At 46.1% G+C, this 44,268-nt stretch carries 54 protein-coding genes and 4 pseudogenes; 43 read left to right on the top strand and 15 right to left on the bottom strand.

Annotation, left to right across the window (positions count from 1 at the left end):
- Positions 1-79: 79 nt before the first annotated feature.
- Positions 80-1,108, top strand: a pseudogene (locus FGQ85_RS13835) (relaxase/mobilization nuclease domain-containing protein); the annotation flags it as partial.
- A gap of 188 nt (positions 1,109-1,296) precedes the next feature.
- On the opposite strand, the gene FGQ85_RS13830 reads toward FGQ85_RS13835, so the two are convergent.
- A complete protein-coding gene (locus FGQ85_RS13830) occupies positions 1,297-1,611 on the bottom strand; it encodes a helix-turn-helix transcriptional regulator (RefSeq protein ID WP_002576937.1) in 315 nt (104 codons plus the stop codon).
- A 157-nt stretch (positions 1,612-1,768) separates the two neighbouring features.
- Here FGQ85_RS13830 and FGQ85_RS13825 point away from each other — a divergent pair.
- The 38 genes and pseudogenes from FGQ85_RS13825 to FGQ85_RS13645 all read left to right on the top strand — a co-directional run bounded on the left by FGQ85_RS13825 (position 1,769) and on the right by FGQ85_RS13645 (position 31,473).
- A pseudogene (locus tag FGQ85_RS13825) lies at positions 1,769-2,312 on the top strand (SLOG family protein).
- Between the two features lie 107 nt (positions 2,313-2,419).
- The gene (locus FGQ85_RS18440; protein WP_166434156.1) at positions 2,420-2,590 is read left to right on the top strand and encodes a hypothetical protein; all 171 of its coding nucleotides are present in this window, start codon (positions 2,420-2,422) and stop codon (positions 2,588-2,590) included.
- Between the two features lie 53 nt (positions 2,591-2,643).
- On the top strand, positions 2,644-2,877 hold the full coding sequence (locus FGQ85_RS13820) for an immunity 17 family protein (RefSeq protein ID WP_006773021.1): 234 nt from the start codon (positions 2,644-2,646) through the stop codon (positions 2,875-2,877).
- 13 nt (positions 2,878-2,890) lie between these two features.
- Entirely contained in the window at positions 2,891-3,433 is a 543-nt protein-coding gene (locus tag FGQ85_RS13815) for a hypothetical protein (RefSeq protein WP_006773020.1), read from the top strand.
- Between the two features lie 41 nt (positions 3,434-3,474).
- Complete coding sequence (locus tag FGQ85_RS13810; RefSeq protein ID WP_006773019.1) at positions 3,475-3,816, top strand: hypothetical protein; 342 nt, start codon at positions 3,475-3,477, stop codon at positions 3,814-3,816.
- 7 nt (positions 3,817-3,823) lie between these two features.
- Positions 3,824-4,903 (top strand): ankyrin repeat domain-containing protein, encoded by a 1,080-nt coding sequence (locus FGQ85_RS13805; RefSeq protein WP_006773018.1) that lies wholly within the window; start codon positions 3,824-3,826, stop codon positions 4,901-4,903.
- Positions 4,904-4,915: 12 nt separating this feature from the next.
- Complete coding sequence (locus FGQ85_RS13800) at positions 4,916-5,755, top strand: DUF2262 domain-containing protein (RefSeq protein ID WP_006773017.1); 840 nt, start codon at positions 4,916-4,918, stop codon at positions 5,753-5,755.
- Between the two features lie 9 nt (positions 5,756-5,764).
- Complete coding sequence (locus tag FGQ85_RS13795; protein WP_006773016.1) at positions 5,765-6,175, top strand: hypothetical protein; 411 nt, start codon at positions 5,765-5,767, stop codon at positions 6,173-6,175.
- Between the two features lie 49 nt (positions 6,176-6,224).
- A complete protein-coding gene (locus FGQ85_RS13790; protein WP_039891433.1) occupies positions 6,225-6,827 on the top strand; it encodes a hypothetical protein in 603 nt (200 codons plus the stop codon).
- Between the two features lie 22 nt (positions 6,828-6,849).
- Entirely contained in the window at positions 6,850-7,404 is a 555-nt protein-coding gene (locus FGQ85_RS13785) for an SUKH-3 domain-containing protein (RefSeq protein ID WP_006773014.1), read from the top strand.
- Positions 7,401-7,694 carry a DUF3192 domain-containing protein gene (locus FGQ85_RS13780; RefSeq protein WP_006773013.1) on the top strand — a complete coding sequence of 98 codons (294 nt, stop codon included), beginning with the start codon at positions 7,401-7,403 and terminating at the stop codon, positions 7,692-7,694. Before FGQ85_RS13785 ends, FGQ85_RS13780 begins: the two co-directional genes overlap by 4 nt.
- Positions 7,681-8,007, top strand: coding sequence for a DUF5713 family protein (locus FGQ85_RS13775; RefSeq protein WP_006773012.1), 327 nt, complete (start codon positions 7,681-7,683; stop codon positions 8,005-8,007). Before FGQ85_RS13780 ends, FGQ85_RS13775 begins: the two co-directional genes overlap by 14 nt.
- 5 nt (positions 8,008-8,012) lie before the next feature.
- Positions 8,013-8,959, top strand: a pseudogene (locus tag FGQ85_RS13770) (DUF4241 domain-containing protein).
- 27 nt (positions 8,960-8,986) lie between these two features.
- Positions 8,987-9,427, top strand: a complete 441-nt coding sequence (locus FGQ85_RS13765; RefSeq protein WP_006773011.1) for an Imm51 family immunity protein — start codon at positions 8,987-8,989, stop codon at positions 9,425-9,427.
- Complete coding sequence (locus FGQ85_RS13760) at positions 9,424-9,687, top strand: hypothetical protein (protein ID WP_006773010.1); 264 nt, start codon at positions 9,424-9,426, stop codon at positions 9,685-9,687. The genes FGQ85_RS13765 and FGQ85_RS13760 overlap by 4 nt, the downstream gene beginning before the upstream one ends.
- A gap of 10 nt (positions 9,688-9,697) precedes the next feature.
- Positions 9,698-9,997 (top strand): hypothetical protein, encoded by a 300-nt coding sequence (locus FGQ85_RS13755; protein WP_006773009.1) that lies wholly within the window; start codon positions 9,698-9,700, stop codon positions 9,995-9,997.
- A 15-nt stretch (positions 9,998-10,012) separates the two neighbouring features.
- Positions 10,013-10,963, top strand: a complete 951-nt coding sequence (locus FGQ85_RS13750) for a hypothetical protein (protein ID WP_006773008.1) — start codon at positions 10,013-10,015, stop codon at positions 10,961-10,963.
- Positions 10,960-11,370 carry a hypothetical protein gene (locus tag FGQ85_RS13745; protein WP_002588992.1) on the top strand — a complete coding sequence of 137 codons (411 nt, stop codon included), beginning with the start codon at positions 10,960-10,962 and terminating at the stop codon, positions 11,368-11,370. The genes FGQ85_RS13750 and FGQ85_RS13745 overlap by 4 nt, the downstream gene beginning before the upstream one ends.
- 11 nt (positions 11,371-11,381) lie before the next feature.
- Entirely contained in the window at positions 11,382-12,356 is a 975-nt protein-coding gene (locus FGQ85_RS13740) for a hypothetical protein (protein WP_006773007.1), read from the top strand.
- Positions 12,357-12,398: 42 nt separating this feature from the next.
- On the top strand, positions 12,399-19,070 hold the full coding sequence (locus FGQ85_RS13735; protein WP_138373723.1) for a DUF2185 domain-containing protein: 6,672 nt from the start codon (positions 12,399-12,401) through the stop codon (positions 19,068-19,070).
- Between the two features lie 15 nt (positions 19,071-19,085).
- A complete protein-coding gene (locus FGQ85_RS13730; RefSeq protein WP_006773005.1) occupies positions 19,086-19,949 on the top strand; it encodes a CbrC family protein in 864 nt (287 codons plus the stop codon).
- A gap of 9 nt (positions 19,950-19,958) precedes the next feature.
- A complete protein-coding gene (locus FGQ85_RS13725; protein ID WP_138373722.1) occupies positions 19,959-20,510 on the top strand; it encodes a DUF4304 domain-containing protein in 552 nt (183 codons plus the stop codon).
- A gap of 26 nt (positions 20,511-20,536) precedes the next feature.
- Positions 20,537-21,073, top strand: coding sequence for a hypothetical protein (locus FGQ85_RS13720; RefSeq protein WP_006059612.1), 537 nt, complete (start codon positions 20,537-20,539; stop codon positions 21,071-21,073).
- An 11-nt stretch (positions 21,074-21,084) separates the two neighbouring features.
- Complete coding sequence (locus FGQ85_RS13715; protein WP_006059613.1) at positions 21,085-21,444, top strand: hypothetical protein; 360 nt, start codon at positions 21,085-21,087, stop codon at positions 21,442-21,444.
- A 15-nt stretch (positions 21,445-21,459) separates the two neighbouring features.
- Positions 21,460-22,104 carry a DUF3885 domain-containing protein gene (locus FGQ85_RS13710; protein ID WP_006773004.1) on the top strand — a complete coding sequence of 215 codons (645 nt, stop codon included), beginning with the start codon at positions 21,460-21,462 and terminating at the stop codon, positions 22,102-22,104.
- Between the two features lie 27 nt (positions 22,105-22,131).
- Positions 22,132-22,911 carry a hypothetical protein gene (locus FGQ85_RS13705; protein ID WP_006773003.1) on the top strand — a complete coding sequence of 260 codons (780 nt, stop codon included), beginning with the start codon at positions 22,132-22,134 and terminating at the stop codon, positions 22,909-22,911.
- Between the two features lie 26 nt (positions 22,912-22,937).
- Positions 22,938-23,813, top strand: a complete 876-nt coding sequence (locus tag FGQ85_RS13700) for a hypothetical protein (protein WP_039891430.1) — start codon at positions 22,938-22,940, stop codon at positions 23,811-23,813.
- Positions 23,810-24,688 carry a DUF4261 domain-containing protein gene (locus FGQ85_RS13695; RefSeq protein ID WP_006773001.1) on the top strand — a complete coding sequence of 293 codons (879 nt, stop codon included), beginning with the start codon at positions 23,810-23,812 and terminating at the stop codon, positions 24,686-24,688. The genes FGQ85_RS13700 and FGQ85_RS13695 overlap by 4 nt, the downstream gene beginning before the upstream one ends.
- Positions 24,689-24,829 (top strand): hypothetical protein, encoded by a 141-nt coding sequence (locus FGQ85_RS18430; RefSeq protein WP_002569121.1) that lies wholly within the window; start codon positions 24,689-24,691, stop codon positions 24,827-24,829. It begins immediately after the preceding gene.
- 28 nt (positions 24,830-24,857) lie between these two features.
- Positions 24,858-25,820, top strand: a complete 963-nt coding sequence (locus FGQ85_RS13690; protein ID WP_006773000.1) for a WYL domain-containing protein — start codon at positions 24,858-24,860, stop codon at positions 25,818-25,820.
- Positions 25,821-25,951: 131 nt separating this feature from the next.
- Positions 25,952-26,320 (top strand): helix-turn-helix transcriptional regulator, encoded by a 369-nt coding sequence (locus FGQ85_RS13685; protein ID WP_002569119.1) that lies wholly within the window; start codon positions 25,952-25,954, stop codon positions 26,318-26,320.
- Between the two features lie 11 nt (positions 26,321-26,331).
- Positions 26,332-26,946: an ImmA/IrrE family metallo-endopeptidase gene (locus FGQ85_RS13680; RefSeq protein WP_002592912.1), complete on the top strand. Its 615-nt coding sequence runs from the start codon at positions 26,332-26,334 to the stop codon at positions 26,944-26,946.
- 104 nt (positions 26,947-27,050) lie between these two features.
- Positions 27,051-27,587 carry a hypothetical protein gene (locus FGQ85_RS13675; RefSeq protein WP_002592913.1) on the top strand — a complete coding sequence of 179 codons (537 nt, stop codon included), beginning with the start codon at positions 27,051-27,053 and terminating at the stop codon, positions 27,585-27,587.
- A gap of 300 nt (positions 27,588-27,887) precedes the next feature.
- Complete coding sequence (locus FGQ85_RS13670; RefSeq protein ID WP_006059623.1) at positions 27,888-28,436, top strand: sigma-70 family RNA polymerase sigma factor; 549 nt, start codon at positions 27,888-27,890, stop codon at positions 28,434-28,436.
- Positions 28,437-28,923: 487 nt separating this feature from the next.
- Complete coding sequence (locus FGQ85_RS13660; RefSeq protein WP_002569115.1) at positions 28,924-29,304, top strand: type II toxin-antitoxin system PemK/MazF family toxin; 381 nt, start codon at positions 28,924-28,926, stop codon at positions 29,302-29,304.
- 30 nt (positions 29,305-29,334) lie between these two features.
- Entirely contained in the window at positions 29,335-29,562 is a 228-nt protein-coding gene (locus FGQ85_RS13655) for a helix-turn-helix domain-containing protein (RefSeq protein ID WP_002569114.1), read from the top strand.
- A gap of 104 nt (positions 29,563-29,666) precedes the next feature.
- The gene (locus FGQ85_RS13650) at positions 29,667-30,104 is read left to right on the top strand and encodes a helix-turn-helix domain-containing protein (protein WP_002569113.1); all 438 of its coding nucleotides are present in this window, start codon (positions 29,667-29,669) and stop codon (positions 30,102-30,104) included.
- On the top strand, positions 30,082-31,473 hold the full coding sequence (locus FGQ85_RS13645; RefSeq protein WP_007862346.1) for a tyrosine-type recombinase/integrase: 1,392 nt from the start codon (positions 30,082-30,084) through the stop codon (positions 31,471-31,473). The genes FGQ85_RS13650 and FGQ85_RS13645 overlap by 23 nt, the downstream gene beginning before the upstream one ends.
- A 755-nt stretch (positions 31,474-32,228) precedes the next feature.
- On the opposite strand, the gene FGQ85_RS13640 is transcribed toward FGQ85_RS13645, so the two are convergent.
- The 10 genes from FGQ85_RS13640 to FGQ85_RS13595 form a co-directional block, all read right to left on the bottom strand.
- Positions 32,229-32,444, bottom strand: a complete 216-nt coding sequence (locus FGQ85_RS13640) for a hypothetical protein (protein WP_226977413.1) — start codon at positions 32,442-32,444, stop codon at positions 32,229-32,231.
- Between the two features lie 161 nt (positions 32,445-32,605).
- Positions 32,606-33,997, bottom strand: coding sequence for a tyrosine-type recombinase/integrase (locus tag FGQ85_RS13635; protein ID WP_171027973.1), 1,392 nt, complete (start codon positions 33,995-33,997; stop codon positions 32,606-32,608).
- Position 33,998: 1 nt separating this feature from the next.
- Entirely contained in the window at positions 33,999-34,988 is a 990-nt protein-coding gene (locus FGQ85_RS13630) for a helix-turn-helix domain-containing protein (protein ID WP_044954635.1), read from the bottom strand.
- A 120-nt stretch (positions 34,989-35,108) separates the two neighbouring features.
- Positions 35,109-35,285 (bottom strand): helix-turn-helix domain-containing protein, encoded by a 177-nt coding sequence (locus FGQ85_RS13625; RefSeq protein ID WP_003864535.1) that lies wholly within the window; start codon positions 35,283-35,285, stop codon positions 35,109-35,111.
- Positions 35,286-35,542: 257 nt separating this feature from the next.
- On the bottom strand, positions 35,543-35,806 hold the full coding sequence (locus tag FGQ85_RS13620) for a hypothetical protein (RefSeq protein WP_029471584.1): 264 nt from the start codon (positions 35,804-35,806) through the stop codon (positions 35,543-35,545).
- 63 nt (positions 35,807-35,869) lie between these two features.
- Complete coding sequence (locus tag FGQ85_RS13615) at positions 35,870-36,397, bottom strand: hypothetical protein (RefSeq protein ID WP_029471585.1); 528 nt, start codon at positions 36,395-36,397, stop codon at positions 35,870-35,872.
- A gap of 144 nt (positions 36,398-36,541) precedes the next feature.
- Entirely contained in the window at positions 36,542-37,708 is a 1,167-nt protein-coding gene (locus FGQ85_RS13610; protein WP_092073365.1) for an ABC transporter permease subunit, read from the bottom strand.
- A gap of 4 nt (positions 37,709-37,712) precedes the next feature.
- Positions 37,713-38,579, bottom strand: coding sequence for an ABC transporter ATP-binding protein (locus FGQ85_RS13605; RefSeq protein ID WP_005334760.1), 867 nt, complete (start codon positions 38,577-38,579; stop codon positions 37,713-37,715).
- A complete protein-coding gene (locus FGQ85_RS13600; RefSeq protein WP_005334761.1) occupies positions 38,570-39,325 on the bottom strand; it encodes a hypothetical protein in 756 nt (251 codons plus the stop codon). The genes FGQ85_RS13605 and FGQ85_RS13600 overlap by 10 nt, the downstream gene beginning before the upstream one ends.
- On the bottom strand, positions 39,315-39,869 hold the full coding sequence (locus FGQ85_RS13595; protein WP_005334762.1) for an RNA polymerase sigma factor: 555 nt from the start codon (positions 39,867-39,869) through the stop codon (positions 39,315-39,317). The genes FGQ85_RS13600 and FGQ85_RS13595 overlap by 11 nt, the downstream gene beginning before the upstream one ends.
- A gap of 389 nt (positions 39,870-40,258) precedes the next feature.
- Here FGQ85_RS13595 and FGQ85_RS13590 point away from each other — a divergent pair, with 389 nt between their 5' ends.
- The 4 genes and pseudogenes from FGQ85_RS13590 to FGQ85_RS13575 all read left to right on the top strand — a co-directional run bounded on the left by FGQ85_RS13590 (position 40,259) and on the right by FGQ85_RS13575 (position 42,043).
- Positions 40,259-40,567, top strand: a complete 309-nt coding sequence (locus tag FGQ85_RS13590) for a type II toxin-antitoxin system RelB/DinJ family antitoxin (protein ID WP_029471590.1) — start codon at positions 40,259-40,261, stop codon at positions 40,565-40,567.
- Positions 40,564-40,893, top strand: coding sequence for a type II toxin-antitoxin system RelE/ParE family toxin (locus FGQ85_RS13585; protein ID WP_005334765.1), 330 nt, complete (start codon positions 40,564-40,566; stop codon positions 40,891-40,893). The genes FGQ85_RS13590 and FGQ85_RS13585 overlap by 4 nt, the downstream gene beginning before the upstream one ends.
- 132 nt (positions 40,894-41,025) lie before the next feature.
- A pseudogene (locus tag FGQ85_RS13580) lies at positions 41,026-41,355 on the top strand (conjugal transfer protein); the annotation flags it as partial.
- Positions 41,333-42,043, top strand: a complete 711-nt coding sequence (locus FGQ85_RS13575) for a DUF6040 family protein (protein ID WP_008369915.1) — start codon at positions 41,333-41,335, stop codon at positions 42,041-42,043. The pseudogene FGQ85_RS13580 and the gene FGQ85_RS13575, both read left to right, overlap by 23 nt.
- A gap of 219 nt (positions 42,044-42,262) precedes the next feature.
- Here FGQ85_RS13575 and FGQ85_RS13565 read toward each other — a convergent pair whose 3' ends face one another.
- From FGQ85_RS13565 to FGQ85_RS13550, 4 genes are all read right to left on the bottom strand, one after another.
- Positions 42,263-42,832 carry a hypothetical protein gene (locus FGQ85_RS13565; RefSeq protein WP_243128568.1) on the bottom strand — a complete coding sequence of 190 codons (570 nt, stop codon included), beginning with the start codon at positions 42,830-42,832 and terminating at the stop codon, positions 42,263-42,265.
- A gap of 259 nt (positions 42,833-43,091) precedes the next feature.
- Positions 43,092-43,373 (bottom strand): hypothetical protein, encoded by a 282-nt coding sequence (locus tag FGQ85_RS13560; protein ID WP_055057068.1) that lies wholly within the window; start codon positions 43,371-43,373, stop codon positions 43,092-43,094.
- 19 nt (positions 43,374-43,392) lie between these two features.
- Complete coding sequence (locus FGQ85_RS13555; RefSeq protein ID WP_005334773.1) at positions 43,393-43,590, bottom strand: hypothetical protein; 198 nt, start codon at positions 43,588-43,590, stop codon at positions 43,393-43,395.
- Positions 43,591-43,623: 33 nt separating this feature from the next.
- Positions 43,624-44,169, bottom strand: a complete 546-nt coding sequence (locus FGQ85_RS13550) for a hypothetical protein (RefSeq protein WP_243128567.1) — start codon at positions 44,167-44,169, stop codon at positions 43,624-43,626.
- Positions 44,170-44,268: the final 99 nt, after the last annotated feature.

Genomic DNA, 44,268 nt, shown 5'->3' with positions numbered 1-44,268 from the left:
GTTGTAAGTCCGGTTCGGGGGCGAGTGTCCGGAAACCTACCGCAGCAATGCGGCAAGGCGCTGGGTACTTAGCCTACGGTCATCGGTCAGCTTAGAATATGACCGGAAATTCCGAAACTTTTGGGGCAGCACCAAGGCAGTCCGACAGTTAAGTGACACCATCTGCGTCGAAAACGGACTGTCCATTGTGGAGAATCCGAAACCTCACGGAAAGAGCTATAACAAGTGGCTGGGCGATCAGGCAAAGCCCTCTCACCGAGAGCTGCTGCGTGTAGCGATTGACAACGCATTATCACAAAGTCCTGCTAATTTTGAGGAACTGCTGAAGCTGCTAAAAGAGTCCGGCTGTGAAGTATCAAAGCGCGGAAAATCGTATCGTTTGAAACTCCCCGGCTGTGAGAAAGCCGCCCGAATGGACAGCCTGGGCGAAGGATATGGATTAGATGATTTGCAGGCGGTTCTCTCCGGGAAGAAAGCGCATACCCCACGAAAGAAAATAGTTACACAGGCAGAGACGCAGAAGGTCAATCTGCTGGTGGACATTCAGGCAAAATTGCAGGCTGGAAAAGGTGCTGGCTATGCTCGATGGGCCAAGGTGTTCAACCTCAAGCAGATGGCGCAGACCATGAATTACTTGTCAGAGAATAACCTGCTGGAGTATGCGGTTTTGGAAGAAAAGGCTGCGGCTGCCACGGCACATCACAATGAGCTTTCGGCGCAGATCAAAGCGGCTGAAAAGCGCATGGCAGAGATTGCTGTTCTGCGTACTCACATTGTAAATTATGCCAAGACCCGTGAGGTCTATGTGGCATACCGCAAGGCAGGCTACTCTAAGAAATTCCGGGAGGAACATGAGGAAGAAATTCTGCTCCACCAGGCTGCTAAGAATGCCTTTGATGAGATGGGCGTCAAGAAGCTGCCCAAGGTCAAAGAGTTGCAGACAGAGTATGCGAAATTGCTGGAAGAAAAGAAAAAGACCTATGCCGAGTACCGGCGTTCCCGTGAGGAAATGCGGGAGCTTTTAACTGCAAAGGCCAATGTGGATCGGGTGCTGAAAATGGAGGTAGAACAGGATGTTGAAAAAGAAAAAGACCACGGCCAGCGATAAGCTGGTCCTGGTCAAAAGCGTTCGCAGAACGCGCAGCCACAGAATGAAATTCTGTGTTCAAAGGGGCTTGGGGGCACTGCCCTCAACAAGCAGTTTGTGGCGAAATGGATAGCCACAAGCATTGCTTGCCACAATATGCTGCGCATAAAATAAAAAACTAACGACGGGACATTTACTGCCTCCTATCGTTAGTTTTCTGTGTTTAAGCGACTTATAAAACCAATCAGCATAATCAGATCGTCATCTGACATCTTTCTCATTCCGTCTAAAGCCTTCTTGATAAGCTGAGGGTTATTTTCCTGTGCATCAAAAAATTGAAGCGGCGTGATTTCAAAATACTCACAGATGTTGAGAAACTGCTTCATAGACGGCATAGAACGCCCAGAAGAAATCGCCTGAATATAGCTTCTGTTCTGCCCTAACTCCATGCTCATCTGATATTCTGAAACGCCTTTTTTCAATCGTAATTCTGTGATTCGATTGCGGATAAATTCTTCGTCCATACGCTCACCTCTCTGCTCTTTTAGCATAGCAGAAAGCAATTCTTGATACTTCGTATGTGTTGTGTTATAATTTTGTAATATGACCTTTATACGCATTATTATTTGCGTTATTTTTGCTTTATATGCGTAATCACGGCAGTTATCAAGGGTGATTTATATGAATCAGTATGCCTGCGCCATTACCGGCCACAGACCAACAAGATTTTGCTTTGGATATAATGAGGAAGATCCCCTATGCCAAAAACTAAAAGAATGTCTCCTGGAGCAGTTTCGGATACTCCATGACGAGAAATTTGTCCGTACTTTTTTTGTCGGCGGTGCTCTTGGTGTGGATATGTGGGCTGGAGAACAGCTGCTGACATTGAGAGCACAAACGGGATACGAGGATATTAAAATTATCGTTGTAGTTCCCTTTATCGGCTATGACTCTAAATGGCCGGATCAGAGTAAACATAGATTGAAAAAGCTGATCCAAAACGCAAACGATTCTATTGTTATTTCACATTCTGCGGATGTTTCCAGTTATAAAAAAAAGGAATTACTATATGGTCGATCATGCAGAGTACATCATCGGTGTGTTTGATAATCAGAAAAAGCTGCGCTCAGGTACAGCACAGACAGTCAACTATGCCTTGCATCAGGGAAAAGTAATCACTCTGATCCATCCAGACACTATGGAGATAACAGCCCCTGCGCCTTAACAAATTCACAAAAATTTTTCATTAGCATTTCCAACAAAATATTTTCATTGAAGGGGTGCTGTGATATAATAAGATATAAAACTACGCTCAGAACAAATGGTGCCGCTATGAACAAATATATTGGACAGCAATTTGCTGCTTTAAGATACGAAAAAAATATTTTGGTTGTTGAAGAAACTACATCTGCTGGTGGATGCGGCTCCTTCAACGCGGCTTCTTCATGCCCTGCGTCAGCCTGTCTTTATGACAGTGCGGCGTGGGGCTTTTTTATTGTTTGAAAAGAGTATGAAAAGAGAAATACCAGCAGGTATTTGCGTGAGGAGGAAGTAGAATGAACAGCGAACAGATCACAGCATTTTTACAAGAGCATTGGTACATTGCCTCGGTGCTCATCGGGGCCGTGATTTTGTTTGGAGCGATCCGCAACTGGAACTGGCTCTGCGACCCCACTGGTACGCGGGATGCCCATCGACACAGCAGAGGATACCGGCGTGTGGTTTTCTTTCTGCTGGGTGTCCTCTTGATTGTGGTGAGTATCTGGGGATTTGTGCTGAAATTGAAATAGGAGGAGAAAGACTATGATGACTGAGAAATATCCCACCTGGCTCATCGGCCATGTGAAAGAATGGGCGGAGAAGCGTTTGCCCACCGTGATACTTTGTTCCACCACCGGCAATGAACTGCTGGAGGTTTGGTATTACGGAGATCTGCTCACGGTGAAAGGAGAACCCCAATCCTATATCATAGATAGCGACGAGGCCCCCGGACTGGTGACAGCCCGTGACCCGGAGAGCGGCGAGGAGTTCGTCATCTTTGACGGTGGACGGCATGGCTACGACAATATGTTCTGCGATGAACATGATCCATCCGAGCTGGAGCACCGCCCCCTCAAGCGGTATGAGATCCCCGCCTCCAAGTTGGTGCTGGAGCTGGGGTACAGCATTGACTATGAGGACGAAAAAGAGAACTTTGAACCGGATGAGGCGGATACCGTGGAACTGATCAACGGTGAACGGATGCCGTGGGAGCAGGCCAAGCGGGACGGCATCGACTATATCGCCCTTTACTATGTGAACGAGAAAGGAAAACCAGTCCAGATCCTGGACGCAGAGCTGGCCTGAGTATACCGCAGCCAGATGACGGGATAAAGGAGGGCGACAGCGTGATCGGGACAGATGAAAACCGGGCGGTGCTCCATGTGGAGGTCATCTTCTGGAGCGGCAAACGAAAAATACCACCCAGCCTGGTCAGCGGAAAGTATTGTCCCCATTTTGTGGTCACAGGAACTACAGAATATTTGGGTGTATGCTTTCTGGACGGAACCGAGTGTACATTTGATACACCAGCTTTGGGAAATGCCCAACCCCTATATCCAGATACCATTGACTATGCCCCGCTGGAAAACAATGCGGAATTTTTGATCTATGAGGGAGCCAATGCCGTTGGCAAGGGCCGGGTGCTGGGCCGAACCGTTCCCTATAAAGTGAAACAACAACGAAAGTAGGTGCCTTATGTACCAAATTGCATATATTGGCCGCTGGGAGACCCTCCCGGAAACGGCTGCCGCCATTTGTGACTATGACACTTCCAAGCTGGAGGTACTGCTCCAGGGCGGTCTGGATTTAGATGACCCCATTCAGCTCAGCGAGTATATCAAACTCACACCACTGGAGATCGCGGTTTTTAGGAATGATGTGCCCATGATTCACTTCCTACTGGGGCATGGAGCTGATCCCGGTCTGGCAGAGGAACAGCCCCTGCTGCTTACCGCTGCCCGCTGTTGTGGGCCGGAGGTGGTGGCGCTCTTTGCTGGACAGGCTGCAAAACTCAGCCTGAAGCAGAAAGAGCGGGCCTTTCAGGAAGTACGCTGGGGCAAGCGCCCGGAGAATATCCCGGTGCTGGAGCAGGCTGGGATCACAGTGGATAAGTTTGGCGGCGAGGCATTCCGGGCCGCTGTGTCCGAGGGCAATGCCAAACTTGCCCGACTGCTTCTGGAAAAAGGGGCAGACATCAATTACCACAAGCCGGACATGGTGTTCCCTTACGCCTCCACCCCTGTCACCGAGGCCGCCCGCTCCAACAATTTCTCCATGGTGCGCTGGCTGGTGGAACAGGGAGCGAATATCACCCTTGTTAACAAATACGGCGACCGGCCTTACAGTGTGGCAGTTCAAAACAAGAATCAAGAGATGGCCGACTACCTGAAGGCGCTGGAGCCGGAGGACTGGCACAACGAACAAGAAAAGGTCCGGCAGCTTATGCCCTACAAGCTGCCTGCCAAGCTGGTGGAATACTTGAAAACCGGCCCCCTGCGTTTGGAATTCCCGGAGCAGGAATGGGTGAAATGGGCGGAGCTGTACGCCTACATGGATGTGCAGGAGATGACCTGGAAACGGAAGAAGCTGCTCTCCCTCATGGCGGCCATGGACAATTACAGCGACTACCTGCTGCTGTGGAGCCCCAGGGACAAAAAGCTGTGGTATCTGGACATCGAGCATGAGGAATTCCACTCTCTGGCCAAATGGGATGACTTCATCGCAGATCCCGGCCGGTATCTGAACGGGATGATTGAGGGCGAGTTTGAGGAATAAGGAGAATGATCTATGTTTGAAGAATTTTATGAGATGTACGAGTCCGAGGAGCAGGAAGTGGTCGCTTTGATCAATCGCTGCATCGGGGGCGGATATAACAACAGGGGCAACTTTTGGCAAATGACTGTTGTGACGCTGGGCATGGTGTTCTGTGACACCGGCAAGGTCACCACCAAAGAGGAGCGGCTGGAGTGGCCAGTCACCGACGAGGAGCGCAACAGTGAAAAGGGCTGGGGACGCTTTCAAAACGAGCAGATCTGCCGCCTGAAAATCCGCCGGATGAAAGAAGAATGGGCAAAGGATCTGGTGGCGTGGCCCTGGTGTATCTCCGAGGTGGTCAAGACCCATGAGGACTGCCCGGAACTTCAGGCCGTTCTGGACGAGTGCCACAAGCCGGTGGTGATCCAGGACCAGGTGCTGGGAAAGCTCGAGCTGGACAAGGACCATGATGCCTTTGAGGGTGAGATCCAGTGGCGCGGAAAGGATGTGCTTCTTTCCCTTGAGGTCAATGCGGAGAGCAAGCCCTCCTGGACCCGCGCCCGCAGTGCCGCCAAGAAGTTGCTGGCCGACTGTGAAACTTGGGACAAGGCCATGCGAGAGCTTGCGGCCAAGAACCTGACCGAGCTGGCCAACAACTGGCTCTCCCAGGATGAGGAACCCCCCCGCAATCCGGAAACCGACCCCATCACAGAGGAAGAATTGGCCCGACGGATCAGCCTGACGAGCCTGTCCGTCACCTCCGGTGGCAGCTTCACCGCCTGGTTTGACTGCGACGAGATGTTCACCGACCATGCGGTGACGATCTACGGCTCCTTGAAAAAGGGCCTCAAAACTGCCAACATTGAGGGATAGGAGTTGTCTATGGAAAAAGCGACTGCTGTTAATACCTGCTTAGGTGTTTTGAAGGGACGGGACTGCATCTATCTGGATCAGGTGAAACAGGATGCTCTGAACAATCTGACCTTTACGGGGGACATCAATGGCCATCTAATCTCCCAGTGCAGGGACGAAAAAGACTGGTTTCCCTATACACTCACCTTCCGGCAGGTGCTGGCCTATTTTACCTGTGAATTGGACACCTATGAAAATATGGCTGGGACGGAGTATCTGGATGGCAGTTCCTTCGATTTAATTGAGGACAGCACCTGGCTGAAGTCTCTGCCAGTGCGGGAGGACTTTGACAAAGGCATCTATCGGCACTACCGGCTGTTTACATACGATGATGTTTACAACATCATTGCGGTTTCCTATGAGTTTGCAGCAGAGTTGTAAATGCCTGAAACATGGAAGACCATTGGAGGGATCTATCAAGGAAGGAGGTATGGCGATGAAACAGAATAAGCATCAGTTGGAGCATCTGCCCACACTTCTGGTTCAGCAGATCCGCCTGCAATGGTATAAAGACTGCCGGGGCGGAAATGCGGCCGCACAGCGGAACCAGTATCCCAGAGCCATGCGTCTGCCGAAAGACTTCTTCTCCTATTATCCTTTTGGTCTGCCTACTCACTTTGCATCTATCATACAGAGGCCCGATGGATTTCAGATCGATAGGGACTGTCGTAGGCTGATGGAATGGAAGCCGAATGGCACAATGCGGCTTCACCCTTTCGAACTGATTCAGCAGGAGCCCGGAATCCATGTGCGTTACCGCAATGATTGGCACATCGGGGCGATACCGGAGCGATATACCTACGATAAGACCGGGCAGAAACAGCCTCTCAATGAGCTGGCACTGGATTTGATTCCTGGTGATTATGGTCGAGCTGTCTGCAATGGGCGGTTCCGAGACTGGGACACTGGGGTCTGGTATTATGTACTGGATATTTTGAATGTGATGCCGCTTGCAGAACCCACCGACGCATTGACCAGTTTTACGGACAGAGAACCGAATAAGATATATACCCAGATCGATCGGCTGTGGTGACGAAAAACAGGAGGATACTACCATGATCAAAGAACGCATCCCTATCTCTGGCGATCTGGGCAGCAAGGTTAAGCAGCTGATGGAGTACGCCGGGTGGTACGAAGGCCGCAGTGTGGACATCTCCATTGCGGAGCAGTATTACGCCGATCATGGCGTCCCGATGATGAAGACCACCCAGCGGTTTTATCGCAAATATTTCGGCCTGTGCTGCGAGTGGTACTTGGCACAGAAAAAGCTGAAATGGGCAGCTGACTTTGAGTTTGCTTTATTCCCTTACCTGGTCAATGGGATCAAAAACCATTTGGAGGACGCCTATTTCCGGGATATGTCCGGCTGTGAACTGGCAGAGATCGAACAGGCTGCCGGTGAAAAATGCCAGCCTATCGGTCATATTGGCTACTACTACCCGGCGGAGGTCTGGATCTCCGAGTACGGGAAATTGTATGCGAAATATGAGTACCAGGATGAGATTGAGTGCTTTCCGGATGTGTTTGCCCTGATCGAACGGGAACTGCGGCAGTGCAAATTTGATTCCGCTGCCATGAAAACGGTTGAGGCACTGGACGGAAAACTATGAAACAGGACTTTACGATTTGGCGCAATCAAATATTGCAGAATCCCCAGAACATTTCACCGCTGAAATTTGGTATGTCACAGGATGAGGTCATAGAAATCTTCGGTAAGCCCGATGCTGTTTCCACCATGAGAAGTGATGGGAAGCCTTTGATCCTCAAATATCATGAAATTGAACTGCATTTCGATAGCAAGGCCCCTCATGGGCTCTACTTAATTTACAGCGACGATGAGATCGAGTTGAGCATGACTGCCGAGCACGAAGAAAGGAGCAATCCCTATGAAAACATTTGACCCCAATTACAAACTGCTGGACGAGATGTATCAGGACAATTACTATCCCACTTTTCTGGTGGACAAGGTAAAAGACGAGCTTCAGAAGGTCATTGACCTGTTGGAGAGCGGCGAAACCGACACCGAAGTGGTGCAGGAAACGCTGGACGAGGCGGTCTGCGGCATCAATGATCTCCAGGAGGAGTTTGACGAGAACGACAGCGAGATCGAAACGGTGGCGCGGGAATGTATTGCGGCAACCGTGGCCTACATTCTGGAGTGGTTTGGCATCCCCATTGACACCGAGGAGGCCATCCGGGAACGGGACTGGTGAACCCTATGGCAGAAAAAGAACTGGCCCTTTGTGATGAGTGCGGAAGCCTGTTTTTCAAAGGCTCCTCACAGATGATGGGGCTGTGCCAGAATGTGCCCATGTTCTCTATGGCTACCCGAATTGTGACCATCATTTTCAGGATGGCCGGTGTGTGAACTGCTATTGGGACGGCTCAAAGAGTGTGTACATCAAGAAACAGAATCAACAGGAGGAAACTGATATGCCTACAACTGAATGGCTGAACAAATACGAAGCAATCAAGGATAAATTGACCTGTAAAGATGACTTGGAGGCCCATTTCACAGAGAAAGTGATTGGGAACATGGCGGTGGATGTGCTGGACATCGGCACCGTCCATTTCCCCACCGGGCAGATTTTCGCCTGTGATCCGCTGGTGGAACTGGAGGACACTCTGCCGTTCCTTCAAACGATCCCCGCCGGAACTTATCCCGTAAAAATCTGCGTGGTGCCCAGCGAACAATACGGCGACCGCTATGCCTGCGTCAAGGTGGAGGTTTCTCAGGAAAAGCCTGTCCGCTATGAGCTGGGCATGGTGGGCAACGAGGATCTGGACGAGGAACTGGGAGAGGACGAGTATTTTGGCTTTGGCGTAGACGCCGGGATGGGCTGTGTCGCGGACATCCAGACCCAGGCGGCCTTCAAGGCATACTGGGCCAAGCGTTTAGAAGAAGACCCGGACATCGACCCCTACAACGACCTGTTCTGCGATCTTCTGGAAGAAAACGCCAAAGCCTACCCCAAATATCAGGGGGACTGCGGCGACTGGCTCAACTGGACAGTGCCGGGCACGGACTGCAACCTGCCCATCTTTGCCTCCGGCTGGGGGGATGGTTACTATCCTGTCTACTTCGGGTATGACGCCAAGGGCAAAATCTGCGCCGTGTATGTGCGGTTCATTGACATTGAAGCCAGTTATCGAGAGCAGGATTAAAAATGTGACAGAACAAAGGAGAACACTATGAAAGACCTTTGCCAATACGGAAACCGGCCGGAGGACGAATGGGAAATCTTGCCCTGGATACCTGACCCGCGTCCGCCCTTCAAAATCTGGGTGAAGCCGGAGCAGATTGCGCCATTCTTTCTCATTCCCCACCACCCCTATGCGCTCTCCCTTCTGCTGAAAATCAACAATGGATTCCGGACGGAAGTATTCCGTCGGCTGGGACTGACTGGAAGCAGCGGAGACTGGGAGCGGCTGGTCCGGGGCGTGATCCAGGAGTTCGAGGAAAATAACAGCGGCGTGGATCTGTTTCACTTCGACTCTGACGAGGATGTGTTCTGCGTGTACTCCCAATACATCGACGATTTGATGCTGCTGTCCAAAATGATCCGGGCGGCCTGTGACAATGAAAAAACGATGGGGATGTATCTGAACATGAGCGAGGTTGCGAAAGCATGAAAGATTTGACCACTCAAACAGGGATTATAGTAAAATGCAGTAAAACGGCCATTGAATTTTTCCAAAATGCTCAATCAGTGGATTTCTTCTCTGCACTGGAAATTCCGAAGGAATTCCAAGACATAGCGGTTGAGTTTTATGATTTGATTATGGAAAACGATCATCTCGCGGCCTTGCTGGGCTGTCGCGGCAATTATGATATTGCAATACAGATAGATGAGGTAACCGGCACCATGACGGGGTGGCATTGGTTCAAATGAGGGAAATGGAATGATGGAGTACATCAAGCTTTTTTGGGAGGACGCACCGGAGGGAGAACCGTCGGTGATCCTCTATGAAGTGGATACAGAAAATGAGCGGCTGGCCCTCCACTCCATTGACATCTTTGCAGATGGCCGCACCCGCAATATCCCTGACCTTTACGACGGCGCCATCGAGATCACGCCGATCCCCACCGTGGAGGAATTGAACGCCCATGTCTGGGGTGAGGAGTTCCACGCCTGCGTCATAGAGCAGGCGGAATTTGAGGCCGCCTGGGAAAGCCACACCTATGATGGAGCGTTAAAGTAGCCAGGAGGAGACACTATGAACAAACCTATAAAAGCCAAAAATCTGCCGTTGTTCTCCATCATTGACCTGGACCAGCTGCGCCGGGAAAAACATCTGGAGGGCACAGAAGTGACAGACTTTTTCACGGCAAGGGATGGAAAAGTCTATCTTCTCATGGAACAGCCGTCCGAAACACAGGGTAAGGACTGGCTCAGCACTCCTTCCACCTATACCGCAGTGGAAATCCAGCTGGATTGGGCGGAACAGCGGGTGCTGGAAACGACGCTGTTTCCTCTTGGCCTCTTGAAGTTCCAGTTTCATTATTTGCGGCCCGCAGGTGATCACTTCCTCCTGCTGGGGGCAAGATGCGCCTATCGGGAAAACGGCCCCGACCAGAACGCCTGGATCGTCAGCCGGGACGGAGCTGTGCTGTCCCGTTTCTGCCTGGGGGATGGCATTCAAGACTGTGTGGTAAAAAAAGATGGCACCATCATTACCAGCTACTTTGACGAAGGTGTATTTGGTAATTACGGTTGGGATGAACCTTTGGGTGCTTGCGGCCTGATTGCATGGACATCGGAGGGAACTCCTCTCTGGAAGAATGAGAACTATTCCATCTATGACTGCTACGCCATCAGCCTGGACGAAGAAGAAAACCTGTGGTTTTATTATTACGATGAATTCCGGCTGGTGCGGACGAACTTCAAAGAGGACTTTGTATTTGAACTGCCAATCGAAGGAAGCGGAGCTTTTTCTGTTGCCCCGTCCGGCAATACCTTCCTGTTTCAAGGCGGATACCAGCAACGGGATAAATTCTACTTCCTTACCGCTCATGGTGATCACCTTGGGAAAAAACAGGAGGCTATTCCCACCTGTGACGGAAACAAGGTCGCTGTGGAGCAGTGCAGCCTGCTTCGCAGCCGGATGTTGTTCCTTGGAAAAGATGGTGTGCTCTATGGAGGTATTTGGGGGAGCGATGGCCAATGAAACAGTCTGATATTTATACCGAGGCTCTGACCTGTCTGCGCTCCATCCTTCTGGCAGACCATCCAGAGTTCCAAAACTGGATCGACTGGTTGGAGCGGGACATTCAGGACTGGAACCAGCGGCGGGAGGTTGCCCACCATCTTCGGGCATACGGAGGTATGGGCTCGTTCAACGACCTGCCCAGTATGCGTGGAAATCACGACTATATTTTCGACTTTCTCAAGTCCGTGTGCTATGCCTTCGGCCATCTTTATGGCAAACGGGAAGGCATTTCTCCGGAGGCATTGATGGAGGAGTGCCTGCACGATGTAGAGCAGGCAGCCTATCACCCCCATAAGGCACTGAACCAAGCCATTGCCCAGCACTTGATGCAGGGCGATTTACAGGAAAACCTGGATAGGCTGTAGGAGGACTTGTTATGAACAAAAGACTATTCCGCACCCAATTCAATCAAATGGAAAACATCGAGAAGCAGGTGCTGATGGAGAGCCTGGCTGCTCGTTATGATATGACCTTTCTCGGTCTACATACCTTTGACCGCTGGGGCCAGAACTGCACCACCGGCATCTTCAAGAAAGATGGTCGGGAGTTCGTCTTTGTCCCCGGCGATACCGTCACCCTGGGCTGGGAGCAGTTTGCCGAGGGACTGAATCAGGAGAGCCGGGAGGAATTGGAGTATCTGTTCCGAGAATGGGAAATGGAGCAGAACCCGGCGGAACTCATCGGAGAGAGCATGGCTCTCGTCCGGCAAGCGGCCATTGGCCCCATGCTGGTGGGCCGGGAGCTGGAGGAACTCTGCTGGGAGTCAGTCAAGATGGACGATCCCAGGCTGACCGCCCACCCTGACTGGCCGAAGGAGTTCCGTGACTTTGCCTGGAGTGACAGCAGCAGTCTTACCTTGCACCAGTCGGCCCGCATAGAACGGACGGAAGATGGATTTCAGACCTGGATCTATAACCGCACAGACTACGATGAACTTCTTACCGGGCTGGAAAAGCAGGGGCTTTCGCTGCCCACGGCGGACGAGTGGGCCTACCTGTGCGGCGGCGGATGTCGGACCCTGTTCCCATGGGGAGATGGGTTAGACTACTCCATGCGTCTACGCTGGTTTGAGGACATGGATGAGGATGAGAACCGGCCCTATGATATGGAGGAACCCAACTTCTTCGGCCTGTCCATCGCCTACGACCCCTATATGCGGGAAGTGGTGCAGGCTGATAGACTTACCACCTGCGGCGGTGACGGCGGGTGCAATATCTGCGGCGGGCTGGGCCCATTTCTCGGTTTCCTACCCTGTTCGCCCCACTGTAAGCCGGAAGTGCAGGAGGACAAGGAACTAAACGGAGATTATGACTTCTACCGGCCCATTATCCGGGTGGAGAACCATGATTGACAATAGAAGCTTGATACGAAATAAAGAAAGAGAGGTGACGACATGGGAGCATGGGGCATAAAAGCATTAGAGCGTGACGAAGGGTTGGATGTACTGGACATCCTCAAAAATGAATATGTACCGGAGCATCCGGTAATGGATCTGGGCGAGATGATCGAACTGATGAAAGAGGAAGTCATGCTGGGATCTGACTTCTCACAAATCGACTTCCTCTTTGACAATACTGCGATGGCTCTGGCGGAGCTGTATTTCCAATGGAAGGATAACAGCAAACTGGGCTACGATCATGAAGAAGCTATATGGGATAAAGTCACCGGTTTCACAGCATCCAAAGAAGCCCTTGCTTTCCTGCTGCGGCAGCTCACCGACATCAAAAACGAGGTGCCGGACGAGGACGGCATCCGTGAGATTGTGGATCTTTGGAAGAACGAGGACAGCGGTGAGATCGCTCCTGCGTGGTTGGAACACTTGAATCAGCTCATTGATCGACTGGATTCAGAACAGGAGGCACGACAAATGTATATCAAAAAATACTGGGGCAACTTTATCGGAGGCTCGGACGACAGTCTGAACCTTGTGGCATTTTTAGAGGATCAGAAAAAGGAGGAGATCCCCCTCAGCGAGATTTTCGCCAAGATCGGTCTGGACAAGCAGAGCTGGGACTTCCGCCAAACCGTGGAGTATCTGGAGTTTACACACTCCGATGGCGTGGAGATGGACTTCCACTTCGCCATTGATGTGGTCACCGATCTGGCCGCTATCCTGCTGGAGTGCAGCGTCAGTGGCAGTGTAAACCTTCAGGATCTGGACGAGTACAACACCCCCGTCTGCCGTATCCGCATCACTGCTACGCCAGAGGAGCATGACGCAATGAACAAGTCCCTGGCGGATTTTGCCCAGAACCCGCTGGAATACGACATCAGCGAGATGATGGGTGAGGATGAGATCACAGATATGGCTTATCAGGTGGAGATGCTGCGGAAAGAGCTGTACGAAGCCTCCGGCCGTAATCGGAACTACCATGTAAAGGCGGAAGATGTAAAACATCTGCTCCCTGACTGGGAGGGTGCTGATGGCTGTATCGCCACCAACCGTATCACGGTGGAGGGCTACAAGGTCGGCTACTGTTACCGGGAGAAGCCGGACGGCGGCTGGGACAGTGGCTGGCGCTTCACTGCTGGTGATGAGAGCGAGGCGTACATGGACGATCCCAACAATGCCGGGATCTACAAGCTGAACACGATCTGCAACGACGATCCCGACATTATCCCGCTGCTGAACACCTCCGCTCCCTGCGCCTTTGAGCGGGATGAGAACGGTGTGTTCCAGCAGATCAAAGACTGGAAACCGGATGAGGACGAGGAGGACCCTGATATGGACATTTTGAAGCAGTGCCAGAAGTGGCATGAGGAGAGCAAACAACATAAAATTATTGATGCGCTGGAGGCCATCCCCGCCGAGGAGCGTACCCCTGAGATGGACAGTGAGTTAGCCCGTGCCTATAACAATCTGGCAGACCCACATAAGCCAACTTGCAAAGAAATGCTCAAAAAGGCCCTCGCTCTGCTAAAGCCCCATGAGGAATACTTCGAGGACGACTATTACTGGAACTTCCGCATGGGTTACTCTTACTTTTATCTGGATCAGGAGGGCCGGGCTCTGCGATATTTTGAAAAGGCATTGGAAGTCCGCCCTGGTGACGATGACACCAAAGAGTTTATCGAACGGTGCAAGAAGGGTATTTCTCTGCCGCAGTTCTGGGAGTGCTTCCGGGAGCGGACAGAGGACTGGTGGGAAACCTTTGCGGAAATGGAAGCAGAATTGCGCCAGATGATGGATGAGGACAAAGATCACACCCGCGGTGCCGAACTCGTGGCCCAAATGCAGGAAACCCTGAATCTGGTCTTTGATGAGATCTCTTTCGAGATGGGCTTCAACGGCAAAAAGCATGAGCTGATCCTCACCCCGGAGGGCGACAAGGTCAAGCTGTTTGAGCTGGTCTACTTCCAGAAGCACGCCCCCAAGGAGGTGCTGGAGCACTGGAACATCCTGGTGGGCCGTCAGCCCCTCCAGAACATCGGCCTGCGCACCGAGGACGGCTGGGATATCTCCGGGGAGGATGTGCAGATCTGGCTGGAGGAGCAGGGTGAAAACAGCTTCGCCATCTCCGCTTACTGCGAAAAGCTGCTGCCTATGCTCCGGGAGGAAGAAGGCCGGGCCTGGTGGATGCTCACCACCCTCACCGATCAGGTGCTGGGTGAGATCCCCCACATGAGATACATAGACAGCTTTGATGTGCTGGAGGAACCCAAGGCAGAGCCGTCCTTCCTCCTGTCCCAGCTGCCCGACAAACTGCGGGAGCAGGGCCTGGAGCTCTCCACCGACCCGGAAGCCTATCTGGAGAGCTACCTTGGTTACAAAATGGAACCCAAACAGGACCCGGACGCCGATTGGCGGCTGGATGTAATGGCCGGTTCCACCTGCTGTGTGCCGCTCATCAACGGCTATCTGAATGCCGACAATGATTTTATGGACGATCTCCATGCCGACGGCGCGGTGGCGGGCTTCTTCTGCTATCCCCTGGATACCCTGCGGGAGGAGGAAGGCAGTCAGAAAATTTTCGACTTCCGGGACAAACTGGAGGAAGTGCTCACCGGCGGGGATGGTTCGGAAGTGCTCACTCTCACCGGCGGGGCTACCGGCCTCTACTGTGGCTATGTGGACTTCATCGCCTGGGACATCCAAGAGGCGCTGAACATGGCGAAAGAGTTCTTTGAAGGCACGGACATCCCATGGGCCATCTTCCACACCTTCCGCCGTGAAGCCGGTTCTGTATCCCTAAAGCAACAAGATGATGGGACAGAAACTGAGAATCAGGATGACGAGTTGGACGAAACGCTGACGGGCATGGACTATATTCCTTACACCCAACAGAACGCCGAAGCATTCTTCGCTCAGCTGGAGCAGTGGAACGACGAAGACGAGTACACCCGCTGTATCCAGGCACTGAATGCCATCCCGGAGAACTGGAGGAACTACCGCACCGCCTATGCCCTGGCCCGTGCACTGGAGAACTACGCCATCATCGGGGACCATGACGAAGGTACTTTGAAATCCAAGGGAGACAAAGCCCTTCTGAGGGCCATTGAGGTGCTGGAGTCCGTCCGGGAGGAAGGCCAGGACAAGGCGGAGTGGAATATGCGGATGGCCTATGGCTATCAGTATCTCTACGGCCAGGAGGAAAAGGCCATTCCCTACGCCCAGCGGTGGGCAGAGTTGGACCCGGAGGATGAAAATGCTCCGGCGGTAATTCGGGAGTGTAAGGCGGAGATCCGGAAACGCCAGCGCAGCCGGAAGAAGAAGGCCAAATTCGTGCCCGGTGATACCCCATTTGAGGGCTTCGACCTCACCAACTTCTGGGATGATAATTGGTATGCACTGAAAGAATATGTCAGTGATCCGCCTTCCGATGAGCTGATTGCCAGCGTGGAGGAGGAACTGGGCTACAAGCTGCCCGCCGCCTACATTTGGCTGATGAAGCAGCACAACGGCGGCATTCCGGTGAACACCTGCTATCCCTGCGATGAGCCTACCTGTTGGTCAGATGATCATGTGGCCATCACCGGCATTTTCGGAATCGGACGGGAAAAGAGCTGCTCCCTCTGTGGAGAGCTGGGCAGCCAGTTTATGATCGATGAGTGGGAGTATCCTGCCATCGGTGTGGCCATCTGCGACTGTCCAAGCGCCGGACACGATATGATTTTCCTGGACTACCGGGCTTGCGGTCCCCAGGGAGAGCCTGCGGTAGTCCATGTGGATCAGGAAAATGACTATAAAATTACCCATCTGGCAGATAGCTTTGAGGAATTTATCCGCGGACTGGAGCATGAATCCCTCTATGATCCGGATGAAGATGCAGAGGGTCTTGAGGATGACGCCGACGAGGAGGAAACCGACCATAAGGGTTCCTTTGCCGGATCTGTGCTCCTCTCCAAAGCAGAGTGGGACAAGGAGCAGTTGATTCGAGATCTGCGGGAAGAATGGGGTATCGTAGATGAGGAGCCGGATGAGGGCGACGAAGATGTTGAGAACAGCGATGACGCTGTGGTAATGCGGGTCGGCAATATGATGCTGATCGTGACACTATTCCACGGTCACATCCCTGACAATGAAGCAGAGATCAACGCCGAAAACAACTATATGTGGCCAGAGGCCGTAGAAGTGGCCAAAGCGCACAAGGCCCATATCATGGTGGCTGTGTTGGGCGAGGAGGAAAAACTGCTGGAACGAGGTAAGCTGTTCACCAAGGCGATGGCAGTGTGCTGCAAGCAGAAATACGCCACCGGTGTCTACACCAGCGGCGTGGTATTTGAGCCTCGTTTCTATGAGGGCCTTGCCGATATGCTCAAAAAGGACGAACTGCCCATCTTCAACTGGGTTTGGTTCGGCCTGTACCGGAGCGAGGGGGGCCTAAACGGCTACACCTACGGCATGGATGTGTTTGGCAAGGAGGAAATGGAGGTGTTGAACACCGACGCTGAGCCGGAGGAACTACGGGACTTTTTGGCAAGCCTTGCCTCCTATGTGCTGGCGTGTGATGTGACGCTGCAAGACGGCGAGACCATCGGTTTTTCTGCGGACGATAAGCACACCATCACCCGCAGCCCCGGTGTCTCTCTGCCAGAGGAACAGATGACCCTGAAGATCGGTTACGAGCCTATAAAGGGAGATCCAGAGGATGACAGCTGCGACCACTCAGACAATGATGACACACAGGATGAGGAAGAATTCAGTAATCCCGAAGTCTACACAGAGGAGGAGATGGAGGCCGTCGAGGGTCACATTGAGCAGTATTTCGGTAAGGTCGAGAATGTGTTCCACGAGTTGGTCTCCCCGGACATCCATGTGGACATCTGCATCGTGCCGCCCACTGAGGAGCGGGACTATTATACCCTGGTCACCATGGGTATGGGTGCTCACCGGATGAATGTGCCGGAAGAACTGGCAGAATACAAGCTGGAGCGGGCGGAGCTGGCTATCGCGCTGCCTGCGGACTGGAAGTTGGTTCAGGAATCTATGCAGGATGAGCGGTGGTACTGGCCCATTCGCCTGCTGAAAACCCTGGCCCGCCTTCCCATTGCCAGCGATACCTGGCTGGGCTTCGGCCATACCATGGACAATGAGGAGGATTTTGCAAAGGACACAAAGCTGTGCGCCGCCATTCTGACTGGTCCCCAGGATACCGAAGATGGCAGCGAAGTCTGCATCCTTCCGAGCGGCGAGGAGGTCAACTTCTATCAGGTGATCCCCCTCTACCGGGATGAATTGGAATATAAGCTGGCCCATGACGCAGACGCCCTGCTGGACAAAATGAACGGCATCAGCTTTGTGGTCAACCCCACCCGCCAGGATGCTATCACTCGTGGCACTCTTTCCAATGATGATTTTGACGGTGAGATGGACGACGCTTCCTATCACCTTGAGAGCATTGAGGAGAAGGAACTGCCTATTGACCCCATCAATGCTTATAACCACATGGCCATCTATCTGCGCTGGTGCATGGAGCATGACCTGATGGGTGAGGACTTCCTGAAAGAATACAGCGAAGTGGCCAAACAGGTCAAAGCCGACCCTGCCAGCGTAGACCTGAGGGCATTCATCCAAGATGAGCTGGACGGCTGCCTGTTCTCTGTGCTGTTCAATCAGCAAGGTCGCGCCTTTGCCGGCTATTACTACGGAGAGGGCGACAGTCCCTACTATCCCGCCGACATTGACGACAATGCCCTCCGCTTCTTCGGCCCGGAACGGTATCACTCCAATGAGTTCCAGCAGGAGGCATACCTGTTCATCCCCTTTGACGAGGACTACTATCAGGCTATGGCAGAGGTGATCGGGGAACGGTTTGAAAACTGGCAGGGACAGGACTTCGACGAGGATACGCTGGAGCCTTCCGAGGTTGCTCAGGCCATCATGGAGTATCTGGACTGCGAGTGTACCTATTTCCCATCCATGGCAGATGATGACCCCATCATGTCGGCATACAGCTACGCCCAGCGGCTGGGGGTACGGGAGGGCTTTGTTCCCGTGCTCATCAAGGCGGATGATGAAACGCTGTTGGAGTGTCTGGTGATGAACGCCGATCCGGAGCACAATGCGGACTTCTACGAATTTGACCTCAAAACAGTAGAGGAGTATCGAAAGAAGATGCTCTCCGCTCCCATCAAGGACGGAAAGGCGGTTCTGGAGGAATTGACCGGCCAGCGCAAGGAAGAAGCCGAGGACGATGACATGGACTGGGAGGAGGAAGTCCTGGGCGAGATGGAGGGCGGAGAACCCAACGACCGCTTCGCAAACTATTGGAACGATGATACCGGAATGACATATCCGCTCATTCTGGCTAAAATTCCGGTAAAGAACCCCTGGGAGATCTTCGCCTACCTGCCCTTTGGAAATTGGAATGAGTGCCCCGACACGCCGGACCTGATGGCAGTGGCGAAATACTGGTTCGAGCAGCATGGTGCCATCCCTGCCGCCATGAGCCACGATGAATTGGAGTTTGAACTTCCGACTCCGATCTCTAAGGAAAGAGCTATGGAAGTGGCTGTGGAGCAATATGGCTTCTGCCCAGATCTGGATCAGAATGAGGATGGAAGCATTGGCTCCTTGGCAGATGTCCTGTGGCAGTCCACTGTCTGGTATTTCTGGTGGGATTGATGGGAGGTGCGACCAATGACAGAATATCAGAAAACCTATATCGAACTAAAAAAACAGTTTGTTGCGACCAATGAAGGTCCAGACAATGTCCGCGCTCTATATACCTTCAAGGAAGAACTTGAGCAGAGTGAGGATCAGCAGGCCAAGGAAGTGCTGGTGGATGTATATGACCTGCTGGACTTTAAGAAGGACGCCTACGAACTGCTCTGCCAAATCGGAAATCGTTCCGATAAAAAGACCCTCAAGCGGCTGGGCACGCTGAAGGACTATGCGGAAAACTGGGGCAATCATTATGCTCTCCCCAAGCCCAAAACGCCGGAGGAAAAGCAGAAAGAGAAGGAACGGCAGGCCCAGCTGGGCCTGCCCGCCTTCCGGTATCACCCAAACCCTCTGGAAACTGGGGCTTTTGAGGAATCCGCAGACGGCGTTGTCTGCGACTGCTGTGGCAAGACGACCCATATTTTCTATACAGCCCCCTTTTACGCCGTGGAGGATATTGCATATCTGTGCCCAGAGTGCATCGCCAACGGCGAAGCAGCCCGGAAATATGACGGTAGTTTTCAAGATGATTTCTCTGTGGATGATGGTGTAGACGATCCGGAGAAGCTGGACGAGCTGATCCACCGCACCCCCGGCTACTCCGGCTGGCAGCAGGAATACTGGCGCGCCCACTGCGGCGACTACTGCGCCTACCTGGGCCATGTGGGTGCCAGGGAACTGCGGGCGCTGGGTGTGCTCGAGGAAGTGTTGGACGATCCCATGTGGGATGACGAACAGAAGAAAATGATTCAGGAATCCGTCAATGGCGGGCATCTGCAATGCTATCTGTTCCAGTGCCTCCACTGCGGAAAACACCTGGTCTGGATGGATTTTGATTGAGGTGGCAACATGGAGAAGAAGGATTTTCCCAAGGGAACCAAGCCCCATGAGATCTTCGTCTATACCTGTGAGCGGATCGCGGAGCCTTTGAACCCGCTGGGCTACAAATACCGCAAGAGCAAAAATGACATCTACAAAAAAGACGGCATCTTTGTGTTCTCCTTTTACTTTTCCCCCTCCATCCGCTTTGGCTCCACCACTTTTACTGCCTTCTTCGATGTGAGTTCCCCGGTGATTGCCCAGTGGCGCAGTGAGCAGGAAGGGACGGAGGAAACCTATGATGGTATCGTGGGTACCTCCATCGCCCGGCTGACCCACCGGTATGATGACTTCCCCCGCTATGAGGTATCTACTCTGCTGGAGCGGGAACGCTCTATCCAGGAAATTTCCGGGCAGATCCAGGACTATGCACTACCATTCTTTGCCCGGTTTTCCAATCTGCCCAAGCTGCTGGACGATGTGGAACAGGAGGGGTTCTTCCCCCATCGGAAGGGGTTCGATGTCCCTAAGCGGAATCGGGAGTTCATCGAATGCTTCCGGGAGTATCTCCAAAAGCAGTAGGAATCAGCAGAAAGGAAACAACACCTATGTCAAACAGTAGAGTATCCACTTGGAGTGGAATCCGGAACAAATTGGAGAATGACTACCTGTGCCCGGCACTCCGGGGCCACATCCAGTATTTTGCCACCAGTTACAGCAAAAGCGCCGACCATGAGGGCCGGGCCGCCATTCGTGTGGACGGCGTGGAAGTGCTGCGGAGCAACTACTACACCTATTTTGAAAATGTGTGGACGAAATTTCATCACTTGCGCTCCACCACGCTGAAAGATCACGACTCCGCAAAAGAGGCCATCAATCAGGCTCATGCCTATGCGCTGGAGCAGGGCACCTTTGACCAAAAGGTGTTCTATGAGGCGTTTGGGATCTTTGACAACCAGAGCATCGAGAAAAGCCTTGTCAGCGAGAATCCTCTTGTCCGCATCTTTGCTCTCCTGGATCGAAGGCTGGGAAAGCGCCGCCTGCTGGCTTTGGAGGACTCCATGGAGCAGGAACTGGACTGGGTGCGGGCTTTCTATGTGATCCGGTTGCAGGCCGAAGGGCTGATGGAAGCGAATAACATTTAGGAGGAACCACCATGTCACAGATCGCGTCCTTTTATCTGATAAAAAATAACCAGCGGCAGGAGTTGTCCGACGGTGACTGCTCCGGCGCGGTCTATATGGCCATCTGGGACTGGTGTGAGAGCGAACTGGATCTGGATGTCCGTTTTCCTGCTCCCCAGACGGAAGACACCCTGGACTGCGCTCTGCTGGAGGGAGAGCTGGCGTCTCAACTGCTGGCAGCTCTGCGGGAGCAGGATCTCCCGGAGCTGGCCGCTGAAATTGCCCCGGACTGGGATCTGCCCACCGAGGCGGTGCAAAGCGGGCTTAATACGCTGCGCTCCCATCTGGAACTGGTGCAGGGCGATGCTGCTCTGCTGTATGAAATGACATGAGAACGGAGGGATACCATGCTGGCAAAGCGGTTTGAACACATTTTACATGATCTGGGCATGGCTGGGCTGGAACACCCTCTGTTCTACCATGCACCGGTGGGCATTCGTTTTAAGATCGGCGGGGAGGAACCAATCTATCTGGATAGGCGTGCGGCGAAGCTGAAAACCAACCCCGCTTATGTTCAGGGGGCGCTGGACCGAGCCGCCGCGATCTATCGGGCACTTCCGGCGGTGCCGGACCTTCTGCGGATCGACGGGTATCCCGATGAAGAACCCGCCGAGTCCCTGCTGACCGTTATCCGGCAGCGAGTGGGCCTCCCAGTTCCCGATGAACAACTTTCGGCCACAGAGCAGGATGAAGATGGGGATACCCATGCACAAGTGCAGTTTTACTGGAATCTCAGCAAGATCAGCTTTCAACCAGAGCTGCTTCTTCGGGAAATCATTCTGGGGGACATCGGCGGCTGGAACGGCTTTGTGTCCAGCGTCTATCTGGCTGGGCCGGGGCCGTTCCTCTACCATTTGTACGATGACCGTGGGCTGGATGTGCTGGGCGGCTCACAGAAGCTGCTATTGCCTCTCTATCATCAATTTCATGACTGGATTTTGGAATACGATCTGGAGAAGATTGACCAGATGTTCGCTCCAGCAAAAGAATGACTGCATAACAGAAAAGGAGACATTGCTATGGGACTTGATATTTACGCCGGGCCGCTGACCCGGTACTATTCTCACAACTGGAAAACTGTTGTTCAGCAGTGGGCGGAGGAAAACGGATACTCTTTCAACCGCATCACCCCGGACGGGGAACCTGCTGATAACGAGGAAGAAATGTCCCCGGCTGAGGTCCAGGCGGCGGTGGAGAACTGGCGGGATCAGATCTTGAGCGCCATTTCTCAGCCGGGCCAGCCCCCCTACGCTCCCTGGCTTGAAGATAATGAGAAACCTTATTACACCGACAAGCCGGATTGGGATGCCTTCGGCGCTATGCTGCTGGTGGCCGCCTGTCGTACATACGAGGAACCGGTGCCTTCCACCGTGGAGAAGGACTGGATCTTCGGGGAGCATCCTCTGGTCGCCCGCCTTGCATCAGATGAGGAGCGGGTGTGGTCCCTGTTTCGTGGGGCTACCTGGTGGCTCCCTCTTTCTGACAACTTTCTGTTCCAAGGGTCCTTGCCTACCGATGACACCGCCGCTATCGCCACCTTGGGCGGACTGCGGAAGGAGCTGGAAAAGCTGAACCAGCTGGCGTGGCAGGCCGATGAGGACACTATCCTTGGCTGGGCAGACACGGAGGGATACCCGGTAGACGGAACCGTAGACTCAGATGGACAGTACAGCAAGGCAGACATCCCGGAACACACCCAGTATGACACTCAATCCCTTGCCAAGTTTGCCTTCTCCATGTTCTGGCGGGCCATGCGGTTTGCCGAGGAGCAGCAGGTGCCTATCCTGCTTGACTATTAAAGAGAATTCGTCAGGGGGTGGAGACCGTGGAACAAAAACGGCCGGCAGATATAATTCAGGAACTTCTGGACTACCTGTGGAACGGCCTGGGCCTGGAGGAAAAGGGCTGGAAGCGTCTGAAAAAGGGCGACTTCAAAAAGAAAATGAAAAACGGGCTGACCTATCAGATCTGGTTTGACCGGAGCCGCTACAACTACATAGACTACGAAATCGGCCATGGGAATGTGGAGGTGGGCTTCAGCTGTATCATAAAGCAGGGAGATGACTACCTCTACTCTTTCAGAATTGAACCCACAACAGGCGGTTCATTCTTTCGGATGCTGACAGAGGACCTGCGGCTGAACACCGAGCTGCTGGACACCTTTCTGCCCCTGATCCAAGCCCACTACCTTGACTTTATCTCTCGCTTTGAGGTGGACCCAGCAGAGGCGCTCCAACCGGTCTGCGCCCCCTTTATCCAGCCGGAGGATTACAGCTGGTGCATTCATGTGCGGGAGCAGATGGTGGAACGGTACGGAACATCGGAGCAGCTGGCGGAGTACCGCCATCAGGCGGAATTGCGCGGAACGCCTGAACACAAGGCAAAGAACTGGATGGGTTCGATGTTGTTCCACCTCTCCCACGCCAATGATGTGGATCAAGCCTGGGTCTCAAGCCGCACCAGAGAGGAACTGGACCAGGTAGTGGAACCCTTTGTGCAGGCCAAGCGGCAGACAGGACAGTGGACACAGGAGGATGAGGCGGGCTATCAGCTCTACCGGCAGGAAACAGATCCGAAGAAGCGCACCTTTCGGGTATGGTATCTCATCGCCAACCCCCGCGGCCTGCCGAAAGAGTTTGTCCAGAAAGAGCTGGAGTTTCGGTGGAAACTGTTCCCAGAAAAGAAGGAGGAAACCAAATGAGCAATAAAGCTTTCCAGCAAAATCTGGACGACAAAAAAGGCCTCCAGCCCGGTGGCCCCTATCTCATTCAGATGCTGTTCAAAGAGCCGGTAGAAATGCCGGATAAAGAAAAAATGACTGCCGTAATGGAGAAGCACATCGGATCAACAGAGTGCTTCTGTTATGATAAGAAAATGGCTGGCTTTGCCGCACAGGAGCATATTGCAGAGTTCAAGGACGGAAAATGCCCGGTGCAGCTGATGGTGATGAAATGCGACAAGTTCAAGGGCAAAGGCTTTGATGCCTTCCTGATGAGCCAGATGTGGGACTGCCAGGAGGACCGGGAACGGATCTTCCGGGAGTGCAAATATCAGGTGGTAGCCACCGATATGCTGGCCGCGGCGCTTCCGGCGCTGGAGCGTGCCAACCTGGATGCCGACTTTTTGGAGGCTCTGGCGGAGCTGTACCCCACCTGTGAGGCATTCTATTTCCAGAACTGCGGCAAACTGTTTCTGGCGGAGGATGTGCGTTCTCACCAGATTGAAGGCTCGGATCGGTTCATCCGCTTTGGCGTCAATGTCCGCTTCTTTAACATCGAGGGCACGGAGGATATGCTCATCGACACGGTGGGCATGAGCACCCTGTTCCTGCCCGACCTCCAATACCACTTCCACGACATGGACCCCAACTGGGTGGTAAACCACGCCTACAATGTGGCATCGTACATATTGGAACATGATAACCCCATTCAGGATGGTGAAACCATAGACGGCGTGGCGGATGGCCGGATGTGTCGGGAGATCCAGTGGAAGTGCCAGTATGAGGACGCCCTGATCCAGCCGCCCAGAGGGGTGCTGGACATCCACATGGGCGAATATGCCGCGGGAGGGCGTTGAATGAACGGCGTTGTGCTCCTGGTGGGCGGAATGCTGCTTGTGGCGGTGATCAAGCTGATCGTAGACCGGAATTGGATGGTTCTGCTTCTCTGTGCGGTTGCCCTGTTCCTGGTCTTTGGGGCTGGACATCATACAAAATAGGCCATTTTAAAAATCGAGGAGGTGAAGTATGCAGAATTCAACAAATATGCGGATACTGGAATTACTCCGGTTTCTCTATGAGCGGACCGATGAAAACCATCCCGCCACAGTATCTGACATCATTGCCCATCTGAATGGAAAAGGAATTCAGGCAGTGCGGCAGACTGTTTACGCAGATACCAATGCGCTGATCGATGCGGGGATTGATATTGTGGTGGTTAAGAGTACCCAAAACCAATATTTTATGGGAAACCGCCTGTTTGAGTATCCAGAACTGAAAATGCTGACAGACGCAGTAGCATCCTCGAAGATCATTTCTGCCAAGAAGTCTGAGGAGCTGGTGCAGAAATTATGCCGTCTGACCAGTCTACATCAGGCAAAGCAGCTTCAAAAATTTGCTGCTTTATCCAGCCGTGTCAAACCGCATAATGAAAAGGTTTACTACATCATTGACAATATCCAAACAGCGATTGGAAACCATCAGCAAATTCGGTTCCAATACTATGAATATACTCAAGAAAAAAAGAAAATCTTAAAGCATGATGGATATTATTATGTCGTAAATCCTTATGCGCTTGAATGGAAAAATGACCATTACTATTTGATTGGATTTTCTCTGAAGCATCAGAAAATTGCTCACTTCCGTGTAGATCGGCTAACAAGTGTAGAAAATCTGGAAACTTACTTTATGCCGATAGAGGGATTTGATGTAGCCTCCTATACAAATAAAATGGTTGATATGTTTACATCGGAGTCATCGAAGGAAGTAACCCTTCTATGTGAAAACGAATTGATGAGAGTAATCATAGATCATTATGGAGAAGATGCTGCTGTTGATAGGTATGATGATACACACTTCACAGCCAAAATTGAAGTGAACCCCAGTGGAACTTTTTATGGCTGGATATTCAAATTCAAAGGGAAAATAAAAATTCTCTCTCCCAAAGAGTGCATTACGGAAATGCAGCAAATCGCTCAGGAATTTATATAGCGCAAAAGAGGTGTTATTGATTTTTAACACCTCTTTTCAAATGAAATTTTTATCCTTGAAGTGAACAGATGTTCGATATACAATATAAGCAAGATGTTCGCAGTTCGTCGAACAAATGAGAGGTGAATGCTGTGGGCAATATAACTTTTGGATCATTTATAGCCGAGAAACGCAAGGCGCACAAATTCAATTTACGCGATACAGCCAAGCATTTGAATATTGCTTACGGTTATCTGTGTGATATTGAGCAAAGCCGCCGTCCTGCACCCAATGGAGATTTTGTGGAACGCATCTCTGCCTTTCTGAATTTGGATAAATCAGAACATGAGTTGCTTTTGGATCTGGCTGCAAAATCACGCAATACAGTATCTGCTGATTTGCCAGACTATATCATGGAAAAAGATATTGTTCGGGCAGCCTTGCGTGTGGCAAAAGAAGTAGATGCTACCGATGAAGAATGGCAGACATTTATGAAAATGCTAAAGGAGCGTAAACGATAGGGGGGAGAGCTTTGTCAATTCCACAAATCCGTACAGAAGCAATCGAGGCAGTAGGGCGAAAAATCCTGATGGAATATGATCCCTCTCTGCTATCCGGGCAACCATGTCCTGTGCCAATCGAAACCATTATCGAGACAAAGTTTGATCTAATCCTGGAGTTTCATACACTAAGAAAAAACCCCAAGATATTAGGGGAAACAATTTTCGATGACGGTGCTGTTGTCTTATATGACCAGATACAGAGACAGTATCGAATGATTGCAGTAAGAGCCGGTACAATCTTAATTGATGAACGGCTTTGTGATCCGTCAAAATTAGGGCGGCTCCGTTTTACCTGTGCCCATGAGCTGGCTCATTGGGTACTACATAAGAAGTTGTACTCTGGTACTGGAGATGTTGCTGCTTATAACGGAAATGTTTCTTCCGACGAAAGTCATGGCATAATTGAGCGTCAGGCGGATACTCTGGCTTCTGCTCTGCTGATGCCTTTACCGCAGATCAAAAAATGTTTTTACCGGCTTAAAATAGGCCGGACAGATGAACAGCTCATTGCTGAAATGGCAAATATTTTTGAGGTTTCCAAGCAAGCAATGCAGATTCGTCTAAAATCCAGAAACCTGATATAACCAAATGGGGGAATAGAGAGAGGCACTGCCCTCTCTCACGCTCCTCTGCTATGCTATTTTGTACCTAATATGTTCGCAATATTGCGAACAAGGAGGGATGTTCTATGAGAAAAGAAAGCACAACAATCCAAAAATGTAACAGCAGGCTAACAGCTTTGGGGCTTAACAGCGACGCTGCGTTTCATAGAAGTAAGCTGATTCTAAAGATTTACCGTGATGTAGTCTGGGTTCTGAGTGAACGGGCAGAAGAATTACAAGAAACTGCTTGGATTATGGGAGAACAAGATATAGAGTCTGGCCTCTGCTATCTTGAAAATTTTGCACCAGATATTGAACTGCAAGCCTTTGAAGAAAAAGTTTGCTGCCTTGTTCAAAATCAAATGCTAGTCAATATTATTGACCGTGCACTCCTTCGTCTGAAACGGTATCCGGATCGAGGAGAACTTTACTATGAAATTTTGACTAAGCAATTTATCTATCGGTTCAACAGTACAGAGAAAGAATTGCTGGAAGAACTAAATATAGAGCGCAGTGTCTTTTATGACCGAAAACGAGAAGCCATCTATTTATTTTCTGTTTGCTTGTTTGGATATTCTATTCCAGAAGTCCTGGAGGAGCTGCCCCGACTAAATCCCGACTAAATCCCGACAAATCCCCGACCTAATCCCTACTCCCTTCCGACTTCCGACCTGCTATACTTGTTATAGTGGCAGGAATGCGCTAAATTGAATACTTTTCTACATAAGGCCCGGCATTAACCGGGCTTTTTTCATTCCTGCTGCAATATGGCGGCAGGAACATGGCTGGAGGTGAAAACACTTCCGGCCTTTTTCTTTGCCCGGTATTAGGAGGCCGGTATGCGCTGGGAGGCGTACATAGCAAAATATCCATGACACCGTTCAAATTCGCTGACTACCAAGAATTTGAACGGAGGAAAGGATATGACGAGAGTATTCATTTGGAAAAATAACAGCCCACAGGAATGGGAGGAAATCAGTTTTTCAGCGTTCAGTAAGGCACGCCGCAATGGTTGCTTTACTGGGCGCTTTTTTGTTGAAACAGTCAAAATGTTCCGTGATGAAGATGACCGCATTATCATGGAATGTTCTCGCAAAGATTTTGAAAAATACCAACAGGAGGACCGCCACAGCCGCTATCTCCAGGAACATGAGAAAAGTCGCTCTATATTCCCGGCTTCTCATGTGGGAGATCGTGACGGCACAGAGGAAGGTTATCAGGATACAGATTTGTTTGTGGATGAATCTGTTGATACTGCGGAACAAGCTATTCAGAATTTACTTCTTGAGGATTTACACCAAGCTCTATTGAAACTGAGTCCAGCAGAACGAGATTTTATATTGTCCTATTATGAAATGAAAATACCAAATGCAACTTGTTTAGCCCAACGATATGGTATTACTCGGCAAGCCGCAGATAAGCGATTGAAAAAAATTGAAGAAAAAATAAAAAAGTTGGTTGCGATTTTCTAAAAAAGTGGCAGTAGCAAGTGAGAGGGAAATCCTTTCACTTGCACCTTGACAACCTCATATACGAATCATTAAGTTTGATCCTCTTTGGGCGTAATAGCCGCTACATCAGCGGTATATTTTCTGAGAGCTGCCACTCGCATAACAGGCCAACCCATTTTTGCTGTATAGATGAGTTTTCGGTTTATCAGAAATATATCAGGCTGGAATACATCGGATGGCATCCGGTCATGGCATAACAAGGAGGAAAGCTCTCTTACAGCCATAGTCCGAGCGTGATAATAACCGTCGCAGGCCATGGGTAAGACCAAACGAAGTGGAGGTGAAACTCCTGAGAAGCAGGCCAGCCACCTGCGGCTTAATGATTACCCAAATCCCTGGGGTGTCGTGGACAAGTAAGGGATAAAACAGGCGCTAAATTGAAGGAGACTCTGTAATTTGCAGAGCCTCCTTCTTACATAATCAAATCTCAAAACATAGGAGGATGAACATGAAAGAAGATTGGATTTATAAGCGTGGGGATTTATATTATGCCAATTTGAACCCTTATTTTGGATCAGAGCAAGGCGGCACCCGTCCTGTCCTGGTTCTTCAAAACAATGTGGGGAATTTTTTCTGCCCCACTTTGATCGTAGCTCCACTCACCAGTAAATGGATTAAGAAAAAGGAACTGCCCACACACTATGCACTGGAGAGCGTTCCAGAGCTTGGACTGAAATCTGTTGTTCTGCTGGAGCAAATTAAAACGATTGATAAAAGGCGTGTTTTATCGTACATTGGGCGCGTATCTCGCGAAGAAATGAGAGCGATTGATGATGCTCTGCAAGTTAGTTTAGATATTCATATTCCGGAGGAAATGGAGGCTCCGTAAGGCCACTTACCGGATAAAGGAGGCGTTTTTATGTTTGAAGCAAGAATTGCGGAATTGAACCGCTTTAATGAACAAAATCCTGTCAGCTATGACAAAAGAACCTATACGGTCGATGAGATTCAGGACATTCTGGGTATCAGTCGTCCCACAGCATATAATCTGGTAAAACAGGGTGTATTCCACAGCGTCAGAGTCGGCGGTCATATCCGCATTTCCAAAAAGAGCTTTGATGACTGGCTGGATCACGCAGATGAATGATTTGTCAAGGATGCCGATCTCCAAATCGACATCCTTAACTTTTTTTCTGCTTTCTCTTACAATGAGGCCATAGCAAGAAAAACTTTATAGAGGAGGCAAAAGCCATGCAAAAACAAAGAGTAAAGACCAGTATGTCTGTACCAGAGATGGGCAAAATGCTTGGGCTTGGTAAAGTAGAATCCTACTGGTTGGTTAAAAAGAACTATTTCAAAACAATTCAAGTGGCCGGACGAATGAGAGTTATGCTGGATAGCTTTGAAGATTGGTATGCCGGCCAGTTCCACTATAAAAAAGTGGATGGTACACCGCCCGGAGAGAAATGGAGGCATACTACGATGTCAGTTCCGGAAATGGCGGATCTTTTGGGGCTGAAATCTGGCACAGCTTATGACCTTGTTAAAAGGGGCTATTTTGAGACGACCTTGATTGATCGAAGAATTCGTATCATTACCAGCAGTTTTGAAGCCTGGTATCAAAAGCAAACTCATTATGTGAAAATCTCAGAAAGGAGCAATGAAAATGGCATCTATCGTGAAGCGTAAAAGCAAATATTCTGTGGTGTATGATTACACAGATGAAAACGGAAAACGCAGACAGCGTTGGGAAACCTTCAGCACAAATGCAGAAGCAAAAAAACGAAAAAAGCAAATTGAGTATGAGCAGGACTCTGGAACCTTCTTTATTCCTACGGCAAAGACCCTGAACGATCTGCTCGATGAATATATGTCCATCTATGGTGTAAATACCTGGGCAATGTCAACATATGAAAGCCGCCGTGGTCTGGCGAGAAACTACATAACTCCTATTATCGGAGATATGTTACTATCCGACATCACTCCAAGGATGATGGATAAGTATTACCGTGATCTGCTCTCTGTGAAAACGGTAAGCGTCAACAACCGCAAACCCACAAGCGAATATCTGACCCCGCATACAGTAAGAGAAATTCACAAGCTACTTCGCAGTGCCTTTAATCAGGCGGTGCGTTGGGAACTAATCAGCCGTAACCCTGTCCTGAATGCGACACTTCCCAAAGAAGAACATAAAGAACGGGATATATGGACTGCCGAAACGCTGAGCAAGGCTATGGAAGTCTGTGATGATCCTATCCTCTCCCTTGCCTTAAATCTGGCGTTCTCCTGCTCTTTACGCATTGGTGAAATGCTGGGCCTTACCTGGGACTGCATTGATATTGCACCACAGAGCATAGAAAATGGTTCAGCTTATATATTCGTCAACAAAGAGCTGCAACGGGTTACACGAGGTGCATTGGACGATTTGAGCGACAAAGGTGTTATTAAGAAGTTTCCACCTTGCATAGCCAGTACCCATACTGCTCTGGTCCTGAAAGAGCCTAAAACCAAAACCAGTATTCGCCGCGTGTACCTGCCGAAAACAGTTGCCTATATGCTGGTAGAGAGAAAAAAAGAAATTGATGAGCTGATGGATCTGTTTGGAGATGAATACATCGACAATAACCTGGTCTTTTGCTCCAGCAATGGCCGTCCGATGGAAAGCCAGGTGATTAACCGTGCTTTCAATAAACTTATCAAAGAAAACGGACTGCCTCATGTTGTATTCCATTCTCTCCGTCACTCCAGTATCACCTACAAGCTGAAACTCAATGGTGGCGATATGAAATCCGTCCAGGGCGACTCTGGTCATGCTCAGGTAAAAATGGTTGCAGATGTCTACTCTCACATCATCGACGAGGATCGCTGCATAAACGCTCAGCGATTGGAGGAAGCATTTTACTCATCCAAGACTCCTGACCCTGTTGAAGATACAGAGCCTAAAACTGCGGATACTGCCGTCACTGAAAGTGATGAAAGTGATGCAGCGAAGATACTGGAACTGCTTAAAAATCCCGAAACTGCCGCACTGCTCAAGCAGCTGGCAAAAGCTTTATAAAGTCCCTCCCTCAGAAGAACGCCTCTCACTTTGTGAGAGGTTTTCTTCGTTTGAACCACTTTGCACAGTGACCAAACACTTTTTTTGTTAGCAAGGTTCTGAAAGCATTTTTGAGCGATGTTAGCAAATTCGCGATTTTGTTTGCAACTTCCTCTAATTTCTGCTAACAAATGTTTGCAAGTTCCTTTGGTAAAAATCGAACCTCTGACTTACCGCCTTTCTTAGCAAAAGGCCAAATCTCGTTAGCAAATGTTAGCAAACCAAGTTTTTTTGCAAAAAAGCCACAAAAGCCGCAGAAATAAGAAAAGCCGAAAACCCTGATAAATCAAAGGTTTTCGGCGTGTTTGCTGGCGTCCCTGGCGGGATTCGAACCCACGGCCTTTCGCTTAGGAGAGCTCCAACCTATTGTCACTCTCTGTCAATCTGAGGTAAGGTAAACCCATATGGGACACTATATAAAACTGTTTCCGATTCAATTCGAGTTATTCTGAATACCCCCTCTGTCAAGCTCTGTAAAGCTCTGAAAGTTAGCTGATTGTTTGCCCCAGCTAATAATCGGGGAATGCCTTGATATTACCATCGACATCTGTTATATGACCACCATGCTTCGTACGTTCGATCATGGTAAACAGTATTCAATTAAACTTTCCTATCATAAGTACAAGATATTTTCTTGTCTATAAATAATATAACGCATACGAGACGGTTTGTCCATGCGTTTTTGACTGGCAAATTTATAAGCTGCTTTCATATTTTTAAACACGGACATAACCAGTAGATATACCTTCGATTCGGTTGGATGCTCCCGTACTCTGAATCAATGCAACTTCTAAGAGTGTTTTCAATTCATCTACATTGGCTTCGAGAAATAATTCCTGTTTGCCTTTATGTTCATGGATGCTGCTAACCATCTGAACAATTTCAGGTGTTAACAACTTCGCAGGACTTACAATAAAATCAAAGTCTCTCATAGGAATCTCCTTCATTTCAGATTTATCTCCGTCATTCTATCATCAAATGATGGAGATAGAATATCCATATACACAATAAATATCCTCATTTCATCCATATATTATATCGTTTTATGAATCGTTTTTTCACTAAAATTACACTATTTTTTCACTATTTTTCATTACTTCATCGTCTTCGCCAGTGAATTGAGCAATGCCCGCATCTCTGGATTCGCCAATACTTTTGCCAGAAGTTCCGGATCGACTTCATCAGCAACAGTAGTATTATTATTTTCCTGCTGTACATGCATCTGTGGATCCAGATTCTTTTTCTCATAAAATGCTTCTTCAAAAAGCTCTGCATTTTTCCTTCTGTCATCATCCAGAATATGAGAGTACACATCTGTAACCATATTGACCTGAGCATGGCCAGAATCACCCTGTACCGCCTTGATGTCTCCACCATTCAGTTTCAGCTTATAAGTAACACTGCTATGACGAAAACTGTGAAATACAACCGGTGGGAGATTATAGTCCTCGATCAATTTCTTTAAAGGGCCACGGATTGCTCCATCACCAAGAGGAAGACCAAAGGTACTTGCCATAACCAGGTTATAGTCCATATATTCGTCACCCAGGATTTCTTTCATTTCATCCTGCTCAGCTTTCCAGTCTACAAGCATATTAGCAACGCTCTTCGGTAAGAATATCTTACGTACACTACTTTCTGTCTTCGGTGTTTTCAGAATACGGACCGTAGAATTCTTCTTATGATTTGTCGGAAATACCAACAACACATCTTTTCCATCCAATGCATTTAAAGATTCTTTTCTTATACGCTGTGATTCTTTGTTGATGAAGACATATGCACGGTTTTCTTCAATTGCCTCATGAGAAATATCTACACAATCCCAGGTAAGACCAAGCAGCTCACCAAGTCGCAGGGAACATGAGAAAGATAGATTAATTGCGAGCTTTAATCGTTCATCTTCACAGACACTGAGCGCATACATCAATGTATCCGCTGTCCAGATGTCTCTTTTTTGTGATTTATGTTTTGGTACAGTCGCATGGGTGCAAGGATTCTTCTCCATCAACTCCCATTTCACTGCCTGTTCAAAACAGTTTCTAAGCAGCTTATTAATATCCCTGACCGTACTGGAAGATACAAATTCATTTCGACTGGTTTTATTCAATGGATTGATAACTGCACGTCTCTTCAAAAGACTCTGATAATATCTTTCGATGAAACGGGTATTGATCTCTGAGAGTTTCGTATCACCAATGATCGGAAGAATATAGTTATTGATAAGAGAGACATTTCCTTCATATGTAGAAAGCGCCCAGTTTTCTTTGCCATAAAGTGCAACATATTCTGTAATAAGCTCGTCCAGTGTTTTGCATTTACGGACGACAAATGATCCCATCTCTTTTTTATATTCAATTTCTTTTTTTCTTCTCTTTGCTTCGGCTTTCGTTTCATAGGTTTCCCACTTCTGTTTCCTCTCACCTTTTTCATTCGTATAAGAATAGATTACATTAAATTTTCCGTTTCGTTCTCTTATAGATGCCATATTATTGCATACTCCTTTCCAAATCTCTTTGCTCCATCCAGTCCTCAAATTCATCCCGACGGATCCTAACTCGACTGCCAACTTTTATTACTGTGAACTTTCCTTTATCCGCCCACTTGTTGATCATGCTTCTGCTGACCTTTGCCAGATAGGAAGCTTCATCAAAAGTAAGATACTTTATATTTCCATTGCTTCCTCGTATTCCGGTCTGTGATAATTTCTTCCGCCGGAAATTAGCCAGGGCAATATTTTGTTCCTGTGCAAGTTCTTCATAATCATTCGATGGATCCAGCTTATACCGATCCTGACCTTCCAGGAATTTTCGAAAACTCTCTTTTGTGATCCTTTTCTTTTCTGCAATCACAATGAATTCAAAAAAATGACTATACTTTGGATTATCAAGAATTGTATATACTGCGCTTCTGGTTGTTCCAAGCAGCTGTGCCATCTCAGGCATCGTAATTGTTGCATCTTCCAGAAGAGCGTCTTTTTTTCTGTCTTCCTTTGTTCGATACCGGGACTGGCTTTTATACCAGTTCTGAAAAGATTCTTTTGGTATTCGTTTCCAGTAATCGACAATAACAGCTTCCATTTGATTTTTCTTGAGTAAATCATAAACAAGATACTCATCAACACCCAACAGATCCGCAACTTCCTTAACGGAATAGGACCAGGATTTCAATTCTTTCCCTGGTTCTTCTCCGGTAACTTTATGGTATTTAATCTGATTGGCGTACCATTTTTCAAAGCTGGCAATATTGATTCGTATCTTTCCAGCAATCTCTTTAGATTCAAAAACATTTTTATGCACCAGCCAGTATCGATCTGTCTTTTTTAATCCCAGCAGCTTTCCCATTTCCGGCACGGTCATCCAGGTTCTCTTTTGTGTCGGACGCCGTTTGTAAGGACTGTCTTCTGATATCTTTGAAATGATCTCTTCAACATCGTCCATTTCCGGAACTTCTTTTTGTTTCATAATTGCTGTTGCCATTTATTCTTCACTTCCTGTCTTTTTTAGTGTTAGTTTTTTTTCTTATATCATATCTCAAATCCAGATAAAAATTTAGGATGTCGATTGCAGACAAAATCTGCCTGATCAACACCCTGTTTTTTATTGTTCCAAGTTATCGAGCCAGTCATCGAAACTCTTCTTAGAGATGCGATACTTTCCGCCATCCAACTGGATCCACCGGAATTCCTTTTTCTTTAAAAGGTTATAAATAGTAGGTCTGCTGACTCCTAAGATTTCCTGTAACTCTTGAACTGTATAACATCTTTTTTCTGACATTTCTTTATCCTCTTTTCTTTGAAATATGAAAGAAAAATTATCCCTTCATATAACGAAACGCTCAGAGCATGTTTTACAGTGGTCAAAAGCAAATTTTTTTACTTTTTTCTTACGAGTTTTCTTTAATGCAACTCGTAACATTAGATTTTTACATTTTTCATGAAATTAAGTAAAGAAAAAGAGCATATGGAATTGAATCCATACACTCTATGATTACTGGAACTTTATTTCATTTTTAAATTCAACAAACTTTGAATTTAACTCTCCCATCTTGCAATTCTGATTCCCCAAACTCGAAATTCACCATATACAAATGCATCGCCGTTTGTCAGATGATATGTTTGTGAAAATCCTAAACTTCCATAATCAGCAATTTCATCCGCAGTTTGTGTGCTTCCAAGTGTTATAAGCGGACATTTTCCTGGGTCAGTGCTTCCAATCAAACGAAATCCCTCAATAGCAACAAAAATCCCCCAACAAATAAGAATACCTAAAACTGCTTTTAAAATTTTCTTTTTCATATTCACCACCCCACAAATACCGATTTTTCGTTCTCTGCGACTTCCCAATAAACGGGAAGTTGGTTACTTCTTGTAATTCATTTTCTTACTTAATACCCCAAACAAAGCCAATAAAAATATTCCAATTCCAAGCAATACGCCAGCCACTTTCATTAATTCATTGTTTGTATACTCTGTATCCGGAAGAATCCCATACTTGTAATAAGAATAACTAACATGGTCTGTGGTATATGCAGCTATGGAATCTCCTACATTATATTCCGAATATACAAATCCCGGTACTTGCATTCGCTTGTGATAATCATTCACTTTTCCATTGTTGTAGTAGAAGAAATAATTCCGAGATATCGTATCAGCCGAAGCAGCTTCAGCCCTTTTACCTGTAATCACAATATCCTCCATATAGTAATCTTCTCCCAGTACCATCTCTTCCATTTGTGTATTAAATGCTTTAGATGTCAAAAGTATATTTATCCAGACTGTAATGAAAGCTATACTTAAAATAATGAAACAAATCCAAAACAAAATTTTCTTTTGATTTCCAGTTAATATTTCTTTTGGTTCTTGGTGCTTAACCAATTTATTACTCATTCCATAATACCTCTAAAGTACTTTTTTCTTCTTCCTTCCCTTCGTCCAAGAAGTGTATCTCACTCAAAGAACTCGGTCAATCCCGATTTGTTACTCACATGATATCATATTTTTTCTTCAATTGCATTTTCATTGAAAAAATCATTAAAACTTCCAATGTTTAATATAAATAAAGCAATATAGTTGCATCCCTACTCGTATTAAGAGCTGAAAAATAAATATAAATCCTATATTAATGAAGAAGGAATGGAAGAAAAAAGCATCTTTTGAATATAGAATACCTAATATATTTTGTACATTCAAATTATTTATTGGAAACAAATACAAAATTTTGTTACCTACCCCTGTTTTTATCATTTGCACCAGCAATAATGGTAATATATATACCCCTAATGAAACAGCTAATACTGACATAGATGAATGCATAAGAGCTGATATTAACAATGTTACACTCTCAACAAATCCAATACCAACTAATTGCATGACAAGAATTAAAAAGTATATTTGAATATGGTTATATTGCAAAGGGAAGTCAAATAATCCCAACGACAAATTTGTTTGTATGTCTGAATTCCATCCGCTCATATCATACATTGTAGAGAAAACACCTATGTTGACCAATTGAAAAATAATAAATAAACTCACTGTAATAATACTTGTCGCAATCAATTTAGCAAATATCATTTTGTTTCTTCCATATTTTGTAACTAACAGAATCTGATTGATATTTTTAGAATTATCATCTGAAAACACTATGGAAGATACCAATATTGTAATTATGGACAAAAGAGCATATATATATCCAAGTACTCGATATAAGTCTGTCCATGGAACATAATTTCCTAATGTCAAAGGAGTATCAAATTTTTTAAATCCAACCTCGTCCAATGAATATAAATCCACGTCTTCTATTGTTAATCTTTGGCCTTTATTAACCTGTTCAATCATTTCTGAATAAACATTTTCGGCATCTTTTGAAAAAAAAGTATCTCCCATTTCCCAATAAAATGGATAAAAAGGCTTATTAACAACTTTTTGCTCTTCATTCTCTTGGAAATTATTCATAGAATCAGACAGAATCATTTTAACTTTTTCATCTGTAAACTCTCCAGAATATTTTTCATCTATTATTACATCGAGGCTCTTTTCAAACCCCTTTTTCTTATTACTCGCTTCACTCATTGATAGCTGTGAATAGTGATACCCAACAAAAAAAATCCCCAGAAGGACTAAGCATCCTACAACAATCCCACCAAATACAGTTCGGTTTCTCAATATTTTCCCAAGTTCAAACTTAATTAGCGATGTCATACTCTCATTCCCCCTCTCTAAAATAAAACAAATACAAATCTTCTAAAACCGGATCAACTTGTTTCGCATTTGCAAAAGGTTTTTCCCTTGAAATAAGTCGAAGAACAACTCCGTCTTCTCCATATTTACGATTACTTACTGTATATACTTGCTCAATTCGATTTACTTCTTTTTCTGGAACCAGGCATTCCCATACACACTTGTTAATATCCTTCAACAAATATCTTATTGTGCCTGTATTTTCAATTCTACCTTTTTTTAGAATAATGATTTCATCTGCTATATATTCTATATCTGATACAATATGTGTAGACAATAATACTATTTTTTCTGATGCAAACGAACTTATCAGTTTTCTAAATTTAACTCGCTCTTTGGGATCGAGCCCTACCGTAGGTTCATCTAATATTAAAATTTCCGGATTATTAATCATTGCTTGAGCGATACCTAGTCTCTGTTTCATTCCGCCAGAATACTTTCTGATTTTTTTATTTTTCACATCATCTAAGCCAACCTGAATCAATAAATCTAAACATCTCTTTTTTGCTATTTTCCCATTTAAGCCTTTCAATGAAGCGATATACATCATAAAATTTAATCCTGTAAAATCAGGATAGTATCGAAAATCTTGTGGTAAGAATCCAAGAATCGAGCGATAATATTCTGCTTGCAGAGCAATATCTTTATGGTCATATTGTATATTTCCACAATTTGCTCTCATCAGTCCACAAATAATACGAAATAAAGTTGTTTTACCCGCCCCATTAGCACCTAATATTCCGTAAATTCCAGGAGTAAATCGATACGACACATCATCAAGCACAGTTACATTCCCATATTGTTTTGTTATATTATTAATAGTTAATTCCATACTGAAGCTACCTCCCATTTGATTATTTTAGTTTGAGAATATAAGATAATCCCTAATATTGTCGTTGTAATGAAATATGCTATTCCCCAATAAAGCATTCGGATTTCATATATTTTAAAGATATTTGCAATTAAAATAACTGCGACACAAATACTTCCCGATATACACCATAGGAAATAATTATGTAATTGCTTTCTCCATATAGTTATAAGCGAAAATAAAATAATGCAAACAATATTGTATGGAACAAGTACATAGACTAATATCTGATACAAAGGCAAAGATACTATAGATTTAGTCATAAGAGAAAGCAAAATAACAATTACCATATCAATAATGCCAAAAATCAATAATTTCATCATAATATGTTGTCGCAAATCATATTTGAATGTCTGTTCCAATTCCCACATTCCTGTAGTAAAACTTTTGAATAATTCATCTAAAAAAAATAAAGCCGAAATGAATATTACACCTGTAATGCATAACATTATTTCACTTATCGGCTGTAAATTTTTAAAATTTAATGCCATAGTTATCCCTGATAGAAAGATGAATAATTGAATTATCCAAGTATGAACATGTATGAAGCGAAAAGTTGACAGGAATAGCTCAAAGTAAGAATGTCGACTCATTTCAAGTCTAATCATTATTTCATATCCTAATTCGATGGTTTTTTCACGTCCTTCTATATCACCTTCTAATTTATAACCAGCCAATTTCGATATAATATCTTTTTTATCCATCATAAAATTCCTCTCTTTCTAAAACTTTTTCTAATTTTCTAAGGCCTTGATAAATACGTGACTGTACAGTAGATACCCCCACGCCAGTAATTGTCGCAATATCTTTTACCTTTAAATCGTGATAATACCGTAGTATCACAACCTCTCGTTGTATTTCAGGAAGTAAATCAAGTGCTTTTTGAACCGTTTCTTTTCTCTCATCATGTAATATTTCATCAATCAATGAAGTGTCTAAATCAGTTGTAAAATTATCTGTGAGTTCTATTTGCTCAATATGTCTTTTTTTCAAATAATTATTGCAAGTATTGACAGCCATAGTGTATAGATAATTTTGAAATTTTCCTATGAATCGGTATCTAGGTAAACTTTCTACCAATTTTAAAAAAATATCCTGTGTTAAATCAGAAGCTATATCGCAGTCTCCATAACATCTGCGAACACAATAAAAATACACACTATCATAATATTTATGTACTAAAATATCCCATGCATCAGGATCTCCCATCTTAATTTTGTTTATTATCATCCAGTCTTGTATCATATCCATCACTTTTCTCTTAATTATTCTTCTCTATATATAAACAACTAACCTTAACAAATCATTTAAAAACACAAAAACTTTTTATATTTTTTTATATTTTTTTACAATATGATAAACTATTCTTCCCCTCATGAGCAAGGGATTAGGAGTTCCCTGTGGCGGTTAGTATGCAGTAGTTCGATTATCCTGTAAGCGTGAGTTTTCCAAACTTATCGGATTCTTGGTAGTTGCCTTAGTAGCCGTTGGTCTTGTATTCAATGCGTCCGGCGTAAAAGATGTATTGTTACAGTTATTCAATAAGATTATTGGAGCATAAAATTAGTATTGCTATTGTGCGGACATTTGCATATAATAAAGATAGATGGAAATACTACTCACGAAAGGAGATGTTTTATATGGCTACAAAATCAGCAAATTTATATGCAAGGATTGAACCAGATGTCAAAGAAAAAGCAGAAAGTATCCTGTCTACACTTGGTATCCCTGCTTCCAGTGCTATCAATATGTTTTATAAACAGATTATCTTACAGAGAGGACTTCCGTTTGAAGTAAAAATACCATCTGACAGACCTGTTGATATCAGCACATTATCAGAAGCAGAGTTCAATGAAGAATTGGAGAAAGGATATGCGGATATGCAGGCTGGACGGACAAAAAATGCGAAGAAAGCATTTGCTGACATTCGCAAGGATTATGGCTTATGATATATGAAGTAGAATTATCCGAACAGGCTGACAGTGATTTGAGAGGGATTTTTGAATATATTTCTTTTGAATTACAATCGCCGGAAAATGCAAGCGGACAGCTTGACCGTCTGGAAGAACAGATATTAAGTCTGGATACGATGCCGGAGCGTTATCGAAAATATGAAAAAGAACCGTGGAAAAGTCGTGGACTTCGTGTATTACCAGTAGACAATTATGTGGTACTTTATATTCCAGACAGCGATAAAAAAGTTGTAACAATACTTAGAGTAATGTATGCCGGACGGGACATAGACAATCAGTTAAATCTCCACACAAAGCAATAAAGGATATGATTTAAAGCAGCCTTTCATTTATGATCGACTGCTTTTTTCATATTCAAAATTAAAAAGAAAGGGCTGAATTACGATGGAAGAATGTAGCGTATTGATTGAAACGACCAAATCAGCAGAGGATAACACCGAATTGCTGAACTGGAACAGCAGATAGAGAAAGGACGTGATATAGATGAACGAATCCAGAGAATTAAAGAACGCCGAACAGTTGGAAGAGCTTCTGCTCCTGACCGAGGAGATACAAGAAGAACTGGAACAGAAAGACCAGCTTATCGTGGAACTGAAGACGCAGCTCAACGAATCTCTGATCTTGAACGAGAAATTAAACAAAGAGAACAGAGCCGGGAATATTCAAGCATTAAAGAACGACTTGAAGCTGGCAGACAGAGCATTGCGGAACGAGAAAGAGAAGCTGCGAAGCGCAAACGTCATGATCGGGGAATATCAAAATAAAATACGCTGTTTAACACAACAACGGGATTATGCCCGGACACATCAGAAAATCGTAGAGATACCGGTAGAAAAGCCGGTACTCTATGAAAAATGTGAATCCTGTGACCGGACAGCCTATCAGAATGAAAAAGCGAAATACGGAACACAAAAAGAGCGACTTGCCGGACAGTATAAAGCAAAAACGGTAATGTTCCAAACAACCTTGTTCCTTCTTGCATGGTATTCGCTGACAACCACTCTTTTTCAGGCAGTACAGTCCGATGTGTTCCTTTCCGATTGTAAATCATTCTTCCATGATGCAGCGTCATTCCTACAAACTTTTATCGGTTGGACAATTGATGCCGGGCAATCTGTGGCACAGATTAGCACAAAAATTCCAAATCCTTTTATAGCCGGAATGGTATATTGGTTATTTCTGATATTGGTTGTCGGAATATGTGTGGCAGGGACAGGGATACTGGCGATACTGATAGAAATAAAGGTTATAGAATTATATAAGAAAAACTGTTGGGATGTTATTACTCTACTGATGATACTGACAAGTACTGCTGTCATCATTTATTTTGGAGAAGCAATTAAAAAAGCACTTTCCGTAAATCTTCTATTGCTTTTCGTACTTTCTCAGGGAGTATATCTTGGAATCAGATGTTATTTGAAAAATCGGTTAGGTACCAAGCAATATTGGTGAAAACATGCTAAAAAACGTATAATAGCAGGGGATAAAACATCGTCCCCTACTATTATATAAACAGCGAAGTTTTACCCATCTCTCTCTTTTGAAAGATTCGCTACTTGTGGAACCGAGATATAAGGTTTCGCCTGTGTTCTTTGGTGTATCACTACCACATTTCTCTGTACCGATGTAATCTTTCTGCATACGGAAGCAAGAGATACAATATTCCTTATTTTAAAACATAATTACAATTCCTGTTTGACAAGAACGATCATCATAGAAGGATTGTATTTGTCCCCACTCATAATAATATTCGACGCCTGTCATACTCTTTTTACTGGGAGTACCTAAGCATTTCCTTAAAAACCTATTATTTTCTTCTTGCAACTTTTCTAAGACTGTACCATTCATTGTCTCATATTTCGTAGAATACTTTTTGTCTGCTCGAACCAATTCAATCTTTTTTACTTTTCCATGTCTTCCATAGATTGTAACATAAAACTTCTTATAAAGCCATTTTAAAGGTTTCTTAGAAATCAATATTGTATAAGAATACTCTGTTTGAGCAATCTTAAAATCAATTTCTTTAAATAGGGAAATACTTCCTTTGGGAGTAATTTTATATCCCCCTATTTTTAACATATCTTCCTTTAGCTCATCCTTTATTTGGATAATCTCCATACTTACTATAAAAACAACATAGCCTTCACACACTACAACGGTAACTATTTTTGCCCATAGCACATCTGGAACAAACATGTTCCAAGCTATAACAGGAAGCAAAGCTACTCCTACCGCAGTCACCAGTAGAAGCACCCTCCAAATATAATTTTTCTTTCTTTTTCCTTCATTAGTTAAATTTTCATCATAATAAAGATGACCTGGGGCTTCGAATGAGTTTAATAGAAATTCCTATAAAAATGACACCAGAACCGCTCCCCAAGAAGATTTCTTTTGTTCCTTCATATTACCCAATCTCCTCTGCTATATGATTATTTTTCATTCTATTTTTTACTTAACTTATACATTAGCAAGATTTTTAGTTATTCTTCTAACAATATTTTTATCCCCGCTTTTTCTGCTTTATGCGAAAAGTCAACAGCAAATCCCCATCCCATCTCTGCAAATTGCCATTTCTTCGTTTTTTTGTAATTTTATAGCTTTCAACTGTAGACACTTTATTTAATTCAGGATATAACTTCTTAAGTGTAAGTATTTGTTTATTTCTGCTTATTTTTTCATTCCATATAATTGTTAATTTAACCTGTTTTCTTTCAAAAAAACCCACCTTACATAAATCTGCATAGCAGGCTTCTGGTATTGATATATCATTGTTTTTTAACATTTTTCTCCTTTATTTAATTTTATAAAAAACTTCTAAGCCCTATTAAAAGAAATATGAAGCCTATTAGAGGAACAGGTATCATACAAATGAGAAACACATTAAATTTTTTCCTTGCTTCATCAGTATTTTCTTCTTTTGTTACTTTTGCTTTTTTCATAACTATAAAAGGGAATATCAGTAATAATAATCCTCCAACTACTGCTAACAATATTTTCATCTTATATATTCCTTCCTTATCTTTAAATAAATATTAATCATGTATCGTACTATATTCCAATCCTAATGCACTTTTTCTTCTACAAATTCTTTTACTATCGCCTATTGATGTATTTTCATATTCACTGTTTGAAACAGTATATATTTCTCTTTTACCATTACAACTTACATATAACTCTCTATCTCTAGTTTTACCACTGCTAATCTTTTTGTCTGTTACAATTGCAATTTCATGAGTTGCCCCATCAAATGTAAATAAAAAATTTATTGGGAAGCTAATTGTAAATGCGATTATAAAAGCAGCAAATACAACTGAAAGTTTACGTCCAAATTTCTGTGGTACATCTGTTTTTAAAGATTTAATAATAAATGGCAGTGCAAGTAAAGCAGTAATAATTGCCGTAATCTTCATATAGTTTCCAAATTCATAATTAAAGAGTTTACTCGTATTCAGGGATAAAAGCATTGCTATTGCTGCACCCATAAATGGTAATTGATACGCCAGTTCTTGTCCTTTTTTTGTGGTGACTTCTATAAATATATATGGATAATATTTTATATACACTGCATATGTAATCATCAAAACCATTATAAATATAACTAACTAAGACTTCCCACACCAATAAGGTGTGTTGAACCTTGAAAATTCAATATTTCAGCCAATAAAAAAGGCATAAAT

Source organism: Pseudoflavonifractor sp. BSD2780061688st1 E11, from assembly GCF_005844125.1.
In the GTDB taxonomy this organism is placed as follows: Bacteria; Bacillota; Clostridia; order Lachnospirales; family Lachnospiraceae; genus Sellimonas; species Sellimonas catena.
This window is presented reverse-complemented; position numbering and strand designations above follow the sequence as displayed.

Coding starts and splice junctions, on each gene's coding strand:
- FGQ85_RS18440 (WP_166434156.1), top strand. CDS start 2,420: ATGAACAAATATATTGGACAGCAATTTGCTGCTTTAAGATACGAAAAA.
- FGQ85_RS13820 (WP_006773021.1), top strand. CDS start 2,644: ATGAACAGCGAACAGATCACAGCATTTTTACAAGAGCATTGGTACATT.
- FGQ85_RS13800 (WP_006773017.1), top strand. CDS start 4,916: ATGTTTGAAGAATTTTATGAGATGTACGAGTCCGAGGAGCAGGAAGTG.
- FGQ85_RS13730 (WP_006773005.1), top strand. CDS start 19,086: ATGACAGAATATCAGAAAACCTATATCGAACTAAAAAAACAGTTTGTT.
- FGQ85_RS13655 (WP_002569114.1), top strand. CDS start 29,335: ATGTTTGAAGCAAGAATTGCGGAATTGAACCGCTTTAATGAACAAAAT.
- FGQ85_RS13785 (WP_006773014.1), top strand. CDS start 6,850: ATGATCAAAGAACGCATCCCTATCTCTGGCGATCTGGGCAGCAAGGTT.
- FGQ85_RS13620 (WP_029471584.1), bottom strand. CDS start 35,806: ATGAAAAAGAAAATTTTAAAAGCAGTTTTAGGTATTCTTATTTGTTGG.
- FGQ85_RS13755 (WP_006773009.1), top strand. CDS start 9,698: ATGATGGAGTACATCAAGCTTTTTTGGGAGGACGCACCGGAGGGAGAA.
- FGQ85_RS13750 (WP_006773008.1), top strand. CDS start 10,013: ATGAACAAACCTATAAAAGCCAAAAATCTGCCGTTGTTCTCCATCATT.
- FGQ85_RS13590 (WP_029471590.1), top strand. CDS start 40,259: ATGGCTACAAAATCAGCAAATTTATATGCAAGGATTGAACCAGATGTC.
- FGQ85_RS13555 (WP_005334773.1), bottom strand. CDS start 43,590: ATGAAAATATTGTTAGCAGTAGTTGGAGGATTATTATTACTGATATTC.
- FGQ85_RS13775 (WP_006773012.1), top strand. CDS start 7,681: ATGAAAACATTTGACCCCAATTACAAACTGCTGGACGAGATGTATCAG.
- FGQ85_RS13705 (WP_006773003.1), top strand. CDS start 22,132: ATGGGACTTGATATTTACGCCGGGCCGCTGACCCGGTACTATTCTCAC.
- FGQ85_RS13645 (WP_007862346.1), top strand. CDS start 30,082: ATGGCATCTATCGTGAAGCGTAAAAGCAAATATTCTGTGGTGTATGAT.
- FGQ85_RS13740 (WP_006773007.1), top strand. CDS start 11,382: ATGAACAAAAGACTATTCCGCACCCAATTCAATCAAATGGAAAACATC.
- FGQ85_RS13815 (WP_006773020.1), top strand. CDS start 2,891: ATGATGACTGAGAAATATCCCACCTGGCTCATCGGCCATGTGAAAGAA.
- FGQ85_RS13765 (WP_006773011.1), top strand. CDS start 8,987: ATGAAAGACCTTTGCCAATACGGAAACCGGCCGGAGGACGAATGGGAA.
- FGQ85_RS13830 (WP_002576937.1), bottom strand. CDS start 1,611: ATGGACGAAGAATTTATCCGCAATCGAATCACAGAATTACGATTGAAA.
- FGQ85_RS18430 (WP_002569121.1), top strand. CDS start 24,689: ATGAACGGCGTTGTGCTCCTGGTGGGCGGAATGCTGCTTGTGGCGGTG.
- FGQ85_RS13605 (WP_005334760.1), bottom strand. CDS start 38,579: ATGGAATTAACTATTAATAATATAACAAAACAATATGGGAATGTAACT.
- FGQ85_RS13745 (WP_002588992.1), top strand. CDS start 10,960: ATGAAACAGTCTGATATTTATACCGAGGCTCTGACCTGTCTGCGCTCC.
- FGQ85_RS13550 (WP_243128567.1), bottom strand. CDS start 44,169: ATGATTACATATGCAGTGTATATAAAATATTATCCATATATATTTATA.
- FGQ85_RS13600 (WP_005334761.1), bottom strand. CDS start 39,325: ATGATGGATAAAAAAGATATTATATCGAAATTGGCTGGTTATAAATTA.
- FGQ85_RS13560 (WP_055057068.1), bottom strand. CDS start 43,373: ATGTTAAAAAACAATGATATATCAATACCAGAAGCCTGCTATGCAGAT.
- FGQ85_RS13635 (WP_171027973.1), bottom strand. CDS start 33,997: ATGGCATCTATAAGAGAACGAAACGGAAAATTTAATGTAATCTATTCT.
- FGQ85_RS13760 (WP_006773010.1), top strand. CDS start 9,424: ATGAAAGATTTGACCACTCAAACAGGGATTATAGTAAAATGCAGTAAA.
- FGQ85_RS13720 (WP_006059612.1), top strand. CDS start 20,537: ATGTCAAACAGTAGAGTATCCACTTGGAGTGGAATCCGGAACAAATTG.
- FGQ85_RS13690 (WP_006773000.1), top strand. CDS start 24,858: ATGCAGAATTCAACAAATATGCGGATACTGGAATTACTCCGGTTTCTC.
- FGQ85_RS13805 (WP_006773018.1), top strand. CDS start 3,824: ATGTACCAAATTGCATATATTGGCCGCTGGGAGACCCTCCCGGAAACG.
- FGQ85_RS13650 (WP_002569113.1), top strand. CDS start 29,667: ATGCAAAAACAAAGAGTAAAGACCAGTATGTCTGTACCAGAGATGGGC.
- FGQ85_RS13795 (WP_006773016.1), top strand. CDS start 5,765: ATGGAAAAAGCGACTGCTGTTAATACCTGCTTAGGTGTTTTGAAGGGA.
- FGQ85_RS13715 (WP_006059613.1), top strand. CDS start 21,085: ATGTCACAGATCGCGTCCTTTTATCTGATAAAAAATAACCAGCGGCAG.
- FGQ85_RS13735 (WP_138373723.1), top strand. CDS start 12,399: ATGGGAGCATGGGGCATAAAAGCATTAGAGCGTGACGAAGGGTTGGAT.
- FGQ85_RS13615 (WP_029471585.1), bottom strand. CDS start 36,397: ATGAGTAATAAATTGGTTAAGCACCAAGAACCAAAAGAAATATTAACT.
- FGQ85_RS13675 (WP_002592913.1), top strand. CDS start 27,051: ATGAGAAAAGAAAGCACAACAATCCAAAAATGTAACAGCAGGCTAACA.
- FGQ85_RS13695 (WP_006773001.1), top strand. CDS start 23,810: ATGAGCAATAAAGCTTTCCAGCAAAATCTGGACGACAAAAAAGGCCTC.
- FGQ85_RS13595 (WP_005334762.1), bottom strand. CDS start 39,869: ATGGATATGATACAAGACTGGATGATAATAAACAAAATTAAGATGGGA.
- FGQ85_RS13630 (WP_044954635.1), bottom strand. CDS start 34,988: ATGGCAACAGCAATTATGAAACAAAAAGAAGTTCCGGAAATGGACGAT.
- FGQ85_RS13710 (WP_006773004.1), top strand. CDS start 21,460: ATGCTGGCAAAGCGGTTTGAACACATTTTACATGATCTGGGCATGGCT.
- FGQ85_RS13780 (WP_006773013.1), top strand. CDS start 7,401: ATGAAACAGGACTTTACGATTTGGCGCAATCAAATATTGCAGAATCCC.
- FGQ85_RS13610 (WP_092073365.1), bottom strand. CDS start 37,708: ATGACATCGCTAATTAAGTTTGAACTTGGGAAAATATTGAGAAACCGA.
- FGQ85_RS13790 (WP_039891433.1), top strand. CDS start 6,225: ATGGCGATGAAACAGAATAAGCATCAGTTGGAGCATCTGCCCACACTT.
- FGQ85_RS13575 (WP_008369915.1), top strand. CDS start 41,333: ATGATCGGGGAATATCAAAATAAAATACGCTGTTTAACACAACAACGG.
- FGQ85_RS13585 (WP_005334765.1), top strand. CDS start 40,564: ATGATATATGAAGTAGAATTATCCGAACAGGCTGACAGTGATTTGAGA.
- FGQ85_RS13660 (WP_002569115.1), top strand. CDS start 28,924: ATGAAAGAAGATTGGATTTATAAGCGTGGGGATTTATATTATGCCAAT.
- FGQ85_RS13625 (WP_003864535.1), bottom strand. CDS start 35,285: ATGTCAGAAAAAAGATGTTATACAGTTCAAGAGTTACAGGAAATCTTA.
- FGQ85_RS13725 (WP_138373722.1), top strand. CDS start 19,959: ATGGAGAAGAAGGATTTTCCCAAGGGAACCAAGCCCCATGAGATCTTC.
- FGQ85_RS13670 (WP_006059623.1), top strand. CDS start 27,888: ATGACGAGAGTATTCATTTGGAAAAATAACAGCCCACAGGAATGGGAG.
- FGQ85_RS13640 (WP_226977413.1), bottom strand. CDS start 32,444: ATGAGAGACTTTGATTTTATTGTAAGTCCTGCGAAGTTGTTAACACCT.